The sequence below is a fragment of the Bacillus sp. D48C genome (assembly GCF_053345735.1).
The window spans coordinates 1-57,422 of the sequence record NZ_JBKFAQ010000009.1 but is presented as its reverse complement, the minus strand read 5'-3'; the positions used below and the strand labels follow the sequence as shown (position 1 = coordinate 57,422).

The 57,422-nt window shown below is 33.9% G+C and carries 67 protein-coding genes (1 of these 67 running past the window's edge); 50 read left to right on the top strand and 17 right to left on the bottom strand.

All coding sequences use genetic code 11. The features are described from left to right. Window positions 1–22 carry the 5' end (the start) of a GNAT family N-acetyltransferase gene (locus ACLBXA_RS20500; protein WP_001048684.1) on the bottom strand. 449 nt of this gene lie to the left of the window's left edge, so only the first 22 of its 471 coding nucleotides appear in the window; it begins with the start codon at window positions 20–22; its stop codon lies beyond the left edge, outside the window. A 138-nt stretch (window positions 23–160) separates the two neighbouring features. Further along, window positions 161–1,111 (bottom strand): metal ABC transporter substrate-binding protein, encoded by a 951-nt coding sequence (locus tag ACLBXA_RS20495; RefSeq protein WP_001126157.1) that lies wholly within the window; start codon window positions 1,109–1,111, stop codon window positions 161–163. Window positions 1,112–1,377: 266 nt separating this feature from the next. Between ACLBXA_RS20495 and ACLBXA_RS20490 the strand changes: the two genes are divergently transcribed. Next, window positions 1,378–1,527, top strand: a complete 150-nt coding sequence (locus tag ACLBXA_RS20490; RefSeq protein WP_000540932.1) for a hypothetical protein — start codon at window positions 1,378–1,380, stop codon at window positions 1,525–1,527. Between the two features lie 115 nt (window positions 1,528–1,642). After that, window positions 1,643–2,302: an oxidoreductase gene (locus tag ACLBXA_RS20485; protein ID WP_001042730.1), complete on the top strand. Its 660-nt coding sequence runs from the start codon at window positions 1,643–1,645 to the stop codon at window positions 2,300–2,302. A gap of 29 nt (window positions 2,303–2,331) precedes the next feature. Here the strand turns inward: ACLBXA_RS20485 and namA are convergent, their stop codons facing one another. Further along, a complete protein-coding gene (namA, locus tag ACLBXA_RS20480; protein WP_001086172.1) occupies window positions 2,332–3,369 on the bottom strand; it encodes an NADPH dehydrogenase NamA in 1,038 nt (345 codons plus the stop codon). A 133-nt stretch (window positions 3,370–3,502) separates the two neighbouring features. On the opposite strand from namA, the gene ACLBXA_RS20475 reads away from it, so the two are divergent. From ACLBXA_RS20475 to ACLBXA_RS20450, 6 genes are all read left to right on the top strand, one after another. Continuing rightward, complete coding sequence (locus tag ACLBXA_RS20475; protein WP_000283913.1) at window positions 3,503–3,955, top strand: methylated-DNA--[protein]-cysteine S-methyltransferase; 453 nt, start codon at window positions 3,503–3,505, stop codon at window positions 3,953–3,955. 7 nt (window positions 3,956–3,962) lie between these two features. Then, window positions 3,963–4,967, top strand: coding sequence for a DUF2628 domain-containing protein (locus ACLBXA_RS20470; RefSeq protein WP_017763053.1), 1,005 nt, complete (start codon window positions 3,963–3,965; stop codon window positions 4,965–4,967). 84 nt (window positions 4,968–5,051) lie between these two features. Then, entirely contained in the window at window positions 5,052–6,713 is a 1,662-nt protein-coding gene (locus tag ACLBXA_RS20465) for a peptide ABC transporter substrate-binding protein (RefSeq protein ID WP_000824270.1), read from the top strand. Window positions 6,714–6,772: 59 nt separating this feature from the next. Then, window positions 6,773–7,189, top strand: a complete 417-nt coding sequence (gene fosB, locus ACLBXA_RS20460) for a FosBx1 family fosfomycin resistance bacillithiol transferase (protein WP_000943764.1) — start codon at window positions 6,773–6,775, stop codon at window positions 7,187–7,189. 13 nt (window positions 7,190–7,202) lie between these two features. Then, window positions 7,203–7,748, top strand: coding sequence for a short-chain dehydrogenase (locus tag ACLBXA_RS20455; RefSeq protein ID WP_000543153.1), 546 nt, complete (start codon window positions 7,203–7,205; stop codon window positions 7,746–7,748). A gap of 13 nt (window positions 7,749–7,761) precedes the next feature. After that, complete coding sequence (locus tag ACLBXA_RS20450; protein ID WP_000858837.1) at window positions 7,762–8,373, top strand: phosphoserine phosphatase 1; 612 nt, start codon at window positions 7,762–7,764, stop codon at window positions 8,371–8,373. A gap of 45 nt (window positions 8,374–8,418) precedes the next feature. Here the strand turns inward: ACLBXA_RS20450 and exsB are convergent, their stop codons facing one another. Next, window positions 8,419–8,979 carry an exosporium protein ExsB gene (exsB, locus tag ACLBXA_RS20445; protein WP_000817480.1) on the bottom strand — a complete coding sequence of 187 codons (561 nt, stop codon included), beginning with the start codon at window positions 8,977–8,979 and terminating at the stop codon, window positions 8,419–8,421. 181 nt (window positions 8,980–9,160) lie between these two features. On the opposite strand from exsB, the gene cotH reads away from it, so the two are divergent. The 8 genes from cotH to ACLBXA_RS20405 all read left to right on the top strand — a co-directional run bounded on the left by cotH (window position 9,161) and on the right by ACLBXA_RS20405 (window position 16,867). Next, window positions 9,161–10,237 (top strand): spore coat protein CotH, encoded by a 1,077-nt coding sequence (gene cotH, locus ACLBXA_RS20440; RefSeq protein WP_000938005.1) that lies wholly within the window; start codon window positions 9,161–9,163, stop codon window positions 10,235–10,237. Between the two features lie 104 nt (window positions 10,238–10,341). Further along, entirely contained in the window at window positions 10,342–10,959 is a 618-nt protein-coding gene (locus tag ACLBXA_RS20435; RefSeq protein WP_000153595.1) for an NUDIX hydrolase N-terminal domain-containing protein, read from the top strand. 104 nt (window positions 10,960–11,063) lie between these two features. Continuing rightward, the gene (locus ACLBXA_RS20430) at window positions 11,064–11,666 is read left to right on the top strand and encodes a DedA family protein (protein WP_000880690.1); all 603 of its coding nucleotides are present in this window, start codon (window positions 11,064–11,066) and stop codon (window positions 11,664–11,666) included. 102 nt (window positions 11,667–11,768) lie between these two features. Continuing rightward, window positions 11,769–13,148 (top strand): putative polysaccharide biosynthesis protein, encoded by a 1,380-nt coding sequence (locus ACLBXA_RS20425; protein WP_000678844.1) that lies wholly within the window; start codon window positions 11,769–11,771, stop codon window positions 13,146–13,148. A gap of 183 nt (window positions 13,149–13,331) precedes the next feature. After that, window positions 13,332–14,273: a magnesium transporter CorA family protein gene (locus tag ACLBXA_RS20420; protein WP_000932389.1), complete on the top strand. Its 942-nt coding sequence runs from the start codon at window positions 13,332–13,334 to the stop codon at window positions 14,271–14,273. A 198-nt stretch (window positions 14,274–14,471) separates the two neighbouring features. Continuing rightward, window positions 14,472–15,368 (top strand): permease, encoded by an 897-nt coding sequence (locus ACLBXA_RS20415; protein WP_000418726.1) that lies wholly within the window; start codon window positions 14,472–14,474, stop codon window positions 15,366–15,368. A 3-nt stretch (window positions 15,369–15,371) separates the two neighbouring features. Next, complete coding sequence (locus ACLBXA_RS20410; protein WP_000488058.1) at window positions 15,372–16,241, top strand: TIGR03943 family putative permease subunit; 870 nt, start codon at window positions 15,372–15,374, stop codon at window positions 16,239–16,241. Between the two features lie 119 nt (window positions 16,242–16,360). Beyond that, window positions 16,361–16,867 carry an acyl-CoA thioesterase gene (locus tag ACLBXA_RS20405; RefSeq protein WP_000141164.1) on the top strand — a complete coding sequence of 169 codons (507 nt, stop codon included), beginning with the start codon at window positions 16,361–16,363 and terminating at the stop codon, window positions 16,865–16,867. A gap of 126 nt (window positions 16,868–16,993) precedes the next feature. Here the strand turns inward: ACLBXA_RS20405 and ACLBXA_RS20400 are convergent, their stop codons facing one another. After that, window positions 16,994–17,080, bottom strand: coding sequence for a YjcZ family sporulation protein (locus ACLBXA_RS20400; RefSeq protein ID WP_000505094.1), 87 nt, complete (start codon window positions 17,078–17,080; stop codon window positions 16,994–16,996). Between the two features lie 160 nt (window positions 17,081–17,240). On the opposite strand from ACLBXA_RS20400, the gene cls reads away from it, so the two are divergent. The 4 genes from cls to ACLBXA_RS20380 all read left to right on the top strand — a co-directional run bounded on the left by cls (window position 17,241) and on the right by ACLBXA_RS20380 (window position 20,046). Then, a complete protein-coding gene (cls, locus tag ACLBXA_RS20395; protein ID WP_447617428.1) occupies window positions 17,241–18,425 on the top strand; it encodes a cardiolipin synthase in 1,185 nt (394 codons plus the stop codon). 31 nt (window positions 18,426–18,456) lie between these two features. Continuing rightward, window positions 18,457–18,915 (top strand): spore coat protein, encoded by a 459-nt coding sequence (locus tag ACLBXA_RS20390; RefSeq protein ID WP_000340543.1) that lies wholly within the window; start codon window positions 18,457–18,459, stop codon window positions 18,913–18,915. Window positions 18,916–19,141: 226 nt separating this feature from the next. Then, window positions 19,142–19,321: a hypothetical protein gene (locus ACLBXA_RS20385; protein WP_001045962.1), complete on the top strand. Its 180-nt coding sequence runs from the start codon at window positions 19,142–19,144 to the stop codon at window positions 19,319–19,321. A gap of 101 nt (window positions 19,322–19,422) precedes the next feature. Then, on the top strand, window positions 19,423–20,046 hold the full coding sequence (locus ACLBXA_RS20380; protein WP_136804005.1) for an NAD(P)-dependent oxidoreductase: 624 nt from the start codon (window positions 19,423–19,425) through the stop codon (window positions 20,044–20,046). Between the two features lie 24 nt (window positions 20,047–20,070). On the opposite strand, the gene ACLBXA_RS20375 is transcribed toward ACLBXA_RS20380, so the two are convergent. The 3 genes from ACLBXA_RS20375 to ACLBXA_RS20365 form a co-directional block, all read right to left on the bottom strand. Continuing rightward, a complete protein-coding gene (locus ACLBXA_RS20375; RefSeq protein ID WP_000217335.1) occupies window positions 20,071–20,553 on the bottom strand; it encodes a DUF456 domain-containing protein in 483 nt (160 codons plus the stop codon). 1 nt (window position 20,554) lies between these two features. Beyond that, window positions 20,555–21,862 (bottom strand): hemolysin family protein, encoded by a 1,308-nt coding sequence (locus ACLBXA_RS20370; RefSeq protein WP_000353734.1) that lies wholly within the window; start codon window positions 21,860–21,862, stop codon window positions 20,555–20,557. 208 nt (window positions 21,863–22,070) lie between these two features. After that, entirely contained in the window at window positions 22,071–22,940 is an 870-nt protein-coding gene (locus tag ACLBXA_RS20365) for a hypothetical protein (protein WP_000055306.1), read from the bottom strand. Window positions 22,941–23,269: 329 nt separating this feature from the next. Here ACLBXA_RS20365 and ACLBXA_RS20360 point away from each other — a divergent pair, with 329 nt between their 5' ends. The 6 genes from ACLBXA_RS20360 (at window position 23,270) to ACLBXA_RS20335 (ending at window position 28,077) form a co-directional block, all read left to right on the top strand. Continuing rightward, on the top strand, window positions 23,270–23,863 hold the full coding sequence (locus ACLBXA_RS20360) for a TetR/AcrR family transcriptional regulator (RefSeq protein ID WP_042887105.1): 594 nt from the start codon (window positions 23,270–23,272) through the stop codon (window positions 23,861–23,863). A gap of 17 nt (window positions 23,864–23,880) precedes the next feature. Then, window positions 23,881–24,504 carry an HXXEE domain-containing protein gene (locus ACLBXA_RS20355; RefSeq protein WP_000135769.1) on the top strand — a complete coding sequence of 208 codons (624 nt, stop codon included), beginning with the start codon at window positions 23,881–23,883 and terminating at the stop codon, window positions 24,502–24,504. A gap of 189 nt (window positions 24,505–24,693) precedes the next feature. Next, the gene (cbpA, locus tag ACLBXA_RS20350) at window positions 24,694–25,341 is read left to right on the top strand and encodes a cyclic di-AMP binding protein CbpA (protein WP_001220522.1); all 648 of its coding nucleotides are present in this window, start codon (window positions 24,694–24,696) and stop codon (window positions 25,339–25,341) included. A 455-nt stretch (window positions 25,342–25,796) separates the two neighbouring features. After that, the gene (gene brnQ4 / locus ACLBXA_RS20345; protein ID WP_395939124.1) at window positions 25,797–27,134 is read left to right on the top strand and encodes a branched-chain amino acid transport system II carrier protein BrnQ4; all 1,338 of its coding nucleotides are present in this window, start codon (window positions 25,797–25,799) and stop codon (window positions 27,132–27,134) included. A gap of 66 nt (window positions 27,135–27,200) precedes the next feature. Next, a complete protein-coding gene (gene csaA / locus ACLBXA_RS20340; protein WP_001263021.1) occupies window positions 27,201–27,530 on the top strand; it encodes a chaperone CsaA in 330 nt (109 codons plus the stop codon). Next, window positions 27,511–28,077, top strand: a complete 567-nt coding sequence (locus ACLBXA_RS20335) for a DUF1572 domain-containing protein (RefSeq protein WP_000435822.1) — start codon at window positions 27,511–27,513, stop codon at window positions 28,075–28,077. The genes csaA and ACLBXA_RS20335 overlap by 20 nt, the downstream gene beginning before the upstream one ends. Here ACLBXA_RS20335 and ACLBXA_RS20330 read toward each other — a convergent pair. Then, complete coding sequence (locus ACLBXA_RS20330; RefSeq protein WP_043333388.1) at window positions 28,050–28,355, bottom strand: hypothetical protein; 306 nt, start codon at window positions 28,353–28,355, stop codon at window positions 28,050–28,052. The two genes, ACLBXA_RS20335 and ACLBXA_RS20330, sit on opposite strands and share 28 nt — an antisense overlap. Window positions 28,356–28,359: 4 nt before the next feature. Beyond that, entirely contained in the window at window positions 28,360–28,656 is a 297-nt protein-coding gene (locus ACLBXA_RS20325; RefSeq protein ID WP_000770731.1) for a hypothetical protein, read from the bottom strand. A gap of 88 nt (window positions 28,657–28,744) precedes the next feature. Here ACLBXA_RS20325 and spoIIP (ACLBXA_RS20320) point away from each other — a divergent pair, with 88 nt between their 5' ends. The 5 genes from spoIIP (ACLBXA_RS20320) to ACLBXA_RS20300 all read left to right on the top strand — a co-directional run bounded on the left by spoIIP (ACLBXA_RS20320) (window position 28,745) and on the right by ACLBXA_RS20300 (window position 33,532). Further along, window positions 28,745–29,899: a stage II sporulation protein P gene (spoIIP, locus tag ACLBXA_RS20320; protein WP_001079284.1), complete on the top strand. Its 1,155-nt coding sequence runs from the start codon at window positions 28,745–28,747 to the stop codon at window positions 29,897–29,899. 256 nt (window positions 29,900–30,155) lie between these two features. Beyond that, complete coding sequence (locus tag ACLBXA_RS20315) at window positions 30,156–30,653, top strand: GNAT family N-acetyltransferase (RefSeq protein ID WP_000617571.1); 498 nt, start codon at window positions 30,156–30,158, stop codon at window positions 30,651–30,653. Window positions 30,654–30,664: 11 nt separating this feature from the next. Next, window positions 30,665–31,405, top strand: a complete 741-nt coding sequence (locus tag ACLBXA_RS20310) for a M15 family metallopeptidase (protein WP_309523757.1) — start codon at window positions 30,665–30,667, stop codon at window positions 31,403–31,405. Between the two features lie 23 nt (window positions 31,406–31,428). Then, on the top strand, window positions 31,429–31,875 hold the full coding sequence (locus ACLBXA_RS20305) for an NUDIX hydrolase (protein WP_000178282.1): 447 nt from the start codon (window positions 31,429–31,431) through the stop codon (window positions 31,873–31,875). A 181-nt stretch (window positions 31,876–32,056) separates the two neighbouring features. Next, on the top strand, window positions 32,057–33,532 hold the full coding sequence (locus ACLBXA_RS20300; protein WP_017763056.1) for an amidase family protein: 1,476 nt from the start codon (window positions 32,057–32,059) through the stop codon (window positions 33,530–33,532). Window positions 33,533–33,600: 68 nt separating this feature from the next. Here ACLBXA_RS20300 and ACLBXA_RS20295 read toward each other — a convergent pair whose 3' ends face one another. Further along, window positions 33,601–34,800: an MFS transporter gene (locus tag ACLBXA_RS20295; protein WP_000795939.1), complete on the bottom strand. Its 1,200-nt coding sequence runs from the start codon at window positions 34,798–34,800 to the stop codon at window positions 33,601–33,603. 272 nt (window positions 34,801–35,072) lie between these two features. On the opposite strand from ACLBXA_RS20295, the gene ACLBXA_RS20290 reads away from it, so the two are divergent. The 7 genes from ACLBXA_RS20290 (at window position 35,073) to ACLBXA_RS20260 (ending at window position 41,233) form a co-directional block, all read left to right on the top strand. After that, window positions 35,073–35,501 (top strand): NfeD family protein, encoded by a 429-nt coding sequence (locus ACLBXA_RS20290; protein ID WP_309523755.1) that lies wholly within the window; start codon window positions 35,073–35,075, stop codon window positions 35,499–35,501. A 2-nt stretch (window positions 35,502–35,503) separates the two neighbouring features. Next, window positions 35,504–36,472, top strand: coding sequence for an SPFH domain-containing protein (locus ACLBXA_RS20285; RefSeq protein ID WP_000226256.1), 969 nt, complete (start codon window positions 35,504–35,506; stop codon window positions 36,470–36,472). A 20-nt stretch (window positions 36,473–36,492) separates the two neighbouring features. Then, complete coding sequence (gene spoIIP, locus ACLBXA_RS20280) at window positions 36,493–37,698, top strand: stage II sporulation protein P (protein ID WP_374058747.1); 1,206 nt, start codon at window positions 36,493–36,495, stop codon at window positions 37,696–37,698. Window positions 37,699–37,787: 89 nt separating this feature from the next. Next, complete coding sequence (locus ACLBXA_RS20275; protein ID WP_001166447.1) at window positions 37,788–38,378, top strand: histidine phosphatase family protein; 591 nt, start codon at window positions 37,788–37,790, stop codon at window positions 38,376–38,378. A gap of 6 nt (window positions 38,379–38,384) precedes the next feature. Beyond that, window positions 38,385–39,161, top strand: a complete 777-nt coding sequence (locus ACLBXA_RS20270; protein ID WP_000278724.1) for a Cof-type HAD-IIB family hydrolase — start codon at window positions 38,385–38,387, stop codon at window positions 39,159–39,161. A gap of 148 nt (window positions 39,162–39,309) precedes the next feature. Beyond that, window positions 39,310–39,855: a MarR family winged helix-turn-helix transcriptional regulator gene (locus tag ACLBXA_RS20265; protein ID WP_000378334.1), complete on the top strand. Its 546-nt coding sequence runs from the start codon at window positions 39,310–39,312 to the stop codon at window positions 39,853–39,855. A gap of 196 nt (window positions 39,856–40,051) precedes the next feature. Further along, window positions 40,052–41,233, top strand: coding sequence for an MFS transporter (locus tag ACLBXA_RS20260; RefSeq protein WP_041488153.1), 1,182 nt, complete (start codon window positions 40,052–40,054; stop codon window positions 41,231–41,233). An 8-nt stretch (window positions 41,234–41,241) separates the two neighbouring features. On the opposite strand, the gene ACLBXA_RS20255 is transcribed toward ACLBXA_RS20260, so the two are convergent. Further along, the gene (locus ACLBXA_RS20255) at window positions 41,242–41,703 is read right to left on the bottom strand and encodes a DinB family protein (protein WP_000497993.1); all 462 of its coding nucleotides are present in this window, start codon (window positions 41,701–41,703) and stop codon (window positions 41,242–41,244) included. Between the two features lie 171 nt (window positions 41,704–41,874). On the opposite strand from ACLBXA_RS20255, the gene alr reads away from it, so the two are divergent. After that, complete coding sequence (gene alr, locus ACLBXA_RS20250; RefSeq protein ID WP_014895227.1) at window positions 41,875–43,050, top strand: alanine racemase; 1,176 nt, start codon at window positions 41,875–41,877, stop codon at window positions 43,048–43,050. Between the two features lie 20 nt (window positions 43,051–43,070). Here the strand turns inward: alr and ACLBXA_RS20245 are convergent, their stop codons facing one another. The 3 genes from ACLBXA_RS20245 to ACLBXA_RS20235 are packed head-to-tail and all read right to left on the bottom strand — an operon-like array spanning window position 43,071 to window position 45,566. Next, a complete protein-coding gene (locus tag ACLBXA_RS20245) occupies window positions 43,071–43,784 on the bottom strand; it encodes a class I SAM-dependent methyltransferase (RefSeq protein WP_000038499.1) in 714 nt (237 codons plus the stop codon). Next, window positions 43,777–44,664, bottom strand: coding sequence for a GNAT family N-acetyltransferase (locus tag ACLBXA_RS20240; RefSeq protein WP_000354633.1), 888 nt, complete (start codon window positions 44,662–44,664; stop codon window positions 43,777–43,779). Before ACLBXA_RS20240 ends, ACLBXA_RS20245 begins: the two co-directional genes overlap by 8 nt. A gap of 23 nt (window positions 44,665–44,687) precedes the next feature. After that, window positions 44,688–45,566, bottom strand: coding sequence for a nitrate reductase (locus ACLBXA_RS20235; RefSeq protein ID WP_447617427.1), 879 nt, complete (start codon window positions 45,564–45,566; stop codon window positions 44,688–44,690). A 399-nt stretch (window positions 45,567–45,965) separates the two neighbouring features. On the opposite strand from ACLBXA_RS20235, the gene ACLBXA_RS20230 reads away from it, so the two are divergent. Further along, complete coding sequence (locus tag ACLBXA_RS20230; protein WP_000024469.1) at window positions 45,966–47,174, top strand: macrolide family glycosyltransferase; 1,209 nt, start codon at window positions 45,966–45,968, stop codon at window positions 47,172–47,174. A 180-nt stretch (window positions 47,175–47,354) separates the two neighbouring features. Beyond that, a complete protein-coding gene (locus ACLBXA_RS20225; RefSeq protein ID WP_447617426.1) occupies window positions 47,355–48,200 on the top strand; it encodes a YitT family protein in 846 nt (281 codons plus the stop codon). An 89-nt stretch (window positions 48,201–48,289) separates the two neighbouring features. Here ACLBXA_RS20225 and pdxR read toward each other — a convergent pair whose 3' ends face one another. Then, complete coding sequence (gene pdxR / locus ACLBXA_RS20220) at window positions 48,290–49,705, bottom strand: MocR-like pyridoxine biosynthesis transcription factor PdxR (RefSeq protein WP_017763059.1); 1,416 nt, start codon at window positions 49,703–49,705, stop codon at window positions 48,290–48,292. A 129-nt stretch (window positions 49,706–49,834) separates the two neighbouring features. Between pdxR and ACLBXA_RS20215 the strand changes: the two genes are divergently transcribed. Then, on the top strand, window positions 49,835–50,257 hold the full coding sequence (locus ACLBXA_RS20215) for a GNAT family N-acetyltransferase (RefSeq protein WP_001101124.1): 423 nt from the start codon (window positions 49,835–49,837) through the stop codon (window positions 50,255–50,257). Between the two features lie 181 nt (window positions 50,258–50,438). Continuing rightward, a complete protein-coding gene (locus ACLBXA_RS20210) occupies window positions 50,439–51,566 on the top strand; it encodes a metallophosphoesterase (protein WP_000721390.1) in 1,128 nt (375 codons plus the stop codon). Window positions 51,567–51,623: 57 nt separating this feature from the next. Here ACLBXA_RS20210 and ACLBXA_RS20205 read toward each other — a convergent pair whose 3' ends face one another. Next, complete coding sequence (locus tag ACLBXA_RS20205) at window positions 51,624–52,250, bottom strand: DUF1648 domain-containing protein (protein ID WP_017763060.1); 627 nt, start codon at window positions 52,248–52,250, stop codon at window positions 51,624–51,626. A 136-nt stretch (window positions 52,251–52,386) separates the two neighbouring features. Here ACLBXA_RS20205 and ACLBXA_RS20200 point away from each other — a divergent pair, with 136 nt between their 5' ends. The 7 genes from ACLBXA_RS20200 to esaA form a co-directional block, all read left to right on the top strand. Continuing rightward, entirely contained in the window at window positions 52,387–52,953 is a 567-nt protein-coding gene (locus ACLBXA_RS20200) for a GNAT family N-acetyltransferase (RefSeq protein ID WP_017763061.1), read from the top strand. Window positions 52,954–52,959: 6 nt separating this feature from the next. Beyond that, window positions 52,960–53,520, top strand: a complete 561-nt coding sequence (locus tag ACLBXA_RS20195) for a 2'-5' RNA ligase family protein (RefSeq protein WP_000270898.1) — start codon at window positions 52,960–52,962, stop codon at window positions 53,518–53,520. Further along, window positions 53,517–54,002, top strand: coding sequence for a GNAT family N-acetyltransferase (locus tag ACLBXA_RS20190; protein WP_000221053.1), 486 nt, complete (start codon window positions 53,517–53,519; stop codon window positions 54,000–54,002). The genes ACLBXA_RS20195 and ACLBXA_RS20190 overlap by 4 nt, the downstream gene beginning before the upstream one ends. A 12-nt stretch (window positions 54,003–54,014) precedes the next feature. Further along, window positions 54,015–54,380: a hypothetical protein gene (locus tag ACLBXA_RS20185; RefSeq protein WP_000846433.1), complete on the top strand. Its 366-nt coding sequence runs from the start codon at window positions 54,015–54,017 to the stop codon at window positions 54,378–54,380. 3 nt (window positions 54,381–54,383) lie between these two features. After that, window positions 54,384–54,812, top strand: a complete 429-nt coding sequence (locus tag ACLBXA_RS20180; protein ID WP_000584237.1) for a GNAT family N-acetyltransferase — start codon at window positions 54,384–54,386, stop codon at window positions 54,810–54,812. A 310-nt stretch (window positions 54,813–55,122) separates the two neighbouring features. Next, complete coding sequence (locus tag ACLBXA_RS20175; RefSeq protein WP_000918601.1) at window positions 55,123–55,419, top strand: WXG100 family type VII secretion target; 297 nt, start codon at window positions 55,123–55,125, stop codon at window positions 55,417–55,419. 126 nt (window positions 55,420–55,545) lie between these two features. Then, window positions 55,546–57,422: type VII secretion protein EsaA (gene esaA, locus ACLBXA_RS20170; protein WP_447617425.1), on the top strand; the 1,877-nt coding region annotated here is incomplete at its 3' end.

The window sequence follows — 57,422 nt, the reverse complement described above, 5'->3', positions numbered from 1 at the left end:
CTTCACAAATGTGAAGATTCATAATTCCAACTCACCTTCTAAATTAATATAGCTTTAAAGCTAATATGGATAATTTTACTTGTTATTTTGGTCAAGTCAAGGATAAATACATAAAAAGGCAGCTGAATACCAGATTCAGCTGCCTAGAAAATATAATGGATTAGTTTGTTGCTTCTTTCAATGTGTTTACGTTTTCTTCCATTAAAGTGAAGTAATCTTTATTATTTTTCGCATCATCTTCAGAAATAGTAGCTAAGTGATTTAAGCGTAAAACTTTTGTACCAGTTTCTTTTTGAATTACGGATGCTACTTTTGGAGTAGAGAACGTTTCGAATAAAATATATTTTAGACTATGTTCTTTTACTGTTTTTGTAATGTCAGCAAGCTGCTTTTGAGATGGTTCATCAGAAGCTGAAATTCCAGCGATAGGAATTTGTTTTAGGCCGTATCGTTGTTCCCAGTAACCATAGGCAGCATGAGAAACTAAAATTTCTTTCGTTTTTGCGTTCGCTACAGCTGCCTTAAATTGATCGTCTAAATCAGTAAATTTAGTTTGAAGTGCGGCGAAGTTTTTTTCGAATTCTTGTTTATGTTCAGGTTGTAATTCTACAAGTGCATTTTTAATTTTTTCCGCCTGTTTCATTGCTAGAGTAGGATCTAACCAAACATGCGGGTCTTTATCGTGATGATGTTCATCTTCTTTATGGCCATCTCCATGATCATGATGCTCTTCTTCAGTAGAAGCACGAAGCTCAATACCTTTAGATGCATTTACAATTTTAACATTTTCTTTTTGTAATGTTTTTTCCATTTTTTCAGCAAATGGTTCTAATTCAGCGCCGTTATAAACGAATAAATTAGCTTTTGCAACTTGTACTGTTTGTTTTTGACTTGGTTCAAATGTATGTGAATCTGCACCAGGTGGGTAAATTGCTTCAACATTTACATAGTCGCCACCGATTTTCTTTGCGAAATCAGCAAGTGGGAAAATCGTTGTATAAACTGTTAGCTTTCCATCTTTCTTGGCATTACTTTCTTTTTTATTTGAGCAGCCAGCGAAAATTAAGGTAAAAATAAGTAAGAATGAAAATATAGTCAATCTTTTAGGCATGAAGTTCTCCTCTTTTCTTTTTTACGGATATATTTTCCCCAATTATAGAAGAAAAATATCATTTTAATACAAAACGGAATAATTACGTTTTAGTTTGCGAACTTAGTATAATACATCTTTAATAAAGTTGCAATAAATAATAATCATTCCGATTTGTTTTTGTTATAAAGTTGTCAAATATAAGTGTATTATTTTTGCAAATGCATGCATATGTGACAACGCTGTTTTCATATATTGAAAAGGAGGTTAAAGAGGGGGGTGAGCGTTTGGGTTACTTAATGGAAGCTATTTTATTAATATTAGCGGTAGTATTGCCATTATCTTTTGTATTAATTTTTTTAAGAAGATTAATAAGTAATTTAGGGGACGCTACAACAATAACGAAATTACAAGAGAGAGATGAGAAAAAAGAGTAAGTAAAACACTATGCGTACGCATAGTGTTTTACTTGTGGTAAAATAAGATCAGGAAACTCCTAAAGGTTGTATTTTACTGAAGGAGAGAAAAGTAAAATAAGAGGTATATGCATATATGAATAAGCGAACAGCGTTAATACTTGGTGCAAGTGGTTTAGTTGGACAAGAGATAACGCGTCTATTACTTGAATCAGATTACTATGATTCGGTTACTATTTTTGTAAGAGATCCAATGCAATGGCAACATGAAAAGTTACAGCAGAAACAAGTTGATTTTTCGGTATTAGAGGAATATAAAGAGTTCTTTGCTGTGGATGATGTTTTTAGTTGCTTAGGAACAACAATAAAAAAAGCAAAAACAAAAGCAAATTTTAAAAAAGTAGATTATGAATATACGTTACGAGCTGCTTGTTTAGCTGAAAAACAAGGGGTACAAAATTTCCTTGTTGTGTCTTCTATGGGAGCGAATCCTAAATCATTTTTCTTTTATTCACAAGTGAAAGGAAAAATGGAAGAAGAATTGCAAAAGTTAGTGATCGGTGGTATTCACATTTTTAGACCATCATTATTAGTAGGAAATCGACAAGAATTTCGTTTCGGTGAACGAATGGCTGAAAAGTTATCTCGTATTATTCCTTTTATCTTTAAAGGGGCTTTCAAAAAGTATAAACCAATTTCAGCTAAAGATGTGGCGAAAGGGATGTATATAACCGCGCTGCGAGAAGAATCGGGTATCCATACTTATAATTCAAATGAAATTACAACGATAGAATAAATAAAGCCGAGAAGAATGACTTCTCGGTTTTATTTATTCGTATGAATTTTTCCTGGTGCTCGCTTATATTGGTGAGGTTCTTGCAATTCAAAGCCAAGTTCATTGGCTGCTATTCTCGGGAAGTACGGGTTGCGAAGTAACTCACGTCCGATGAAAATTAAATCTGCTTCGTTATCATTTAAAATTTGCTCTGCTTGAGATCCAGTCGTAATCAATCCAACTGCACCAGTTGCAATCTTAGTATACTCTTTAATATGTTTGGCGTATTGTACTTGGTAACCAGGATACACATCAATATGTGCTGGTACAACTGCACCAGAACTACAATCGATTAAATCTATTCCCTGTTCTTTCATCCACTTTGTATACTGAACATAATCTTGAACTGTTAGTCCGTCAGGGTGATAATCATTTGCTGAAATACGAACGAATATTGGTCCGTCCCAAACTTTATTTACAGAGTCGATGATTTCGCGTAAGAAGCGATAGCGGTTTTCAGGTGAGCCGCCGTATTCATCCGTTCGTTTATTAGTAAGTGGTGATAGGAATTCATTGATAAGGTAACCGTGAGCGCCATGTAGTTCGATAACATCAAATCCGGCTTGTTTTGAACGTAACGCGGCCCTCTGAAAAGCTAATATAGTCTCTTTGATTTGCTGTATATTCATTTCTACTGGTATTTTCATCGTATCACTAAAAGGAATTGCAGAAGGAGCGAAAGCATTCGTACCTAATTCAGCTTTTCTTCCGGCGTGAGCGAGTTGAATGGCAGCTTTTGCACCGTTATCATGTATAAAAGTAGTCGTTTTATGTAAGCCTTCAATTAGGTTGTCATCCCAAATGCCTAAGTCTTTGTTAGAAATTCGTCCTTCAGCTAAAACGGCAGTTGCTTCAACCATAACTAAACCTACTTGGCCAGCAGCGCGAGTTCCATAATGAATGAGATGGAAATTCGTAACGCGGCCATCTTCATTCCCCGATGAATACATACACATAGGCGACATAACGATACGATTTTTTAGTGTAACGTTCTTAATTGTATAAGGTGAAAAAAGCTTGGAATTCATCAAATAGCCTCCTTGATTGAATTTTCTTATATTTTACCATTCTCTTTTTTGTTTCTCTAATAAAACGCTTATACGAAAAATTTTGTTTATTCGTGTTACAATGACTAATATGAACTGAATTGGAGGATGACATATGTACCAGGCTTATTATGAAAGCGAAGTAGGTTTGCTAGAAATTACAGCAAATCAAGAAGGCATTACGTCTGTTATATTTGTTGATGAACGACAAGAAGAGAATAAAAATGAAATGATAGAACAATGTATAAATGAGTTAGATGAATATTTTAAAGGGAAAAGAAAAGAGTTTACGGTCCCGCTGTCTGCGGAGGGAACCGCATTTCAAAAAAATGTATGGGATGCTCTTTATACTATTCCGTACGGCGTAAGTGCTTCATATTTAGATATTGCAGAGAAGGTTGGAAATACAAAAGCTGTACGGGCAATAGGAGGGGCAAATAGTCGGAATCCAATTTCAATAATCGTTCCATGTCACCGTGTAATAGGAAAGAGTGGAAAGCTTGTTGGATATGCGGGTGGTTTATGGAGGAAAGAGTGGTTATTAAAACACGAAGGTATTTTGAAATGACGTATGTATGGGAAGAGGGATTGTTTTGAAATGTATAAATTGTGGGCAACCTTGCGAGGAGGAACAGTTAAATTGTGCAAGTTGTCAGCGAAACTTGGATAATGAACAAGATGAAGGCAGCTCGTTAATAGATAAAGAACTAGAAGTATATGTAGGGAGACAATATCCGTATTACAAAAGGAAATGGGAGCTTGAGAATAAGCGGATTGCTAGGTGGAGCTGGAATGGTTGGGCTGCTATTTTCAATATAGGCTGGCTAGGATATCGTAAGTATTATGTACCAGCTGCTTTATTTATGTTGTTATTAGTAGCGTGTGATGCATTTTCGTATTATATGGGATTTAATGTAGCGTTGCCAATCATTAATATGGTACCTCTTACGTTTTTATTACTCATTTTTATTCTGTTTGGAATGGGGATTTTTGCAAATGGATTATACTATCAATTTGCGGAAAGACGTATATACCGAATAAAAGCAAGAGAAATAAAAGATAAATCAGTTGAAAACTATCTAATCAATGATAGCGGCGGAACGAGCAAAATGGGAGCGACAATTGTTACTATTTTAGCAGTTGCTAGCATATTTTTTAGTCATTTCTTTTTTCCGACTGATCGAGACGTTATTCAAAAGGTTCGTACAAGCTCGCTTTATGAATATCCTTTCTTTTCAATAGGTGAATCTTTCGAAAATTATTTTCAAAATTCAGGTTGGATATATTATCGTGGAACGGAAGGGTTAGAATTAGTAGAATTCCAAGGATATAACGCCGGAACGCCAAGACAAAAGGTGAAGATTCAATTTGTTGTCGATTATAAATTAGGTGAAGTGGAACCATACTCACTTATGGTTAATGGTGAATCTAAAACTGAAGAAGAGTTTTTGAAGCTGATGGAAGAAATATTTAAAGTTCAAAATCCATTTGATATAGAGGATGGATTACAAGTAAATGCTATTCAAGGAAGCGACTGGAAAGAAATTTCCGATCGCTTTTTTCTATGTTTGTTAAAATAAATATTTAAAATAATCAGAATCTTTTGTATAATAAAATATATTATATAGGATTTAACTTATACATATAGATTGGGGGAAGGAAGAATGAAGAGAAAGACAACAACAATTGCTGCACTTGCGTTAACGACGAGTGTATTGGTTGCAGGATGTGGGAATGGTGAGAAGGCTTCGACAACGAAGAAAGAATCGAATAAGGGAATGGCCGATAAACAAGTTTTAAATTTGCTAGAAACAGCTGAAATTCCTTCAATGGATACATCTAAATCAACGGATTCTGTATCTTTCCGTGTATTTGTAAATGCAATGGAAGGTTTATATCGTCTAGATAAAGATAATAAACCAACACCAGGTATGGCAAAAGATGTGAAGATTAGTGAAGATAAAAAGACATATACATTTGAATTACGTGATGCGAAATGGTCAAATGGTGATCCAGTTCGAGCACAAGATTTTGTATATGCATGGCAACGTACATTAGATAAAGCAATAGCGGCAGAATATGCATTCATTTTATTTGATGTGAAAAATGCACAGAAAGTAAATAAAGGTGAATTACCAGCGGATCAATTGGGTGTTAAAGCGAAGGATGATAAAACGTTGGTAGTAGAATTAGAGCAACCAGCACCTTATTTTCTTGAGCTTACGTCGTTCCCTACATTTTTCCCATTAAATGAAAAATATGTGAAAGAGCAAGGAGATAAATATGGATTAGAAGCAGATAAATTATTATATAATGGACCATTTACAATGAGTCAATGGAAACATGAACAAAATTATCAGTTAAAGAAAAATCCTAATTATTGGGATAAAGATACTGTAAAGTTAGACGAAATTAATGTAAGTATTGTGAAGGAAACAAGCACGGGAGTAAATTTATATGATAGTGATCAAGCAGATCGAGTTATTTTAACTTCTGAATTTGTTGATAAATATAAAAAGAATAAACCAGATGAATTTAAAACGAAGTTAGATCCACGCATATATTTCTTGCGTTTTAACCAAAAAAATGCAACATTTAAAAACCAAAAAGTACGTGAAGCAATTGATTTGGCATATGATAAAAAAGGAATTGCTGATGTCATTTTAAATGACGGTTCATTGCCAGCATATTTCTTAGTACCTGAAAAATTCACGACAGGTCCGGATGGAAAAGACTTCCGCTCTGTAAATAAAAACTTCCGTGATAGTAAAGATAATGCAGAGAAAGCAAAAAAATTATGGGAAGAAGCGAAGAAAGAGCTTGGTCAAGATACAATTACGGTTGAATTACTAAACGATGATAACGGTAGCCGTAAAAAAGTAGGCGACTTTATTAAAGAAGAACTAGAGAAAAACTTGCCTGGTATTAAAGTGAATTTGAAACAGCAACCATACAAGCAGAAGCTAGATTTAGAAAAGAAATTCCAATATGAATTCTCATTATCTGCATGGAGCCCTGATTATCCGGATCCAATGACTTATATTGATATGTTTGTTACTGGAAGCTCATTTAATGAAATGGATTATTCTAATCCGAAGTATGATGATTTAGTAGCGAAATCAAAAGGAGAGCTATTAAAAGATGATAAAGCACGCTGGAATGCACTTGCGGAAGCTGAAAAAATCTTAATTGGTCAAGACGCAGCAATTTCTCCTACGTACCAACAAAGTACAGCTTATTTAGAGAAGCCGTTTGTAAAAGGCATTGCTAACCATACGTTTGGCGGGGACTTCAGTTATAAATGGGCATATGTTACAAAAAAATAGTACAATAAAAGGTGAGTGAATTTTCGCTCATCTTTTATTTGTATAAGGAGGAATTATAGTTGTTAAGGGGAATCAATCATATTTGTTTTTCGGTATCTAATTTAGAAAACTCTATTATGTTTTATGAAAAAGTATTAGAAGGAGAATTATTAGTTAAAGGGAGGAAATTGGCGTATTTTAACATATGTGGAGTATGGATAGCGCTTAATGAAGAGACACATATTCCGAGAAATGAGATTCATCAATCTTATACGCACATTGCATTTTCTGTTGAACAAGAAGACTTTGAATATCTAATACAGCGATTAGAAGAAAATGATGTTCATATTTTAAAAGGAAGAGAACGTGATGTCAGAGATTGCGAATCTATATACTTTGTTGATCCTGACGGTCATAAATTTGAGTTTCACTCAGGGACACTGCAAGATCGTTTAAATTATTATAGAGATGAGAAACCTCATATGACATTTTATTAGGGAGGGATAGCATTTGCATGCACTTGTAATTGGTGGAACAGGAATGCTAAAGAGAGTTTCTATGTGGCTTTGTGAGCAAGGGTTTCATGTTTCTATTATCGGGCGAGATGAAGTGAAATTAGAAAATGTTAAGCGGATGAGTTCTACACTAGAAAATATTACATGCCTTTCGTTAGATTATCATAATGATGAAGATGTAAAGCTAGCTATTAAAAGTACAGTTGAGAAAAATGGCCCGATCACATTAGCTGTTGCATGGGTACACTCAAGTGCAAAGCATGCACTATCAAATATTTGTAAAGAACTAGATTTATCGTCTAAAACATATAGTTTATTTCATATTTTAGGTAGTAAAGCATCACGTATGACTGCACAAAAAATAGGGAGTACGCGATGTAGTTATCATAGAATTATTTTAGGTTTTATTTTAGAAGATACATATGGAAGATGGCTTACTCATGAAGAGATAGCTGATGGAGTTATAAAAGGGATTGAAAGTAAACGAGCGGAGTGGATTGTAGGGAGAGTTGAACCGTGGGAATTACGACCAACATGGTGAGGGGGAGTAAGAAATGAAAACAACTATATATGTAACAAGGCATGGTGAAACAGAGTGGAATGTAGTGAAGCGAATGCAAGGACGGAAAAATTCTGCTTTAACTGAAAATGGTATAGTTCAGGCGAAACAATTAGGGAATCGAATGAAAGATTTACCAATCCATGCGATCTATAGTAGTCCGAGCGAAAGAACACTTCATACGGCAGAGTTAATAAAGGGGGAACGTGATATACCCATTATAGCGGATGAGCATTTCTATGAAATCAACATGGGTATATGGGAAGGACAAACAATCGCGGATATAGAAAAGCAATTTCCAGAAGAAGTACATCTGTTTTGGAATGAGCCACATCTTTTTCAGTCAACATCAGGCGAAAATTTTGAGGCCGTTTATGAAAGAGTAATTGAAGGGATGCAGCTTCTTTTAGAGAAGCATAAGGGACAAAGCATATTGATTGTTTCTCATGCGGCAGCAGCAAAATTACTTGTAGGGCATTTCGCGGGAATTGAAATAGAAAATGTGTGGGATGATCCATTTATGCATAGTGCTAGTTTGAGCATAATAGAATTTGAAGAGGGTATTGGTAAAGTGAAACAATTTGCAGATATAAGTCACTTTCAATAAATGTAAAAAAGGCCGCAAAACGGCCTTTTTTTGGTGGTATAAAAACTAGCAGTTACGTTTTTTATACCAGAAGTGATCAAATTTCTTATTTTTGCAAGATGGGAATTTATGTCCGCCTTTGCAATCATTCCATTTGTGCCCATCATCGTGACAGTCTTTACCATGATCACATGAATCATCGCAAGAGCCGCCGTGTCCGTGAGGGAAGAATTCGCATTTTTTACAGTAACATCGTTTAGTCCAGTAAAATTTCTTTTCAAAACGTACACATTTTGTAACGAAAGTACAATGTTTTCTACGCGTACGCTTTGTAACTAAAACGCATTCTTTTCTACGTGTTACTTTCGTAACGAACGTCCATTTTTGAACGCGTACACGAGTACATTTCGTAACAAATGTCCACTTTTTAACGTGAGTACATTTTGTAACAAATGTACAATGTTTCACACGAGTACATCTTGTTCTTGGGCATTTACAATCGTCGCTACACTCAATTTTTGAAGAGCAATCGTCATCACATTCGAATGTGCTTGGATCTTGGTGTAAGAAATCCTCCATCCCAGCACTTTTGATTTCTTCAACAGCTTTTCTAATATCACGTTTCATAGAAATCCTCCTTATCATGTATTAAGTTGAAAAGGTATTCTTTTTCCTTAACATGATATGAGAGGTGACGTCTTTCTGAACAGGACAAGAGTGTAATTTTCTATAAATAGATGATAGCGGATGTATGGACAAGACAAGGCGCATACATTGAATGAAGAGAACTGAGAAGGGATGAGAAAATATGTTACCTTCATATGATTTTTTTGTTCATCCAATGTACTTAGTGGAATTGAAAAAAGACATTTGGTCAGATAGTCCAGTGCCAGCAAAATTAACTTATGGAAAAAAGAAATATGACATTGATATCGTATACCGAGGAGCTCATATTCGTGAGTTTGAGAAAAAATCTTATCATGTTATGTTTTATAAACCAAAAAAATTTCAAGGTGCGAAAGAGTTTCATTTGAATTCTGAGTTTATGGATCCGTCTCTCATACGAAATAAACTATCGCTAGACTTTTTTCATAACATTGGTGTACTTTCGCCAAAATCACAACATGTATTTATAAAAATTAATGGTCAAATTCAAGGTGTGTATTTACAGTTAGAATCGGTTGATGAAAACTTTTTGAAAAATAGAGGATTACCGAGTGGTTCTATTTATTATGCGATAGATGATGATGCGAATTTTTCATTAATGAGTGAACGAGATAAAGATGTTAAGACGGAGCTCTTTGCGGGTTATGAATTTAAATATTCGAATGAAAATAGTGAAGAACAACTGAGTGAATTTGTATTTCAAGCGAATACTTTGACGAGGGAAGCCTATGAAAAAGAGATTGGGAAGTTTCTACATGTAGATAAATATTTACGATGGTTAGCAGGAGTTATTTTTACGCAAAACTTTGATGGTTTTGTCCATAACTATGCACTATATCATAACGATGAAACAAATTTATTTGAAGTTATACCGTGGGATTATGATGCGACTTGGGGGCGAGATGTACAAGGGAGACCGCTTAATCATGAATATATCCGCATTCAAGGGTATAACACGCTAAGTGCAAGATTGTTAGACATACCTGTGTTTAGAAAGCAGTATCGAAGTATTTTAGAAGAAATATTAGAAGACCAATTTACAGTTTCGTTTATGAGGCCGAAAGTAGAAGGATTGTGTGAATTGATTCGTCCATATTTACTACAAGATCCATATATGAAAGAAAAATTAGAAACATTTGATCAAGAGGCTGATATGATTTATGAATATATAAATAAAAGAAGAAAATATATACAAGACCACTTATATGAATTGGATTAATTTTGAAAGAGATTGAAACGTTATCAATCTCTTTTTTTTGTATAATAAAGATGTATCAATAAAAGTGAAGTAATATATTTGAAAGAGAATGGGGATGCGGATATATGACGATTAAATGGATTGATTGGGTAAAACAAATACAATCTATAACCCAAGCAGGTTTAACGTATTCTAAGGATGTGTACGATATAGAACGCTTCCAACAATTACGAGACATTTCGATTTCGATGATGTCACATTACACAAAAACTGATTGGGAAGTTGTAGAGAAATTATTTGCAAGTGAGACAGGCTATCAAACACCTAAAGTTGATATAAGAGCAGTTGTTTTTCAAAATGAAAAGTTATTATTTGTGAAAGAAAAAAGCGATGGGAAATGGGCATTGCCAGGTGGATGGGCTGATGTCGGTTATACGCCAACCGAAGTTGCAGCAAAAGAGGTTGTCGAAGAGACGGGTTATGAGGTAGATCATTTTAAGTTACTAGCTATATTTGATAAAGAAAAACATCAACCATCTCCATCGGCGACGCATGTATATAAGATTTTCATTGGATGCGAGATTATTGGTGGAGAAAAGAAAACTAGCATTGAAACAGAAGAGGTGGAGTTTTTTGGTGAAAATGAATTGCCTAATTTATCAATTGCTAGAAATACAGAAGACCAAATTAAAGAGATGTTTGCCTACATGAAAGACCCGCAGAAAGAGAAATTAATAGATTAATCCTGCTTGAATTGTACATATTGTTAAAATGAAGATATTGGCAGATTGCAGCCTTTATGTAATAATGGGATGGTATGTGAAGAAAAAAGGAGATAAAAAAGAACATGTTAGCAAACATAATAGATCAGTTATTGCAATTTTTTGCAAGCTTAGGTTACTTTGGAGTAGCTCTTGCTTTAATGATTGAAGTAATCCCAAGTGAAATTGTACTTTCGTATGCTGGCTTTTTAGTAGCGGATGGTAAAATTAGTTTTGTGGGTGCAGTTATCGCCGGAACGATTGGTGGTACTTTAGCCCAAATCTTTTTATACTGGCTTGGATACTACGGAGGGCGTCCGGTTGTAGAGAAATATGGGAAATATCTGCTTATTAATAAACACCATTTAGACATAGCGGAAGGTTGGTTTAAGCGTTATGGAGCTGGCGTAATATTTTCTGCGCGCTTTATCCCAGTAGTACGTCATGCAATCTCTATTCCAGCAGGACTAGCTAAGATGCCATTAAAACTATTTACGCTTTATACGGTTGTAGCGATCATTCCATGGTCAATTCTATTTATATACTTAGGTGAAAAACTTGGTGGGAATTGGCGACAAATTAAAGAGTATGCATCTGATTACACACATTACATAATTATAGGAGCTGTTCTTTTTATTGCTCTATACTTCGGTTTAAAATATTTGAAAAAGAAAAAAACAACACGCTAAAGTCAATGATAATTCATTGGCTTTTTTTATTTGTTTCGGTTCGGTTCTAAAAAAAAAGAGTTGTCCATAATGTATAATAATAAAGCGTAGCGGAGGAATGTGATGAAAGGGTCACCGTTTATACGTGGAACGATATTTTTAACGATGGCAACGATGATATCAAAAATGTTAGGGTTTATATATGTTATACCATTTACAGCAATGGTCGGTACGAGTGGGTACGTTTTATATACGTATGCATATCGCCCCTATACAATTATGCTCAGCATTGCGACAATGGGATTACCACTTGCAGTTTCAAAAATGGTATCAAAATATGATCAACTGAATGATTATCATACGGTTAAGAGAGTGTTGAAAAGTGGAATCGTGTTTATGTTTATAATGGGAGTCATTTCGTGTTTTACGTTATATATGCTAGCTCCGCATTTAGCTAAGCTTGTCATCGATGGAAATGATCAAACGGGGAATAGTGTAGGAGCGGTTACTACTAATATTCGAATTGTAAGTTTTGCGTTAATACTTGTGCCAGTAATGAGTTTATTAAGGGGCTTCTTTCAAGGATTCCAATCGATGGGGCCTTCTGCATTAAGTGTAGTTGTAGAGCAATTTTTTCGGGTTTTAACCATTTTAATAGGAAGCTTTGTCGTTTTATATGTTTTAAAAGCGTCTGTTTCATTAGCGGTTGGTATTTCAACGTTCGGTGCATTTATGGGAGCTGTAGGTGGATTAACTGTTTTAAGTGCATATTATATAAGAAGGAGAAGGCACTTAAAGAAAAAAGAGATGGCAAGTATACCACAAACAACAAAATCCTTTTTCTCATTGTATAAGGAGCTCTTTACATATTCTATTCCTTTTGTTGTGGTGGGCTTAGCAATTCCGTTGTATCAGACTATTGATACATTTACAATTAATAAACTACTTATACAAATAGGGTATATGCAAGGAGAAGCGGAAAAAATTAATGCGATAATTGGTCTTGTTCAAATGGTTGTGCTCATCCCGGTATCCGTTGCGACAGCTTTTAGTATGTCTCTCGTACCAGAGATGACGAAAGCTTACACAGCAGGAAATACGAAGCTATTGTACAAACATTTTACGAGAACAAATGTATTAGTAGTAGCGATTACGGTGCCGGCTGCAATTGGAATGATTGTGTTAGCCAAGCCTGTATATACTCTTTTATTCGGTGCTGGAAATGATCCAGAGATGGGGAGAATCATTTTACAGTATTATGCTCCTGCTTGCATACTATTTTCTCTTTTTACAGTAACGGCTGCTATGCTACAAGGAATCAATCAACAGCAGAAGACGGTGCTAGGACTAGTGATTGGAATTATTGTGAAAATAGTTTTAAATATTGTATTGCTTCCGTATTTCGATTATGTAAGTTTTATTATTTCAACATACGCGGGCTATACGATTTCAGTTGGGTTTAACTTGTGGATGCTTTCTAAATATGTTATAAAGGCAACATAAGCTTTTAAGGCAGAGAGCACTCTGTCTTTTTCTATGTTTATAATATTTTTCTTATAAAAACGTTTTCAAAATAATTTTTCTATTGAAATTTAAACGTATGTTTCATATGCTGAGAATGGCGGTTTAAAAACTGTGATTTAAGAGAGGTAGATTCCTACATGTAAAAAGAATCGGGGTGATAGTATGTTAAATATATATTTAACAGACCGAAACGGAAAACTACAAGAGATTGAGGAAATGCAAAAGGGGTGCTGGATTAATGTACTTCATCCAACAGAAGAAGAAATTCAATATCTAGTACAAACTTTAAATGTAGACTTAGATTTCATTAAAGACCCTTTGGATGATGAAGAACGCTCTCGTATTGAAAAGGAAGACAATAATACTTTAATTATCGTGGATATTCCGACAGTTAGACATGACGAAGAAGGAAATTCGATTTATGACACGATTCCAATAGGTATGATTGTGATGCCAGATTGCTTTGTGACAATTTGTTTAGAAGAAAACCCAATTTTTGAACGTTTTATTAATCAACGTATTAAAGAATTTTATACGTTTAAGAAGACGCGCTTTGCACTTCAGCTCTTATATACGATTTCTACTTATTATTTAAGATACTTAAAGCAAATAAATCGAAAAACAATTGATTTAGAGCATCAATTAAATCAGTCAATGAAAAATAAAGAGATTTTCACATTATTAGGCCTTGAGAAAAGTTTAGTATACTTTACAACGTCATTAAAGGCTAATAAAATTGTGATTCAAAAGTTAATGCGTAATAGTACATTTTTAAAAATGTATGAAGACGATCAAGATTTATTAGAAGATGTATTAATTGAAAATAAACAGGCTATTGAAATGGCGGAAATATATAGTCACATTTTAAGTGGAATGATGAATACTTTTAGCTCCGTTATATCAAATAATTTAAATAGTGTTATGAAACTGTTAACGTCAATTACGATCATTTTATCTTTACCGACGATGGTTTCTAGTTTCTTTGGAATGAACGTAAAGGTTCCGTTTGAAGGGGAAGCCCACGGTTTTGTAATTGTACTCATCATATGTGTAACACTATCTTTCACGTTAGCTTTTGTTTTTTGGAAGAAACGTTACTTTTAACGATAAAAAAGCTGCTCTAGCATAGTTATATAACTACGCTAGAGCAGCTTTTTTGCTATGAAATCTCAAATTTTGAATAGAATATAACTTGTACAATGTAATGTATATAAAGGGTATGTATTCCATATAAACCTTGTCCAATTAATGAAATGGGGTTAAAATTACATATTGTTAATGAAAAGTTGGAGGAAATACATCATGGAATTGTTTCAATTACCGAAAGCATTCCTGCAAATGAATACAATTTTTATCTCCATATTGATCGAAGCACTTCCTTTCGTGCTCATTGGTGTATTTATTTCAGGATTCATTCAAATGTTCGTGACAGAAGATATGGTAGCAAAATGGATGCCGAAAAACCGATTTCTGTCTGTTTTAGTAGCTACTTTTTTAGGGATGTTGTTTCCAGGTTGTGAATGTGGAATTGTTCCGATTGTAAGACGATTAATCGGAAAAGGGGTTCCGCCATATGCGGGGATTGCATTTATGTTAACTGGGCCAATTATTAATCCAGTTGTTTTATTTGCAACATACGTTGCCTTTGGAAGTAGTATGCACATGGTATGGTATCGTTCTATTGTAGCGATTATCGTAGCAATTATCGTTGGAATTATATTATCATTTATGTTTAGAGAACATCAATTAAGAGATGATCACTTCCCAGAAGTGAATCATAAGCGTCCATTACGTAAAAAAATGTGGGATGTATGTACGCATGCTGTTGAGGAATTTTTCTCGATGGGAAAATATTTAGTATTAGGTGCGTTAATTGCAGCTGCAGTTCAAACGTTCGTACAAACTTCAACACTTCTTGCTATAGGACAAGGGCCGTTCTCTTCACCAGCTGTTATGATGGGACTTGCTTACATATTATCACTTTGTTCAGAAGCGGATGCGTTTATTGCTTCATCATTCCAAAGTACATTTTCAACAGCATCACTTGTCGCGTTCCTTGTTTACGGACCGATGGTGGATATTAAAAATATGTTTATGATGCTTGCGACATTTAAAACGAAATTTGTAATTGTCGTTACAGTTACAGTTACACTTGTTGTTTATGCAAGCTCACTACTCATTTATGCGATGGGGTGGTAGGTTATGTTTCGAGCGTATATATTATTAGGTTTTACAATATTAATTGCGCAGCTTCATATTTCGGGTAACATTACGAAGTATATCAATATGAAGTATGCTTATTTATCAACAACAGCAGCAATTATTTTAGGTTTCTTAACGATTGTACAAATTATCGTCGTTTTCCAAAAAGAGCACCAAAAGGAAAAAGAGAAAAATGATTGCAGTTGTGACCATAGCCATTGCGGGCATGATCATTCAAAAGATGAGAATACATGGTGGAAAAAAGCATTTTCGTACTCATTGTTTTGTTTTCCGATTATCTCAGGCTTATTTTTCCCGATTGCAACGTTAGATTCAGATATTGTTAAGGCGAAAGGATTTCATTTTCCTGTTGCACAAGCAGAAAGTAAGGATCCATTTATGACAAGACAATTTCTAAGACCTGATACGAGCATTTATTACGGGAAAGAAGGATACCGCGGTGTAATGGAAAAAGGGAAGAAAGAGTTTGTTACGAAAGACAATATTAATTTGAAAGATGAAGACTTCCTAAAGGGTATGGAAACAATTTACAATTATCCTGGCGAGTTTACTGGGAAAAAATTATCTTTTAAAGGGTTTGTTTTTAGAGATGATTCTTCTAAAAAAGAACAATACTTCTTATTCCGTTTCGGTATTATACATTGTGTAGCAGATTCTGGTGTGTATGGTATGTTAGTGAAAAAACCAGAAGGTGTAGAATGGAAAAATGATGATTGGATTCAAATAGAGGGAGAAATTTCTACTGAATTTTATCAGCCGTTTCATGCGAATATTCCTGTATTAGAAGTAACGAAATGGAATAAAGTTGAACAGCCGAAAGAACAATATGTATTTAGAGGGGCCGATTGATAAGATCGGTTCTTTTTTGTGGACTAAAAGTTCTGAATGTTGTTAATATTAAACGTGTAGTTCATTTCGTATAGTGATTATTGAAATATTAGGGATAAATCATTAAAGGGGTGATAACAATGACAGAAGTAAAGGGGAAAACAGCCAATGAGTCAAGGGTGTTCAAAACGAGCCGAGTATTCCCAACAGATTTAAATGATCATAACACGCTATTTGGTGGGAAGATATTAGCGGAGATGGATATGGTTGCTTCTATTTCAGCATCCAGACATTCGAGAAAGGAATGTGTCACAGCATCTATGGACTGGGTCGATTTCTTACATCCTGTTCGTTCTTCAGATTGTGTTAGTTATGAATCTTTCGTAATTTGGACGGGAAGAACTTCAATGGAAGTGTTTGTGAAGGTAGTGGCTGAAGATTTAATCTCAGGTGAGAAGCGTATAGCGGCAACGTCATTCGTTACTTTTGTGGCACTTAGTAAGGAAAATAATCCAGTTCCTGTACCGCGTGTTATCCCTGAAACAGAAGAAGAGAAAGAATTACATCGTATTGCTGTGTTACGTGCAGAACAGCGTCATATACGTAAGGCAGAGAGTAAGAAAGTAGCCACATTGTTAACCTTTTGAGATGAATATTTAGCCATTTAATTTACTATAGTAGGCGGAAATGGTTTTAAAATGAAAAGCGGACACCTAAAAATAGGTGTCCGCTTTTATAGTTTTTTCATCCACATATCATATGACAGTAGCAACTTAGCAGAAGCAAGCAGCACCGACGATGATTAAGAGGATAAATAATACGACTAGTAGCGCAAATCCATTACCATGTGCGAAGCCCATTGTTATTTCCTCCTTTTATTTTAAGATACAACATACAATATGCAAATGAGCTATTGTTTGATATGGACATATATCATGCAATGACATATTTTCTTGAATGATAATGTAATAAAAAAGGGAAGATATAGAAATAACAGTAAGTGGAGAAAGGAATTTATCCATGAAGCACTTTTTCGCTATAATTCTTTGTTTAATAGGTGTATTCATTTGGATGAACATCGATGTGGAAATGGGGAAGGAAATGGCTAGTGAATATGAATTAGGACAAGTTCGATTAGGTGAATTTCAACTATATACGAACGGTGAAGAGTTATATAGAAAATTATTTGACGATATAAACGATGCAGAAAAGTATATATATATCCATTTTTATATTGTAGGAAAAGATGAAATAAGCCAAGAGTTTTTACAGTTATTAGAGAAAAAAGCATCTAGCGGAGTAGAAGTGAAATTGTCAGTCGATCGGATAGGCGGATATAAGTTGAAGAAAAAGGTAATTAGCCGATTAAAGGAAAACGGTGTGAAGTTTACATTTAGTAAAAAACTGAAACTGAAAAATGTGTTCTATTCTTTGCATCAACGGAATCATAGACGCATTGTTACCATAGATGGAAAGATATCATACGTCGGTGGCTTTAATATCGGAAAGGAGTACCTTGGACAAGGTCCGAAGTTTGGGCCATGGCGTGATTATCACGTGCGCATCCATGGTGATGGTGCAGCGGATATGGAAAGAAAGTTCGCCGAAGATTGGAAAGAAGATACAGGAGAAAAAATGCCTATACATGAAAGTATACCTACATTAGGGAATGTGAAATATCAATATTTATTTTCAAATGGAAAAGGCTTATGGGAAAAGTATGGGGCACTTTTAAAAAAGGCTAAAAAGTCTTTAATTATCGCTACACCATATTTTGTACCAAGTAAAGAAATGGTGAAAGAGTTAAAAGCTGCATTAAATCGTGGTGTTAATGTAAAAATTCTCGTGCCATTTAAAAGTGATGCCATATTGTTAAAACAAGCTGCCTATCCATATTTGAAAGATATGCTACATGCTGGAGCGGAGATTTATCAATATCGAAATGGATTCTTTCATGGGAAAGTAACAATCATTGATGGAGAAATTGTTGATATTGGGACAGCGAATTTTGATAATAGAAGTTTTTATTTAAATTGCGAGTCTAACTGTATCATATATGATAAAACAGTTGTTGATGAAGTATGGAGTCGATTACAGGTAGACTTTCATAAATCAAAACGATTTTCTGAAGAAGATTTTGAGAAAATTAGTGGATGGGATTGGTTTTTAGCAAGAATAGCGAATGTTTTAGCATCATATTTATAGCATATGGACAAAAGAGAAGGGAGGCGCTTTAATGGACTGTATGAAAGAATTAATGAGATATAGTTATATGCTAATATACAAGGTTGGAGAGTATGCTGGAAAGGTCAGAGACGAAGAATTAAAAAATCTATTACAGCACCATTTACCATATATGTTACAAGCATATAATGAACAAGTAAATTTTCAAGAAGGAGAGAATGTGCAGCATATAACCTGTGAAACAACGGAGTTTGGTTTGCATGAAATGGAAAAGGAAACAGTTAGTAAATATACAGGGGATATTCATATTGCAACCTGTTATATTGCGCACTTGAAACGATTAGCTTTAAAGTTTGCTCAAGTTGCAGTGGAAGTTGCTAATCCGGAGTTTCGCTCATTTTTGGAAAATTGTTTCTTGAAAATGAACCGTTACGCTTATAGTGTGTGGCAATATGTTATGAAGAAGGAATATAAGATTACACATCTATATGAAAATGAAAAGTTTGCATGAGAAACTAAGGCGGAATGGTATGCGCCTTAGTTTTTTTACGTCCATTGAGAGGGGAAAACTAGTTTTATTGTGTATCAATTGGAAATGAAATATATAAATTTAAATTAGGTTTTGTTATCAGAAAATTTACAAAAATTTACCGTATATTTACTGTTTTTCAATCTCTTCTTTAAAAATAGAGAGTAATATGAGGTTGTACATATTCTATCACAAGGGGGAAACGCAAATGAATAAATGGGTTAAATCATTAACTGCTATGGCACTTGCAAGTTCTTTATTAATGGTAGGTTGTAGTAAAGGTGAGGACAAGAAGAAAGAAGACGAAACAACAACACAACAAGAGGACAAAAAGGATAAAGAAACAAGCGGAACTGAGAAGTCTACGGATTCTAAAGAAAAGAAATAATGTAATAATAGAGCTTCCTCTTTTATATGAGGAAGCTTTTTTGTTGTAAATTGATTGAGATTATTGAAAAATAGAAAGAGAATGAAAGAGGGGGAAAACAAATGAAAGTATGTATATTGGGAGCAACAGGACGAGTAGGTTCAAATATAATTAATTTAGCATTAAAGGATTCAGCTGAAGTGACTGCATTAGCGCGTGATTTAAATAGAATAGAAATACAACATGAAAGGTTACGAGTTATAGAAGGTAATGTATTGAACGAAGAGGATATAAAGAAAGCGATAGAAGGAAGTGATATAGTAATTAGTGCACTTGGAACGGATCAAAATAGAACATTAGCGAAGAGTATGCCACAAATTATAAAGCAAATGGAAGAAGCAGGGGTTCATAAAATTATTACAGTAGGAACAGCCGGTATTTTACAAGCAAGAACAAATCCAAATTTATATCGTTTCCAATCAACGGAATCCAAAAGGAAAACGACAACAGCAGCAGAAGATCATTTGGCTGCATATAAGGTACTAAGTAATAGTAATAATTTATGTTGGACAGTTGTTTGTCCGACACATTTAATAGACGGTAAGGCGACAGAGGTATATCGAACTGAAAAAGATATATTGCCAGAAGGTGGATCAAAAATTACAGTGGGTGATACGGCACACTTTGCATGGGATCTATGTAAGAAAAACATATATGAAAATAGCCGAGTAGGTATTGCATATTAAAAAACCATCCCGAAGTCGGGATGGTTAAAAGATGATATAACATACGAAGATGATAATCATAATGATTTGGAGAATTGCTTTCGCTACTGTACTGCTTAAAAAACCAACTACAGTAGCGACTCCAACTAGAAAGGCATCTTTTGGCGCTTTTTTATGCACTAGTTCTGTTATAAATACTGATAAGAACGGTATGATAATAAGTCCGAATGGTGGGAAGAAAAACGATCCAACAATGATAGAAATCATTCCGACACGTTCGCCCCATTTAGAACTACCGTATTTTTTTAAGAAATATCCATTTGCAATAAAATCAGCAACGAAAATGAAAAGAGTGAAAATGACTTGAATAATCCAAAAAGAAGTTGTTAATTCTCCTCCATTTATACCGAAATGGTAAATCAAATATCCAGCCCAGACAGCTAGTATGCCAGGGATAATGGGATAAATAAAGGCGAGAAATGAAACAATGAAACAGGCAATGATACAAATTGTTAATAAAACAGTCACTTTATAGCTCCTTTTTAATATCTAGTTTATGTACAGCAACTTTTTTGACTTGATGTCCATCAAGTTCTAATACTTTAAATTGAAAACCAGCATATTCAATGGAATAGCCAGCTTCAATATTTAAGTCAACTGCTTGAGAGAGAATCCACCCTCCGATTGTATCTAAATCACTATCATCAATATGTAGGCCAAACATATCATTTACTTCAGAAATAAGTACCTTTCCATCTACAACAGTAAGCTTAGGTGTACGTTTTTCAATCATAGGTGGTTCATCCGCATCGAATTCATCTTGAATTTCTCCAATGATTTCTTCAAGAATATCTTCCATCGTTAAAAGTCCGGCAGTGCCACCATATTCATCCATAACGATTGCCATCTGAACGCGATTTTTTTGAAGGTGGACTAACGTTTTACGAATTGGAACTGTTTCAAATACAGTTAGAACAGGATGTATATAAGATTCAAGTGGTTTATAAATACCTTTCGTTTGATCATGGAATACTTCTTTCGTATTGATCATCCCAATGATATCATCTTTATCTTTTTCAATGATTGGATAGCGTGTATATTTCTCAGTAGCGACGATATCCATATTTTCTTCTAACGTATTTTCAGTAGATAAGCAAATCATTTCGGTACGAGGAACCATAATTTCTTTCGCAACTCGATCATCAAATTCAAAAATGTTATTTACATATTTATATTCGGTTTGGTTTATTTCACCGCTTTTAAAACTTTCACCTAAAATGAGTCGCAATTCCTCTTCAGAATGAGCAAGTTCATTTTCTTTCGCAGGTTCTAATCCGAGTAGTTTTGTGAAAAATATAGCTGCACTATTTAGTAGCCAAATGAATGGATACATAATTTTATCAAATAAAATAAGTGGTCTTGCAAATTTGAGTGTGATTGCTTCTGCTTTTTGAATTGCGAAAGACTTTGGAACTAACTCACCTAATACAACGTGGAAAAATGTAATAACACTAAAAGCAATAACAAAAGATAAAGTGTTAGCCATTGTTCCAGTAATATTAATTTTTTCAAAGAGCGGTCGTAGTATATGCTCCACAGTCGGTTCACCAAGCCAACCAAGCCCTAAAGAAGTGATCGTAATGCCGAGTTGACAAGCTGATAAATAAACATCTAAATTAGATAGGACACTTCTTGCAGCTAAAGCTTGTTTATTACCTTCATTTGCAAGTTGGTCAATTCGACTTTTACGTACTTTTACAACAGCGAATTCTGATGCGACGAAAAAGCCAGAAATAAGAATAAGTACAAATATGAGAAAAATATTTAATATGTCCAAGTGTGTTCTCTATTCCAAGGTTTGGAATAAAGATGTCACCTCCTGCAATTATGTTATACTTTTATAATAAATCCAAATGAAAAGAATAGTCAAAGGAAAAGGGTAAATATTGGTATGTTTCTGTAATAGTTTTTGAATTTGCTGTTATTTTGTCCGCTATACAAAAGGAATAACCCCTTACTTTTAGATTATAGAGGGTAATTTCAAATTAAGGTTTTGGAACACTTCTTGTTAAAGTATATGACTGTTGCTTGGAGTAGTTTGTGGTCCATAGTGTTTGAAGAAAAGAAAGTATGCTATATGGGATATAGAGTAGTAATAAGCCTATTGTAACAATTATGGGTGAATTTCCGCCAAATTGAACGATAAATTGTAACAGTCCACTTGTATGAAAAACGCATTCCATAAAAACGAATGAAAGAATAATGGAACCTAAAATTGATTTATGATTCGAAGTAAGCGCCAAAAACAATGTATCCACAAGAAAAGAATCATGTTTTATTTCATATTCATTTGTGTTTTTCAAGAAAGGAATCCATTTTTTTATTGCTTGCATAACGATAATCATGGAAGTACTACATACGATGATAAAAGATGAGTAGTAAGGAAGGTTTATAAATTGTGCGACGTATAGAAGTAGTAATAAGACTGAACATTGTAATACTACAGTGCAAAAAGAGTAAGGTATCCAATTCAATACAGTAGTAAACTTTTTAAACGAGTTAGGTACTTTGAAAAATAAATGGCCGATACCCAAACTTATGAAAAATCCGATCGCAAGGGTAAAAGTAAAACGAACAATCGATATAAAATATATTTCCCATATGTAAGGGAATAATGGTGTTGAATGATTAGAAGTATGTATCATTTGATTTGCTGAGAAAAAGATAGATTCATGCATCCAATCAACCTTTGGAATTGATATAGAAGAAAGCTGTGCGAAGTTTTGAAAAATGCTAATAAATCCATTTTGATAAGAGTAATTGTGTGTAATAAAAAGAGCTGGAATTGGACTTATGGCAAAAATAACAATAACACCAATTATTAATTTGTATATATGTGAGCGTAATAAGGACATATAACCACCTACTCTTGGAATATTCAGAAAATTCTTATTCTTATTTTAGCCGTTTTTGGAGCAAGTTACAATATATTTTTCTTCATGTATGGGCATATGGATAATTTTAAATTGTATTTAGAAATCTATTTTATGTGTGGAATATAAAGCAGAAACTGGTATGTAACAGTACAAATACAAAAAGCGTGAACAGTTTTGCATTTTCACGCTTTTTGTGTGGAATGAAGAGAATGTAGGGAAATGTTGAAAGGATTAAATAGATTTTTAAAATTGGAAAGTGATACCATAAAATTAAACGATGTTTAACTGATACATTCTAGAGGGGGGAGATAAATTGGGGGGGGAATGAAAACGTATCAACGAAAGAAAAGATTTTAAATACAACATTGGAATTAATTAAAAAAGAAGGTTTTGAAAGGGTAACGATAAGAAAAATTGCAGCATTGTCAGATGTAAATATCGCGCTTGTAAATTACCATTTTGGTTCAAAAGAAAAGTTGATTAGTGAGACGATTAGAGTCTTATTAATTAGCTTTCAAGGCACTTTTTCTATTTTAGATAATATTACAGTGCCAGCAAAAGAAAGATTAAAAATATTTTTATTGGATTATGTACTAGTAATTCGGCAATATCCGAAGTTAGTTAGGAAGATTATTGCAATGGGAACTACGGCATTTACATCTCAATACGAATATGGGGATTTTTTGAAGAGGCTAGGTTTTAGTAAAGTGAAGAATATTTTGAGCGAAATAACGAATGAAACGGATCAGGAAATTTTAATGATGATGACAGTACAAATATTTGGATCTATTTTTCTTCCCACATTAATGATGCCAATTCTCGAATCAGGGGCAGATATAAAAGTACCATCTGTAGAAAAACAGATTGATTTCCTATTTGAACGCTATTTTTATAAAAATTGAGATAGTGGGTGATAGAGATGGCTAGTTTCTTTAGAAAGCATTGGTGTGATATAGGATTAGTGGTCGCTATTGTTGTCGTAGTTTGTTTAGTCGCGAATTTGGGAGAAATGAGTGAAATGAAAGTACTGTTATGGTTAAGTTTTGTGGCCATTTTAGTGCATCAATTTGAAGAGTATCGTTGGCCAGGTTATTTTGCTGGTCTATTTAATGTAGTTATATTTAAAAGTGATATACCAGATCGCTATCCATTAAATACGCAATCTGCTATGGTAATAAATATTTTGATTACGTATGTTTTTTATTTACTCCCGGTTTTCTTTCAAAATATAATATGGCTTGGGTTGGCACCTATTTTAATGGGATTTTTTCAATTCATATGGCATGGTATTTTTGCGAATATAAAAGCTAAAACAATATATAATCCGGGATTAGGTGCGGTTGTATTACTACATGTTCCAATTGGTTATGTATATATGAGATATATTCTTTTACACAATCTGGCTACAAATTTGGATTGGTTATTTGGGGTGATCTACTTTCTAATAGCTACCTATTTTTTAATTATAAAAGGAAATATATTAATGAAAAGTAAGGAGACAAATCATTACTTTTCTAAAAAGCAACTAGGTCCGTACAAATGATACATTGAAGTGATTCAGAATTCAGAGGAAGGGTTTTAGATGCTGAAGAAAGTGCAAGTGAAGGATTCATGAATAAATTATGACAAGAAAATGGAAAATTTTCAGAAAAATAAAATAAATTATTTATTTTTTTCTGAAAATATAATATAGTTATGGCACAGAAAGTATTTTAACATAAGGAGGCTTTTTATGAGGATTAAAGGGAATTACGTGCCGAAAAGGGAAGTTTTACTGTGCTCAAGTTCGATTACGATAGGGGAAGCGTTAGAGCATTTAAATAAAACGGGGTATCGTTGTGTACCAGTTTTAGATGAAAAAAAAGAGAAATTTTTAGGGAATATATATAAAGTAGATATTTTAGAATATAAAGGATCGCTTGATGAGAGTGTAATACAATTATTAAACGATAAAGAAGGATTTGTGAGAGAAGATTCATCTTTCTTTAAAGTATTTTTTACAATAAAAAAATTGCCATATTTATCAGTAGTTGACGAAAAAGGGATTTTCCTTGGAATTTTAACGCATAAAAAAGTTTTTGAGTTATTAGAGGATGCATGGGGCGTTCACTCTAGTAAATACTCTGTCATGATTGGAACGCAAGACTATAATGGAGCAATTCAAAAGTTATCGACAGTTTTAAAGAAATACACTGGTATTCAAAGTTTGATGACTTTTGATAATGATGCCTTATTAGTTCGTAGAATTATGTTTACATTAGGAGAAGAGTTTAACGACGGTGAATTAGAGACATTATTGAAAGATTTAGAAGATCACGGATTTAGAGTTGTGTATGTGGAAGAGATGAAAAATCCACGTGAAGTTGAAACGATAGAGTAACATACAAAAGCCATCTAATTATCTTGGATGGCTTTTGTTATGTTACGTGTGTAAAGTTATTTGAAAATAACGATAGGATAATAGGAGAGATTGTAAAAATATTTGTGTAAGAGAATAAAAATTGTAGATAATTTCGATTTTCAAAAAAATCAATTTGAAAATATGTTTTTATTTTGCAACTAAATATGTTACTATATGTGTGATAAAAACAAAGAGGTCTGACAACTATACTCCACGTAATAACACTCTAATGATTTAAAAATTCAAAAAAATCAAAATTCGAAAATAACAATTGTATTAATGATTAGAGTAAAAATAAGGGGAATGGAGAAATTATGGAGAAAGACACTGCTTTGTAAGGGGCATATTTTATCATCTTGAGCAGAGAGGAGGATGCATAGCATATTGTAAAATATAGAGATAAACAATGGAAAAGTGCTATGCAAATGAAGAGCATGAAGGGACGTTTAAGGCCAGGTGATACGGTAGCAATTGGTTTAATGCTATTTGCATTATTTTTAGGAGCAGGAAATTTAATTTTTCCGCCAGTTTTAGGTCAACAAGCAGGAGAGAATGTTTGGATTGCTACAATAGGATTCCTTGTAACGGGAGTCGGATTACCCCTACTAGCTGTAACAGCTGTCGCGTTTGTAGAGGGGGACTTGAAAGCGCTGTCTTCTAGAGTCCACCCTATATTTGCGTTTATTTTCCCATTGATTAGTTATTTAGCAATTGGACCATTTTTCGCAATCCCGCGTACTGGAGCTGTTTCGTTTGAAATGGGTATGAAGCCGTTTTTATCAGAGGCAATGGTTTCAGAGTGGTACATGCTATTTCTTTTCACGATAGTTTTCTTCGGAATAACGTGGTATTTATCATTAAATCCATCTAAATTAGTGGATTGGTTCGGAAAGTTTCTTACGCCACTATTGGTATTAATTGTCGCTGTTATTGTCGGAAAGGCAATTATTGATCCAATTGGAGAGCCGGCTGCGCCGTTAGCTGCTTACAAAGAAAATGCTTTCTTTGGTGGATTTATTCAAGGATATTTAACGATGGATGCAATTAGTGCTCTCGTATTTGGAATTGTCGTTGTACAAGTTATTCGCTCTAAAGGGATAAAAGAGAGTAGTCAAATTGCAAAAATAACAGTCGTATCAGGTATTATTGCTGTACTTGGTTTAACGTTAATTTATTTATCACTTGCTTATCTTGGTTCAACAAGTACATCACTTGGTGTCTCAGAAAACGGTGGTCTTATTTTAACGAATGTTGTAAATGAGCTATATGGGACGAGTGGTAAAATTTTATTGGGGCTTGTTATTATACTCGCTTGTTTAACAACTTCTGTTGGGTTAACATCTGCGTGTGCGGGTTTCTTTACAAACTTATTCCCAAAACTTTCACATAAAACGATTGTAACAATGGTATGTGTATTTAGTTTAATTGTATCTAACCTAGGTTTAACACAATTAATCGCCGTAACATTACCTGTGTTAATGATCATTTATCCAGTTGCAATTGTATTAATCGTACTTTCGTATTTCCATAAGTGGATTGGGAAGCGTAATACAATTTATATTGGAGCTATTTTAGGTGCATTGTTAATTAGTTTCTTTAACGGTTTAGAAAGTGCGAACATTAAAATTGACGTGATTTCTAATGTACTACAAATGTTACCGTTATATAACGAAGGAATCGGATGGTTAATTCCATCATGTATTGGCGGGATTCTCGGTTTCTTCCTCTATAAATCAAATGAATCAAGTAAATTACAAAAGAAAGGTGCTTAGGCACCTTTCTTTTTTTGAAGGGGATTTTTATATTTTGTCTAAGTAATAATTGGGAGGAATGATAAAATGGCTAATTTTGAAGATTTTTTAAATTTGGATTTGCGAATTGGAACTGTAATACATGCAGAGGAATTTAAAGAAGCGAGAGTTCCAGCGATTAAACTAGAAATTGATTTTGGAGAAATTGGGATAAAGCAGTCAAGTGCTCAAATTACGAAAAGGTATAGCCCAGAAGGTTTAGTCGGTCAACAAATTGTTGCTGTTGTAAATTTCCCGCCAAAGCGTGTAGCTGGATTTAAATCGGAAGTGCTTGTGCTTGGCGGCGTTCCTGAAGCTGATGATGTTGTGTTGCTTCAGCCTAATATGGAATTGCCAAATGGAACAAAAATTAGCTAGGGTGAAGGCAGGGGCTAATATGGGTATCGGACGAGAATATTTACAATGTGCGATTTCGAACTTTAAAGCAACAAAGAAGCAAGGGGAACGGGCACTTTCTCAATTATCATACGAACAAATACAATGGTCTTCTCATGAAGAAACAAATAGTATAGCGATTATTATAAAGCATCTGCATGGTAATATGCGTTCTAGATGGACGGATTTTTTAACATCTGATGGTGAAAAAGTTGATCGTGACCGAGATGGTGAATTTGAAGGAGGCTATTCTTCAAAGAAGGAAGCCCTTGCAGCGTGGCAAGAAGGATGGGAATACGTTTTTAATACGATGAATACGATATTGCCGGAACATCTATTGAAGACGGTATACATTCGTGGTGAAGCTCATACGGTCCTGCAAGCAATTGAAAGGCAAATTTCTCATTATGCATTGCATATTGGACAGATTATTTACATCGGTAAAATGTTAAAAGAAAATGAGTGGCTATGTTTAAGCATTCCTAAAGGACAGTCAACTCGTTATGTAGAGAAAAAACGTTCAACATAATAATAAGAAAGAAACCGATAAAAAATGGGGAAAAAGAAAGTCAGCCAAATAATAGATGGTTCTGTAATCATAAGAATACTGCCAAAAATAAGTCCATATACAATAAGAAAGAAATTGAAAAGTGTATTCACAGGGAGAAACCGTGAGATGAACACTTGCTGTCGTTTAAAACAATCACTGTGAAATAAATAAAAGCGGAAGCACCATGTGGCTGTAATAAGATCTTTCTTTCTTACAATTCTTTTTTTGCATGTATGACAGATAAATGGTGGTTGCATTTCATTACGCTCCATTTTTTATTTTCATAATAATGTGAGACAAAAGTAGGTACAAAGTGTAAGTTCCTATATACGCTCCTGCAATAAGGAAAAATGGATTCAGTAAAATTCCATGAATGCTTGTCATGAAAACTAAATCTTGTATTAAAACATCGTATATATTAATGGAAATAATTGTACCGAGTACATACAGTGCCAAGTACGCAGAAATATGTAGCACAATAGAGACTTTTGGATGCTTAGCGGACAAATAAAAAATGAATGATAGAGCGATTGGTAATATTCCTATTAATAGCTTCAATTCATTTCACCTCATTAACAATATAGCCGAAATTTTAACGGTCTATTCTCTAGGGCTTGTACATAACTTGAAATAGAGAGGTGATAGTATGAATCGGGGCTTTTTTTTTATGAAGTTTACAAGCATGCGTAAGTTAGTTTTATTTGTTATTACTACAGTGCTAGCGACTTTTTTTCTTATTAGTATGATGGTAACCTCTATGAAAGAGACGAAGTCAACGTATTTATATAATTGGTTAAATGAGTTATCGATGAATGGTTACATGTATGTACTTGGAAAAGAGAATCATTATTTTACACAGGAGTATCGAAATTTGAATCAAGATTTTTCAATTTCTTCTTTTCTCTTTTCTATGGCTACAAATATTCGCTTTAATGATGTACGCAGTTTTGTCGGGAAAGAGCTCCCTGGGTTTGGTAAGTACGATACAGAAATTGTTATTGCGGGTGAGGGTACAAATTATTCTAACTTACCGATAGAGTCGAGTGTCCCTCTTGAAGAAGTAGTGAAGGAACGGACTAGTGGAACTGGACAAGCACCTAAACAAGATACGAGTAAAGAGAAAAAACAGCCGTCCCAAACGACCGGGAAAAGACAAGTTGCGTTTATTTATCATACACATAGCTGGGAATCCTATTTACCTTTACTTAACTTAACGAATGACCCGAATCCGAATAAAGCAACGAGTTCTGTATCGAATATTTCTATATTAGGAGACCGTTTCCGTGAACAACTAGAAGGTGAAGGAATTGGCGCCACTAACGATAAGAGTGATGTTGGTCAAAAGTTAATAAGTAAAGGTTTAAACAGTAATAGTTCGTATAAGATGTCACGAGAAATTGTGCAGCAAGCTATGGCTGGAAATAAAGATCTTCAATACTTTTTTGATTTGCATCGTGATAGTGCCCGAAAGAATGTAACGACAAAAACAATTGGAGATAAATCATATGCAAAGCTTGCATTTGTAGTAGGGAAAGGAAATAAAAACTATGAAAAAAACTTACAATTAGCGACAGCTTTACATGAGGCGATTAATAAGAAATATCCAGGAGTGAGTCGTGGGGTCATTCAAAAAGGGTTCCAGACAGGAAATGGAATCTATAATCAAGACCTATCAGGACAAGCGATATTAATAGAAGTTGGCGGTGTAGATAATACAGAGGAAGAATTGAATCGATCAATTGATGCACTTGCTAAAGCATTTGGTGAATATTTTTGGCAGGCAGAAAAAGTGAATGGATAAAGTGAAATTTAAATTGGTGAGAGACCTCACCTGATGAAGATGAGTTCACAGTATTTTTGAAAAAACGTAAGTGTAATGCTTGCGTTTTTTCTTTGTAATGATGAGACGTCACAGAATAGACATAATTTGTCGTTGTTATAGTAATATCGAAATTTGTCAATTTATAGTAGGAGATTTACAAAGGGATTTTCGGGAAAGTAGAGAAAATCTTTTTATAAGGAAAACTTTTTATTATGAAACTGGTAGGGTGATTGAAGTGATTAGGGAAATCGAAATAGAAGATGCAGCATCATTTTTGCAATTAAGTAAGCAATTAGATGAAGAAACGAAGTTTATGTTATATGAACCAGGAGAAAGAAAAACTACAGCTGAGCAACAAGAAAAAATGATCCATCGCTTTATAGAAAATGAATATGCAACAATATTTGTAGCAGTTGAAGATGAGAGGATAGTAGGTTTTATATTAGTGAATGGAAATAACATTCAAAGAAAGAGGCATGTAGCAACCATTGTAATTGGTATTTTGCAAGAGTATAACGGGCGAGGTATTGGGACGAGATTGTTTAAAGAGGTTGAGAAGTGGGCAAAATTACATGATGTATGGCGTTTAGAATTAACAGTAATGGCCCACAATACAAGAGCTCAGGCACTATATAAAAAAGCTGGATTTGAGAAAGAAGGTGTCAAAAAAGCTGCTCTTATTATCGATGGAAAGGGCATCGATGAGTATGAAATGGCCAAATTATTAAAATAAGAGGTCGTTATATGAAAAAAAGATGGGCACTACTTGGTATCATAGCTGCAATAATTATTGTTGGAGTAGCAGGAATCAATTATAAAATGTATAAGGATAAGCAGGCGCGGGAAGTAAGTGTAAATAGCATATTTCCGAAAACAAAAGAAACGATTGCTAATATGGATGGGGATATTGCGGTAATTAATAATCCGAATTCAATGCTTGTACTTGTGAATAAAAGTAGGCGTTTACCAGATGGGTATAGACCGCCAGATTTAGTTATTCCGAAAGTGCGCTACTCTAGTGAAGGTGATCAAGAAAAGAAAAAGATGAGAAAAGAGGCAGCGAGGGCGCTTGAGGATATGTTTCAGCAGGCTGACAACGAGCGTATTTTCCTGTTTGCAGTTTCTGGATTTAGATCTTTTGATCGACAAAAAGCATTAAATACGATGTATAAAAAACAAGATGGAGAAGCAAAAACAGCAATGTCTAGCGCGGTTCCTGGTACAAGTGAGCATCAAACTGGACTAGCTATGGATATTACGTCTCAATCTGCTAAATTTCAGTTAGAGACGGTTTTTGGGGAAACGAAAGAAGGTCAGTGGCTTTCTGAAAATGCCCATAAATTTGGTTTTGTGATTCGATACACAAAAGCGAAAGAGACGATTACGGGCTATCGGTATGAACCATGGCACGTAAGGTATGTGGGAAATCCACAAGCTACATATTTGTATGATAATCAACTGACGCTTGAAGAAGTAACAGAGTGAACAATTGAGGGGAGAGGCGTACAATGACGATGTTATATAAGAAAAAAGTACATGCATATATTACAAGAGAAAAAGAGGGGGTTATGCAATTACTTGTTTTTAAACATCGTGATATACATGAAGCTGGTATTCAAGTGCCAGGGGGAACGGTTGATGAAGGTGAAACGTTAGAAGCGGCTATATTGCGTGAAGTACAGGAAGAATCCGGATTGCGTCATTTATGCATAGAGCGTTTTTTAGCAGATTACATTATACATATGAAAGAAAAACAGGAATATGAAAAACGCCACTTTTTCCATGTAACTTTACTAACAGATGTAAAGGATACTTGGGAACATATTGTAAGTGCTGGTGAGGAAGATAAAGGATTAGTATTTTGCTACGAATGGATTAATATTGCAAAATGCCCTGAATTAGCTGGGAAACAAGGTGAGTTTTTACATTTGTTAGATGAAGTATACGCACAGTAATGTAAGAGTCTGAAGCGAAGGTTAATCCGTTTCAGACTTTTTTTATTTTTCGGGAAATTAAAGGTGTTTAAATAAGGAAATTGAATTTCTTTAAAGGGATATTAATTTAGGATGTGTTGAGGTGAAAAAATGAAAAAGTAAGGGGTATACGCTAAAAAAGTTCATATAAGGGAGAATATAAATGGAAATTCAGTTTAATCCAATCTTAAAAACGGAACTAACAATTCAAGATATTCAAAATGAAATGGAATCTGGAAAGTTAACTTCAAAAGAGCTAGTGATGTATTATCTCTATAGAATCGCAAAGTATGATCAAGACGGACCGAAAATCAATTCAATTTTAGAAATCAATCCAGATGCTATTTTTATTGCAGAAGCGTTAGATCATGAAAGAAAGACAAAGGGTGTAAGGGGTCCGCTACATGGTATACCTGTTTTGGTTAAGGATAATATTGAAACGAATGACTCCATGCATACAAGTGCAGGTACGATTGCTCTAGAACAAAATATAAGTAGTGAAGATGCATTTCTCGTTACTAAACTGCGAGAAGCAGGGGCCGTGATAATAGGAAAAACGAATATGACAGAATTAGCAAATGCAATGTCTTTTAAAATGTGGGCTGGATATAGTGCAAGAGGTGGTCAAACAATTAATCCATACGGAACGGGTAAGGATGGTATGTTTGTTGGGGGCTCAAGTACAGGCTCTGCGATAGCAGTTGCCGCTAACTTTACAGTAGTATCTATTGGGACAGAAACCGATGCTTCTATTTTGAGCCCCGCTGTTCAAAACTCTGTAGTTGGCATTAAACCGACTGTCGGTCTAATTAGTCGTAGAGGAATTATTCCATTCACTTATTCGCAAGATACAGCTGGACCATTTGCTAGAACAGTAACAGATGCCGCTATTTTACTAGGGAGCTTAACTGGAGTGGATGAGAAAGATGTAGCAACTCGTAAAAGTGAAGGTAGGGCATATCCGGATTATACATCTTACCTTGATGCTAATGGTTTAAATGGAGCGAAAATTGGTGTGTTTAACGACGCACCAAAAGATTATTACGAAAATGGTGAGTATGATGAAAAATTGTTTAAAGAAACGATCCAAGTATTACGTAATGAAGGAGCGGCAGTAGTAGAGAATATTGATATTCATTCTTTTCATAGAGAATGGAGTTGGGGAGTTCCGCTTTATGAACTGAAGCATAGTTTAGATAACTATCTTTCTAAATTACCTTCTACTATTCCGGTACATTCTATTTCGGAGTTAATGGAGTTTAATGCAAACATAGCAGAAAGAGCTTTAAAATATGGACAAACTAAGTTAGAGAGAAGAAAAGATTTTCCTAATACGTTACGAAATCCAGAATATTTAAATGCGAGATTAGAAGATATATATTTTTCTCAAGAACAAGGCATTGATTTTGCATTGGAAAAATATAATCTTGATGCGATACTGTTTCCTTCCTATATAGGTTCTACTATATGTGCGAAAGCGGGTTATCCGTCTATAGCAATACCAGCAGGGTATATGGAAAGCGGGAGACCTTTTGGAATTACGATTGCAAGTACTGCCTTTAGTGAAGGGATATTAATTAAGCTAGCTTACGCTTTTGAACAGGCGACAAAACATAGAAAAATCCCGAACTTGTCATGAACAGAATAAACAAAAAGGACAGGGAATTCCTGTCCTTTTTGCTGTGTTGACTACAGTGATAGATTATTCTACTCTGGTTTATAATATTTTAATAAACTGAAAGATAAACAAGCGGAACATAAAATAAGAATAGAAGCGATTATATAAATTGTACGGACACCGAACATATCAGTAATAATGCCAACGCTAAGCATAGAAAGACCAGAAGTTGTTGAAAGAAGGGCGCCATGTGCTGTATACATTTTTGATAATAAAGAAGGGGCGACACTTGATTGTAAAACTGTCGTTTGAGAAATATCTCTAATTTGATAACATGGTCCCATTAGAACACATAGAAAAAGCGCAATAAATCCGCTGCTCGTCATACCATATAAAAATGTAAGAATGCTAAACATAAGAGAGCCAATCGACATGGATCGTATTAAATTGTTTTGAATATAGGAACTCATTTTCCATGCTAATAGACCACCGATTAACGTACCAACATAATAACTTGTATTAATATATCCCCACCATTCTTCGCTTTTATGAAGAATAGACGTAACATATGCCATTGTAATAGCACCAATCCATATTGTCCCTGCGAAAGTTTCAATTAAGTCCATATATGTAACGGTACGGAGAGAAGGATTTTGAAATAAGAGTTTCCAACCTTCCGATAAAGCAGTACTTTTTGAAGAGGGAGGGTCTGCTATTCGTTCAGTATGTATGGTATGTAATGAAAAGTGTAATGCAATGCATCCAAAAATCATCAACATGTTATTAATCATGAGTGTAGATGTAGCGCCAATGAGAAGAACGATAACACTCGTAAATGAATAAGCGGCGGCTTGCGCAATTTGTGTTGAAAAGGAAAAGATACTATTTACTTTTACTAATTTTTCTTTTGGTGTAAGGCGCGGAAGAATGCTGTATAGTAATGGAGCACTCCATCCACTACATAATGAAATGAAAAAAATAAAAGTTAATAGAGCTATAATATTTGTGGATAAGACCGGAAATAAAATCATTAATAATAGTAAAAAGACTGTTTTTAGCCATTGTAGCGTATATAACAACGTATAAGGTGGAAAACGATTTACTATAAGAGGTGCAGAGATGTTAGCAATTAGATTTGTGATAACTTGTAATAGTGGAAAAAGAGCAGTAATAGTAGCTGATTTAGTTGCTATATAAATATGAGTTGTAATAATCATTACATATACGATGTCAGCAAGAGTAATGCATATTTTGGAACCTAAGTAGTAAGTTAGTGACTGGTTTTTCAATAAGAATACCACCTCTAAAAAATAGTATTTAGTAATTAGAATAATTGTAGTTTAAAAATTAAAATTTTTAAAGAATTTCATTTTTTGTCACTTTTTGAAAGGAATTTTCATGTATAATGAAGAATATATTGATATAGTATTATATTAATAATCATTGTAACAGTGAGTATGTACAATAGCTTGTAGCAAACGCCCAAGTGTAAGAAAGGGCGGATAAACCATTCTTTTCTTCATATACATATAGAAAATGAGAAAGAAAGTGAGGGTTGCATATGGCTGCTTGGGTAATTTGGTTTATAATAGCTGGTATTTTATTTATCGCAGAAATGTTGTCGATTACATTTTACATGCTTTGGCTTGGAATTGGGGCTGTTGTCGGAGGTCTTATTGCTTTGTTTGCTCCTGATGCACTACTGTTACAAGTTACTGTTGGTGCAATTGTAAGTTTAACTTTGACATTCTTTACGAAAAGAATTTCAAAAAACTTTCGAGAAGCAAAAGGTTTTACTGATACAGTAGATATGCTTGTTGGTAAAAAAGGGATTATTATGCAAACGATTACAAATGAAGCGAATGGTATTGTAAAGGTGGATGGAGATACTTGGACAGCTATTGCAGATTCTTCAATTGATGCTGGAGAAAAAGTCGTTGTTATAAAGAGGCATAGTACTATATTACAAGTGAAAAAGGAGAGTGAATAAATATGGTAGCATTAACGTTAACGATTATATTCGCACTAATTGTAGTTACATTTATCGCATTAACAATTAAAATTATTCCTCAGCAAAAAGTTGGGGTTGTTGAAAGATTTGGTAAGTTTCAACGTATCATGCACCCTGGGTTAAATATTTTAATACCAATTGTAGATCGTGTCCGTGTATATCATGACTTACGTATTCAACAAACGAATGTACCACCGCAAAAGGTAATTACGAAAGATAATGTTCAAGTAGAAATTGATACAATTATTTTCTATCAAATTGTTGAACCAGAACTTGCGACATATGGTATTTCAAACTATGAATATGGTGTTCGTAATATTACTTCAGCAACGATGCGTCAAATCATCGGTAAAATGGAACTAGATGAAACGTTATCTGGTCGTGAAAAAATTTCAACAGAAATCCGCTTAGCGCTTGATGAAGCAACAGAAAAATGGGGCGTACGTATTGAACGTGTCGAAGTTGTTGATATTAACCCGCCAAAAGATGTGCAAGCATCAATGGAAAAACAAATGAAGGCTGAGCGTAATAAACGTGCGATTATTTTAGAAGCTGAAGCAGCAAAACAAGATAAAGTTCTTCGCGCTGAAGGGGAAAAGCAAAGTAAAATCTTGATGGCTGAAGGGGATAAAGAAGCGCGTATTCGCGAAGCTGAAGGTTTAAAAGAAGCGAAAGAATTAGAAGCGCAAGGGGAAGCAAGAGCAATTGAAGAAATCGCAAAAGCAGAACAAAACCGTATTGAATTGCTTCGTGAAGCGAATATAGATGAACGTATACTTGCTTATAAATCATTTGAATCATTAGAAGAAGTTGCAAAAGGACCAGCAAATAAAGTCTTTATTCCGTCTAATGCAATTGAAACACTTGGTACTCTTGGGGCAATTGGAGAAATATTTAAAGAAAAACAAGCGAAGAAACTACCTTCAAATGATACAGGAAAAGAACAATAAAAGTGAGGAAGAGAAATGGGATACCATTTCTCTTTTTTTGTGCGTATATTCCGAAAAGCTTGTACATATCCATGTATAAAGAAGGTGATGCAGTGAAAAAGTATGCAACTCGAATACATGGGAAGAAACTAATTTCGTTACTCCTTTTATATGCGCTAATAGTAATTATGATAGCGTCGATTCTGACGTCACTTTTACATACAATGAAATCGAATTATGCAAATCAATGGTTTGGAAAAGTATCGATGCAAGGTTTTGTTCAAATGATAGAAAGTGAGAATCGCTATTATGGATTTGATTATTTTAAGCAGAATAAACGAGAGTCAGTTGGGAATTTAATGTTCTCTATTGCGACAGATTTGAAGATTAAAGATTTAAGAACATTTGTCGGTAAAGAAGTACCTGGTATGTCAAAGTATTATTCTAACATTATCGTAGCTGGGGAAGGGACAAACTTGACGAATATCCCAAATGAATCTAGTGTACCGATTGAAGAAGTAACGAAAGAGCGGAAAGTAGCAAAAGATAAAGTTACAGAAGCGGAAAAGAATAATCCGGTTCAGAAAAAGAACGGAGCGAAAAAAGGTGAGAGTGCAGTATATATTTATCATACACATAGCTGGGAATCCTTCTTTCCATTATTACCAGGGGCAACTGATCCATCTAGCCCAGATGTAAATGTGTCCTTACTAGGAAAACGTATGAAGGAACAACTTGAGGGGCAAGGAATTCCAGTAATTCACGATAAAACGAATATGGGTGATTTATTAGCGAGTAAAAAGTGGGTATGGTATCAGTCATATAAAGCGTCTCATGAATATGTAAAAGAAGCATTAGCACAAAATAATAAAATTGCGTTTCCGATTGATATACATCGTGATGACCAGCGTAAGAAAGTAACAACAAAAGTAATTAACGGGAAATCGTATGCAAGATTATATTTTATAATTGGGATGGAAAATGAAAGGCGTGCTGAAAATGAAAAAATTGCAAGAGCAATCAATAGTTATTTAGATGAAAACTACTACGGATTAAGTAGAGGGATTTTTCCAAAGTATAAAAAAGATGGAAATGGCGTTTATAACCAAGATTTATCGAAAAATGCGATGTTAATTGAAGTTGGTGGTGTTGATAATACGTTAGATGAATTATATAACACAATTGATGTGTTAACAGAAGCGTTTAGTAAATATTATTGGAATGATGCGGAAAAAGTGAATGGATGAGGGACGGGAGACCGTTCCTTTTTTATTTTGAAATCTTAAAATGTGATATAATGGAATTTTATGAATGTTAAATAAAGGGAGAGAGAAACATGCAAATACTACTAATACGCCACGGAGAATCAGAAGCTGATATTTTACATGTGCATGAAGGACGAGCTGATTTTGAGTTAACTGAAAAAGGGAGACAACAAGTACAAAAACTTGTACAGAAAGTGAAAAAAGATTTTGCACCAGATTTCATTTGGGCAAGCACATTAAAACGTGCTCGTGAAACGGGTGAAACATTAGCAGAAGTAATTGGTTGTCCAATTCAATTAGAAGAGGAATTAATGGAGTTTAATAATGGAATACAAGCTGGCTTATCATTTGAAGAAGCAAAGAAATATCCAGAACCAAAGTTTCTTCATGACCGTTTTGAAAACGGAGAGTCATTTATTGAGTTTCGAATGAGAATAGAAGGGATTTTTTCTAAAATTGTGACAGAGAATACATATGATCGAATTGCGATTGTTGCCCATGGAGGCGTAATTAATAGTCTATTACGTGCATTTTTCAATATGCCAATTTCAATGGACTACTATTTCAAAATGGGAGATACGGGAATAAGTTTAATTGAAATTGAGGGTGAACAAAAAACGGTGCATTTCATTAATGATACGAATCATTTGGACGGGATGTAAAGACTTATGTACAAAGTTGCATTTTTTGATGTTGACGGTACGCTTTTAAGCGAGATTGATAGAAGTATGCACGAAAGTACAAAAGAAGCGGTACAAAGATTAATAGATAAGGGGATTCACGTAGTTGTTACAACAGGGAGACCATATAGTTTATGCTCACAATTTAAGGGGTTAGGCATAAATACGTATATTTCTGCAAATGGTGCACATATAAAATGTGGGGAAGAAGTTATACATAAATCAGTACTTTCAAGCGAAATCGTTCATGATATTTCAAATTTTGCTGAATTACATGGTCACAGTGTTTCTTACTTTACAGAAGAATTTGCAATGAATGATATTGCCTCCAAAGATGAACGTGTCATACGAGCGTTAAATGAAACTTTAAATTTAGAGCGGTATCCTGACAAAGTTAAAAACTTGTCAGATGAGATGTATTGCATATGTCTGTATGCCGATGAAGCAGAAGCTCAAAAATTCATTGAAAGATATCCAGCACTTACGTTTGACCGTTTTCATGGTTACGTTATAAATGTATTGGAAGATAGTAAAGTATCGAAGCTAACTGCAATTCAAAAAGTATTGGAACATTTAAATATTAGTAAATCAGAAGCCATTGCTTTTGGTGATGGTGGAAATGATATTGAGATGTTGCAGTATGTAGGATTAGGAGTTGCGATGGGAAATGGTGGAGAGGAGTTGAAGAGAAGGGCTGATTTCGTTACAACGAAGGCGAGTGAAGGCGGAATTTCTTATGCCTTAAAGAAGTTACGCATTATTTAAAACTGATAGCTAGTCAGTGTGAAAAATCCTGTTTTAATAATAGGATTTTTTTGTTCAACAATGTGCTTGCAATAAAAGGAAAAATATGAGTATAATGAGAAAGTAATTAGGTAAGCTAATTATTAACGAGAAAGGAGAGTGAAGATGAATGGATTCAAGAAAAGATTCTCTTCCTTTAGGGATTGAGCCGTACGCAGAGTTAATCAAAAAGACAGCATCAGCGGAAACGGATCCAATCGCAGCAAAACTTGGTTTGTTAATGTTATGGACGTCTGATAATGTTCTTGATGCTGTTGACGTAGATTTAGCTCCACTTGGTATTTCAGAGAGTAAATTAGATTTTTTACTATTGTTTATTTTGCGTGAAATGGAAGCGAATGGGGAAGAAGTGAACATGAGTCCTTCGGATATTGCGAGTCGATTAGGGATTACACGTGCTTCTGTCACTGGCTTATTAGATTGGATGGAGAAACGAGAGTTAATCGTAAGATTCCACCATTCTAAAGATCGAAGAAGATTAAAGGTGAAAATTACTCCGAAAGGAAAAGAACTAGTTACACATTCTTTACCAACTTTTTGGTTATCTTGCGCTTCGTTAGTTGATGGCTTTAATCAAGAAGAGCGTCAAGTTTTAGAAAAGCTATTAAATAAAATGCAAGCAACTATGCAGGTGAAATTAGGAGAAGGTAGGTAAATAAGTTGATTATGAAGATCAACTTATTTATTTGGACATATAATTAGCTTTCCTTATTATATGTTTAACTAACTTTTTGCACGGTGATAATTTTTGCTATGTAATTAAAATAAATAAGAGTTAAAGGAATGCTATTTTAGTGATCTAGAGGTTTTAAACTAATAAAAATAAATGGTAATAAGGGAGAGAGTTTATGATGGAAATAGGAAAGGAAGTAAATAGTGAAAAGAATTATACAATAATGACAGCTGTATTATGTTGGTCGGGTATGGTAGTTATGTCTAGCCTATATGTAACAATACCTTTAATCTCTCTATTTTCAAACATTTTTAATACGTCATTAACACACTCGGCAGCTACAGGAAGTATATTTTCTGTTGGCTTTGCTATAGGGTGTTTGTTATTTGGGGCAATCTCTGATAAATATGGACGAAAAAAAGTGATTTTTATTGGATTGCTTGCACTGTCGATAGTTTCTTTTTGCTTAGGGTTTGTAGATAGTTTCTTTTGGCTTGTTATTTATAGAGGTATACAGGGGATAGCCGCAGCTACATTTTCTCCAGTAGCGTTAGCCTACGTTGTAGAAATGTTCCCAGTAGAAAAAAGGGTTACAACAATAGGGTTTGTTAGTACCGGTTTTTTAGTAGCTGGAATTGTAGGGCAGGTAATAAGTACTGCTGTTAGTCAGCATTTTGGATGGCATATGGTTTTCTTTCTTCTTAGCATTGTCTATATAAGTACTGCTATATGGGTTTATTATTCTCTTCCGAAAGGAGAGACGTCTCAATCCTATACTGATATTTTGGGACCAATTAAACAGATGGGTAAAGTTTTTACAAATAAAAGCTTAGTATTAAGCTATATAATTGCATTCGTTTTATTAATGGCTTTTGTTAATATGTATACTGTTTTAGGGAATTATTTGAGCTCTCCTACTTACAATTTAACTGCGGAACAAATCCTTTATTTTCGCTTAGCAGGGCTGTTTGGTATGTTGCTGTCACCACTTGCAGGTCGTTTAACAAAGAGGTTTGAAATAAGGAAAGTTCTTCAAGGAGGATTGTTGATTGCTATTTTTAGTCTAAGTTCAATGGGCTTTGTTTCGTATCTATTTCTACTTGTAATGATGAGTGTCTGTTTTGTAATAGGTATTGCTATATCCGTTCCGTCTTTAGTTTCTCTTGTAGGTCAATTAGGAGGGAAAGCAAGGGGAATAGCGGTATCTATTTATACTTTTATTTTATTTTTAGGTACTAGTATAGGGCCTATCATTTCTATTTATCTTATGAAAATAGGAGGTTATGCTCAAACATTTATTTTATTAGGAATGATACTTTTTATTGGTTTTGTAGCTTCTCTATTTATAATTAATGAATGAGTGGAAAATCACTCAAATAAAGGAATGCGAGGATCTTTCATATGCTCGCATAATAAAATATGAATTTGTCCACGATGATGATAAAAGTGTGCAACGATTTCAAGTAACCATTCAAAGCGCGAATAAGAAATCCCCCAATAGGCAGTCATAACTTCTGCTAATTCTATTTGGGAGTAGGAAAGAAATGTTTTAGAGAGAAGGTTGTATCCTTCAATCATCGTTTGTTGCATGTGAGCAACTGTTACGGGCGTATGTTCTATATAAAAGGTATGTAATTCTTTTTCTGAAATACCATTTAAAATGAGTAAATCAGCATGACAAATAAGAGAAAGATGTGCATACATTTCAAATAATGATCGTTTTGAGTGAATCGGTTGTATTTTTAAATCGTTTTCACTATATTGGTTAAGCATATCAATAGAAGTATCAATAGCAACTTTTAGTTGATGTAATGCAGATTGAACAAACATTGTAATTCTCCTCGTCTCCGTATATAATAGTTTCTTGAGGATATTATATCATACTCAAAATTCCGAAAATTCTAGTAGTTTGACTAGCATAATGAAAAGTATTATATTGTAAAAGGTCATATGAAACGTGAAATAGAATGGAATGCAATTATTGAGTTAGGAGTTAGACCAATGAGTTTGAAATATGGAAGAGATACAATTGTAGAAATTGACTTAAATGCTGTAAAACATAATGTAAACGAATTTAAAAAACATGTAAATGATGAAAAAATTAAGATGATGGCTGCTGTAAAAGCGAATGGGTATGGCCATGGGGCAGTTGAAGTTGCCAAAGCTGCAATTGAAGCAGGAATAAATCAACTTGCAGTTGCATTTGTAGATGAAGCGATAGAATTAAGAGAAGCAGGAATTACTGTGCCGATTTTAATTTTAGGATACACACCAGTTGCGGCTGTAGAAGATGTAATTCAATATGACGTTATGATGACTGTTTATAGAGTAGAAGATTTACATGGTATAAATGAAATTGCAAACCGTCTTCAAAAGAAAGTACAAATTCAAGTGAAAATTGATACAGGAATGAGTCGTATCGGTTTACAAGAAGAAGAGGTTAAACCATTTTTAGAAGAATTAAACCGTATGGAGTATGTAGAGGTAGTAGGGATATTTACGCATTACTCTACGGCAGATGAAATCGATAAATCATATACGAATATGCAAACAAGTTTATTTGAAAAAGCTGTTAATACAGCGAGAGAATTAGGAATTCAAATACCATATATTCATAGTTCAAATAGTGCAGGATCAATGGAATTAAGTAACACATTTCAAAATATGGTACGCGTTGGAATAGGAGTATACGGTATGTATCCGTCAAAAGAAGTGGATCATACAATCGTTTCTTTACAGCCTGCGTTGTCGTTAAAATCAAAAGTAGCTCATATTAAACATGCGAAGAAGAATCGCGGTGTAAGTTATGGGAATACGTATGTAACAACTGGTGAAGAATGGATTGCGACTGTACCAATTGGTTATGCTGATGGTTATAATCGTCAATTATCTAATAAAGGCTATGCGTTAATTAACGGGATTCGAGTACCTGTTATCGGCCGTGTTTGTATGGATCAGTTAATGCTGGATGTTTCAAAAGCGATGCCAGTACAAGTAGGAGACGAAGTAGTATTCTACGGTAAACAAGGTGAAGAAAATATCGCAGTAGAAGAAATAGCGGATATGTTAGGTACAATAAACTATGAAGTTACATGTATGCTAGATAGAAGAATTCCGCGTGTCTATAAAGAAAATGACGAAACAACTGCAGTTGTAAATATATTAAGAAAAAACTGAATCATTTCGATTCAGTTTTTTTATTTTTGGCAAGTGAAAAATGCTCTATTTGTACCGTGGAATTGAATGTTCTTAAAACCTACGGATTCCAATGAAGAAATTATTTCTTCATTGGAATAACAAGCTTCTTCAAAAGAAAAGTCACTTCTTGTCCAATTATTATCTATGTCATGGTGAAATAGTATAAAGTTCATTTCTGCTTTTTTATTTTCATTATTATATGTAGAATCAATCGTACAAACATATTCTTTCTCTGAAATATGAAATGAAGCAATCCAGTTTTTAAGAAATCCTTTTTCCATATTCATATCAAATGCGAATATACCCTCGTTATGTAATACGGAGTAAACTTTCTGAAACACACTTTTTAGTTCATCTAAATTCATAATATGGTTTAAACTATCACCGGCAGAGATGACGTAGTGGAATTGCTCATTTATATTGAAATAGCGAGCGTCATCGACGATAAAGGTTGCATCTGGCGCATTTTTACGTGCATACTCAATCATTTGAGTAGAACCATCTATACCAGTTACTACAAAATTATGATCAAGTAGTTTCCTAGTAAGATGACCAGTCCCGCAACAAAGATCTAAAATATGAGAACGTGGTTGTGCATATTGTAAAACGAGTTGTTCAAAAGCTGGATAGGAGTGTTCAGAAAAATGCCCCCAATGTTTATTATAAATAGATGCGAAAATATCATAATTAGAATAAATAAGTTTTTTAGACATAAATATTCTCCTTGCTATTCATTAAATTATAATAATCATGCTTCATCATAATTTCAAAACCGCATTGTGTATAAAGCTTCAAAGCATTGTTATTCTTTGTTTCAACTTGTAATTCAATTGTTGTAGCACCATTTGTGAAGAGCTTATGTGTCATATAGTTTAAAATAGCTTTACCGTAGCCTTTACCTTGATAGGAAGGGTGGACAGCGAATCCTGATAATATAGTAGAATGATCTTGCTCAGTAACTGTAATCGTTCCTATCATTTTTTTATCGACAAGAGCACTGTAAACTTTATGAGAAGGTGAAGTCATCATTTTTTGTAACCATGTAGCCGTATTTTCTACTGAATCACCAAAAGCTTTACTAGAAATTTCAATAAGATCAAGAAGTGATTCTGAAGTTGCAAGAGTAAGCTGTATATTATTATCTGTTGTTTTTTGAAGTTCGTTTGTCTTGAACTCCATACTATATTCACTATATAAATATGGTAACTTCATATGTTTTACAAATTCATTCCCAGAAATAGAATCCCCATTGATAATAAGAAGAGCTTCATCTGTCTCTCTATTTTGTATTTCTTTCATTGCAGTTTGTAAAAGGATAGTTCCGAAACGTTGTTTTCTAAAATGAGGATGTACAAAGCCTATTAGTTCAAGCTTTGTTGGTCTTTCAAAATCATACATATTTAAAGCGCCAATTAATTGAGTGCCGTTATAAAGAAGAAAATCGTTTATATAATCTTCATTTCGATTTTTTAAAAAGTTGATATGTAAATCTGAAGAGTAATCAAGGTTGTCTTGTTGCCCGCAAATATAAGCCAAATCCTTCATTTGCTGTATTTCACTTTCTGTTACAGAACGCTTTTTCCGAATATCCATTGTATAATCCCTCTCATTCGTATTTAAAAATAGGATGGGTGACTTAACCATTTCTTTAATTCCACATTATCTTGCACAGATAACAGTCGGTATAAATAACGATAAGGCTGTCTATATTCTTCTAAGTGAGGAATAGACATAATTGTTTCGTAACCACTTTGAAAGGCATGTGCTTCTTTTTCGGTAAGTACATATTCTAGTCCGATAAAATCAAGCTCTCGCGGAGCAACAGCGTAAGCTTCAGTATCTACTAAACCCGTAATAGTTGTACCGTCAGATAAAAATTGAGTAGGATCCATATCAATTAAGACGAGTGTAGATTCCTTTGGTACGGACAGGGAAGAAAGTTGTGATTCAAAGGTAGGGAATGCATTTTGTATGCTTTCATCATCAGAATAAAACATATTCACAAGCTCTTTACTTACGTTTAAAATATGTGATTGGAATTCATCTAGTGGAACTTGGAACGTGCCTGACGGATTTCCTATGAAATCGGCTTTAAATTTATGTATTTCTGCAAGTCCTTTTCCTAGGCTGAATAAAATAGAATCTGGTTGCTCGATAAAAGATTGAACTGTGTTACCTACTAACTTTTCAACCACCACAAATTCACGGCCATTTAAAACATGTTTTTCTAATATTGTTGGGATAGGAAGATTCGTATGTTCTTGCAACAATGTATGTACCGTTTCTAAATGATGGACGTTCCTTGGATCAATTCCAAATAAATTTTTACATCCCCACCAAAAATCATTATTTGGTTCTTCATTCATTTTAGAAGCACGAACGATAACTTCTGTATCTTCTGTTTGAACGAGAAAAACATCACTTGCATGATCTTCATAACCTGGGTGCAAGGCTTGAACGGATAGAATAGGTGAATTGAATAGTTGTTGTAACATGAAAAGACCTCTTTTTCTGTAAATTCTATAAATTTATTATATAACAGGTGATGTGTTATGGGGATAAAGATAAAAAATTGAAATCATAGTTACATTTATAGTGAGAACTTATTAAAAATATTATATTTCTCCATTTTTGTGTGAATTGTCAAAAAAAACAGAGTGATAGTATTTGAATGTAAAGCTCGTATCTTTAAAGCTATGAAGAGTAAAAGTAGAATTAAGCATTCGTTTATAAGATTGTGAATCAGAATAATGTAGACTATTGAAAATATTTCTCAATAATAAAATGAAGAGAAAAGCATGAAGAAGTAGAATGCATTCATTTATAATAGATTTAAATTAATTAATATAATTAATTGTTAATTTTATTATATTAAATGGATAGGAGAGAATATTATGGCAAATGTACTCGTAATAAATTTCCCTGGGGAAGGTCATATTAATCCGACTTTAGCTATTGTAAGTGAGTTAATTCAGCGAGGGGAAACAGTTGTTTCTTATTGTATTGAAGATTATAGAAAGAAGGTTGAAGCAACAGGTGCGGAATTCCGAGTGTTTGAGAATTTTCTCTCTCAAATTAATATTATGGAACGAGTAAATGAAGGTGGGAGCCCTTTGACGATGCTATCTCATATGATTGAAGCATCAGAGCGTATTGTTACTCAAATTGTAGAGGAAACAAAAGAGGAAAAATACGATTATTTAATATATGATAATCATTTTCCAGTAGGACGTATTATAGCGAATATTTTACAATTACCAAGCGTTTCATCTTGTACAACGTTTGCTGTTAATCAGTACATTAATTTTCATGATGGGCAAGAATCGAGACAAGTAGATGAAATGAATCCATTATATCAATCTTGTTTAGCGGGAATGGAAAGATGGAATAAGCAGTATGGAATGAAATGTAATAGTATGTATGATATTATGAACCATCCTGGTGATATTACGATTGTATATACTTCAAAAGAATATCAGCCGCGTTCAGATGTATTTGATGAATCGTATAAATTTGTAGGTCCATCAATTGCTACTCGAAAAGAAGTGGGGAGTTTTCCTACTGAAGATTTAAAAAATGAAAAAGTAATTTTCATTTCTATGGGAACAGTTTTTAATGAGCAACCTGCTCTGTATGAAAAGTGTTTTGAAGCGTTTAAAGATGTAGATGCGACAGTCGTATTAGTCGTTGGTAAGAAGATAAATATAAGTCAATTTGAAAATATCCCGAAAAACTTTAAGTTGTATAATTATGTCCCGCAATTAGAAGTTTTACAGCATGCTGATGTATTCGTGACACATGGTGGTATGAATAGTTCGAGTGAAGCGTTATATTACGGTGTTCCATTAGTTGTAATTCCGGTAACAGGAGATCAGCCATTCGTTGCAAAACGATTGACTGAAGTAGGGGCAGGCATAAGACTTAATCGTAACGAGTTAACTTCTGAATTGTTATGTGAGACTGTAAAGAAAGTAATGGATGATGTGACGTTTAAGGAAAATAGTCGTAAAGTGGGAGAGTCGCTTAGAAATGCTGGTGGATATCAAAGGGCAGTTGAGGAAATACTTGAATTAAAAATGAAGCCGTACGTAAAGATTAAATAGATGTTAAAAACACACTTACTTTTAATTGGTAAGTGTGTTTCTAGTATTACGCGCTAAATGTGTTACATAAAAATAGCGATAAAGGTGAAACTTTTGTGTATATAAACTGATATCTTTGTCTTAGCAGAAAAATTACGTTAAAATAATACTAAGAAAATATATAAGCTTTGGGGGTAATGAATGAAGAAAGTATTTGAATACGTAGTATTAACAATTGGCTCAATTATAGTAGCAGGTTCATTAGAGCTTATTTTAGCACCTAATGGATTAGTAGATGGCGGGGTAACGGCTATTGCTATTATGGCAAATAAAGTTGCAGGATTGCCGCTTTATGGCGTTTTCTTAGGAATTAATATCCCAATTTTATTATTTACTGCAAAAGTAATGGGAAAGAAATTTTTTATCCGTACATCTTATGCGAATGTAGTTACAACACTCGGATTAATTTATTTAAAACCATTTCCAGCAATTACGACTTCTGAGTTATTAATTGTACTTTATGGTGGAGTGCTGTTCGGAATTGGTGTTGGGATTGTTGTTAAAATGGGTGGAGCAATTGACGGTTCGGAAATGTTAGCAGTTTGGATGAATAAACACTTTAATGTACCAATTAGTACATTTTTACTTGCAGTAAATGCAGTTATTTTCATCTTTGTTGCAATTTTATTTTCAATCGAACAAGCGATGTTCTCATTAGCAATTTTCTATATTGTTACGAAGATGATTGATTTTATATTAGATGGTATTAATCAAGGTAAGAGCGTTATGATTATTTCTGGTAAGAATAAAGAAATAGGCGATTTACTTATGAAAGAATTGCAACTATCTGTTACGTATCTACATGGAGAAGGTGGTTTTTTAGGGGAGCATAAGAGAATCATTTATTGCATTACAAACCGATTCATTTATCCGAAAATGAAAGATCTCGTTCTCTCTGTAGATCCAACCGCTATAATTGAAGCTTCCTATTCAACAGAAACGACTGGTGTGAAACGTCCGGGAAGGAAAGCTAGGTCAGGTGAGTAACTAGAAGAAGGCTGTCCAAAAAGTTATTTTGGAACAACCTTCTTTTTTATTTTGTTGAATTGTTAGTATGTTACAAGTTAAACCCACTGTTAACAAGTTTCCTTGCAACTAGGGAACCAAGCGTCTTTCAATAATGTAGCCAACGTCTCAATTTTATTTTCCGGAATACTACCAAAACCGAGTAATACATATGATTCCTTGCGTAAATCATTCATGAAATCATATGGAGAAAGTGGGTATAATTTAACGCTTTGTTTTTTAGCGGATTCAATCAGTTCATTTTCATTCATACTGTTATGTACACATAAAACAATATGAAGTCCGGACTGTTCGCCAAGAATTTGAACATTAGCCCCCATTTCTTTCATAATGGATTTTACTAACGCATGATGTTTTCTTTTATATAGTGTACGACTCCGATTAAGGTGACGTTCCCAATTCCCGCTTTGTATAAAGTTAGCAAAAGCAAGTTGTTGTATTGTAGCCACTGTTTGTTTAAAAATTCCATACAGTTCTTGATATATTTTTAAAAGATGTGGTGGTAAAACAACATATCCCATTCGTAAAGAAGGTAAAAAAGATTTTGAGAAAGTCCCCATATAAATAACGCGTTCATTTGAATCAAGACTTTGTAAAGAAGGAATCGGCTTACCAGCGTAGCGAAACTCTCCGTCATAGTCATCTTCAATAATGTATCCATTGCAATCATTAGCCCACTTTAACAATTCTAACCTTCTAGGTAAAGGCATAATAATCCCAAGTGGAAATTGGTGTGATGGTGTAACGTATGCGACATTGGCATTTGTATTGTATAAGCTAGAAATATTAATCCCTTTTTCATCCAATGGTATGGGATGGATTTGTCTATCACAGCTTTTAATGATTGCGTGTATACGGTGAAATCCAGGGTTTTCAATGCCGTATTCTTTTGTAGGGCCAAGCAGTTGAAGTAGTAACCAGAGAAGTGGCTGCGTTCCGGCACCGATCACAATTTGATTAGGTGAAGAATGTACACCGCGAGAATGATATAAATATGTTGATATATGCTCTCGAAGAGCGAATTCACCTTGAGGGTCTTCTTTGGCAAATAGTGCATTTTCGTATGTAAGTATGGATTCTTGTAATGCCCGTTTCCAATTTGTAATCGGAAATTTATTTTGATCAATAAGCCCTTGGCTACAATCGTATTCGAATTTTTCGTCTATCAAATTGCTCGTCTTCTTTGCTGCATTTCGTTTTTTATTTGGGATAACGTCAATATCGAAATTTGCTACAAAAATACCACGTTTCGGTTTACTTTCTACATAACCTTCAGCTAATAATTGTTGATAAGCTGATTCAACAGTAATGCGGCTAATATTAAGTTGTGATGCTAAATTTCTGTGTGAGGGTAGACGTGTGCCAACAGAAATAGTCCCTTGTATAATTTCAGCTTTTATATATTCGTAAATTTGCAAGTAAATAGGTGTGTTACTTTGTAATTGCAATGGGATAGTAAAATCCATATAAAACTCTCCTTTAAAACTGACCTTATAAAAAATACTTAAACTGCCACTTAAGTAAAGGGCAGTCACTTTTTATAATAATGATATAACATTTAGAAAATTAAATAAATAGTTAAGGGAGAGTTAAAAATGAATGTTAAAGAAGTAGTAACAGAAGAGCAATTACATGAAGTATTACCTGTTTTACAGCAATTACGAACACAACTTTCAAAAGAGGAAACAGGCACTTTATTTCGAAATATGAAAGAAGAAAATTATAAACTATTCTCGCTGCGTAATGAAGATGATGAAGTTGTTAGCCTTGCAGGTGTAGCGATTTGTACGAACTTTTATAATAAGAAGCACGTTTTCGTATATGACCTTGTAACGGCAGACGCACATCGTTCAAAAGGACATGGAAATGTATTACTTTCGTATATAGAGAACTGGGGAAAGGAAAACGGATGTGAGTCTATCACCCTCACGTCAGCATTTTCAAGAATTGATGCTCATCGTTTTTATGAAAGAGAAGGGTATGATAAGGTGAGTTATTCTTTTCATAAAGAATTATAAATAATAAGAAGAAGCTGTCTCGAAAAGTTGGGAACAGCTTCTTCTTATTATTATTTCTCAAGTTATTATTGAACCGTAAATAGGTTGTAAGTTATGGTATATGTATTTGAAAAGGTTATATAGTGTTATTGGATCGAATTGTTTTAAGTAATAATAAAGAGAATGATTGGAGCGCTTATACTTGAAAAAAATAAAGAAACTATCAATCCCTAATGATGCTAGAGTTATTGTCATATCGGATATTCATGGAGAATTAAATCTTTTAAAAGAAGCACTACATAAAGTTAACTTTAAAGATGAAGATTATTTAATTATTAATGGAGATCTTTGCGAGAAAGGACGAGATAGCGTAGGTGTAGTAAACTACGTTATGAATCTTGTAAAGAACAATTCAAAGGTTCACGTTGTTGAAGGGAATTGTGAAGTTTTAGTTGATGCTCTTCTAAATGAAAATCCTCGTCTTATTAATTATTTATGTACGAGGAAGCATTCAATTTTTAATGAATGGCTAGAGCAATTGGATTTTTCAGTTCATGAAGGTACTTCAATTCGTGAAGTGAAAGAAGCATTGCTAAGTGAATTTTCACAAGAACTATATTGGCTAACGGAGTTGCCAACAGCGATTGAAACAGAAGATTATATTTTTGTGCATGCAGGGCTAGAAGATAGAGTAGATTGGAAAGAAACAGAGCGCAAAAATGCGATAGCAATGCCGGAGTTTTTTTATAAATCACATAAAGCAAATAAGTATGTAATAGTTGGTCATTGGCCAGTCGTGAACTATTCTGAAGAAGCACCGTCTAACAATCCAGTTGTTGATGAGGAGAAAAAAATTATTGCAATTGATGGAGGAAATGCAATTAAAGAAGCAGGACAATTAAATGCATTTATTATTCAGAGGAAACAAACGGGCGATACATTTTCTTATACATATGTAGACTATTTCCCACAGTATGAAGTAATAGCGGATTTTAATGCGAATTCAGAAATGCAGGGCGGAGTGACATATCCGTATTATTACATAGAGCCTATCGAGAAGATGCAAGATTACACCGTATGTAAGCAAAAGGAAACGAATAATTTGCTCACTGTAAAAAATGAATATATGAAACAACTTGAGTCAGGTGAATATACAGTGAAAACCGATATTTCTTGTGCGCAAATAAGCGTTAGGAAGGGAGATATCGTTTCTCTCATTGATGATAGCTGTTCAGGATATGATTTAATTAAAAAAGATGGCGTAGAGGGTTGGATAGAGAAAGGGATTTTGCTTGAGGTGAATAAAAAGGGAAATAATATATTGAGCTGAAATAGGAGGGGATAACCTCCTATTTTTTATTACCTATTTTACAATCACATATTTCAATTAACCTTTTAAATTAGTGGACTGCTTGCTGTCTTTAATAAGTAAATAAATCGTAGTCGGCAGAATGATAAGCGTCATTCCTAAAAGAATTGCTAGTATAGCATAACCTCTATAGGGAGCAGAAACGATAAAAGGAAGTATCGCTAAAAAAATCCCTGCTATCATCATTGAAATACTACTAATATTTGAAGCTCTTTTTTCAAGGTGCTTATCATTCCATTCTAATGAAACGGTTGATTTAGTCGTATCAATTTTGGAACTGAAATAACCTATTAATATAAATAAAAGCCCTAATGCTAAAAATATGAAATGATCAAGAGGGAGTGAAAAGCCAAGAGCAATGAGGGCGATGACAATATCGACAAAAAATAAGAATAGTAATATTGTGTTGCCGATCCAATGGAGAAATTTCTGGTTACTCGCTGCTTTAGATAAAGCTAAAAATATAAAGAATAAGAAGGAACATATAATTATATTTACGATTACAAAAGTGCTTTTATCCATTGTTGATGTAGGCGTTCCATTGAAGTCCCATTTCGTAACAATATTTGATGGTAAGAAGAAATATAGAATAATATTTGTGGTAACAATAGTGAGAAATAAAGCAATACTAAATCGATTATTCACTGAATCACCAGCTTTCTAAATCAATAATTGGTATCTAATAACAAAATTATACAATATAATATATGATATTAGTTTTGATTTTTCTGAAAAAACATTATAATTATATATGAAATAAAGAGGAATGCAGGAGGGAATTATGCAAAACGTTGTATTAAAGGGGAAGAAAGTTACAATTCGTACAATAGAAGAATCGGATATAAAAACATTATGGAATATCATATTTAAAGAAGAAAGCCCAGAATGGAAGAAATGGGATGCGCCATATTTCCCGTTCTCAATGCAAGAATACTCTTCCTATAAAGAGAAGATGCAAAATCGTTTGAAAGAAGAACCACTGTCAAATTTAATTATAGAAAATAACGGTCAAATCATTGGGACAGTCGGGTTTTATTGGGAATATAAAACGACGCGTTGGTTAGAGATGGGAGTTGTGATTTATGAGCCAACATACTGGAATGGTGGATATGGTACAGAAGCATTAAAATTATATAGAGATTTGCTATTTGAAAAAATGGAGATTGGTAGAGTAGGAATCACGACTTGGTCTGGCAATGAACGAATGATGAAAGTAGCAGAGAAAATAGGAATGAGCTTAGAAGGTAGAATGCGAAAGTGTCGTTATTATAACGGAACATACTATGATTCTATTCGAATGGGCATGATTCGTGAAGAATGGGAAGCGCTATGTGTAACGAAGGGGTGAGAAAGATTGTACGCTATCATTGCTACATTTGATCGTGTGTTTACTAATAAAATTACAGAATTACAAAATAAATTAACAAATGTAATTGGAACAAATCAATTAGCTGGAGTAGAACCTCATATAACGATTGCGGATTATAATGAGTTGGATGTTAATTTGTATATTGAAAAATTAAAGGAATTTGTAGCTATTCAAGAAAACATGTCTGCAGTCACTTTTCCTTCTGTTGGAACTTTTCCTACTAACGGTACGGTTTTTCTAGCGCCGACTGTTACCGATGATTTATTGAGACTTCATCATTTTTATCATGATCATTTCAAAACTTTTCATGATAATTCAAATTCATATTATGTACCAGGAAAATGGGTTCCGCATTGTACGATTGCGAATCATTTGAATTCAACTCATTTTTTAAGTGTGATGGAGTATATATATGAGAATTTTGATGTTACAACAGCTTCGATTGAAAAGTTAAAATTAATTAAGGTCAATTATGAAAATGGTTCTGCCGTTTCTTCTAGTATATTAGCAGAATATAATTTAAAGAGAATGGAGACATCGAGATGACATATATAATTAGAGAAATGAAGCAAGAAGATATTCAGGCTGTACAATCAGTAGCGAAAATAGCTTGGCATGATACATATGAAGGCATTATTCCGAGAGAGATTCAAGATAGTTTTTTAGACGAGGCATATTCTGATGAAAAAATGAAATATCGCCTTAAAAATACACATTTATTCGTTGCGGAAGAAGAGGGAGAAGTAATAGGATTTGCGAACTTTTCACCTGTTAGACTACAAAACGAAGCGGAATTAGGGGCAATTTATTTGTTACCAGATCAGCAAGGAAAAGGGATCGGAAGTGCTTTATTACAAAGAGGGATTAAGGCATTAAATGGGATACGGAAATTGTACATACATGTAGAAGCTGCAAATGAAAAAGGAAAACGCTTTTATGAAGCGAAAGGTTTTGCTGAATTAGAGCAATTTGAAGAAGACTTTGAAGGACATATGATGCAGACAGTAAGGATGGTTTTATACGTATAAGGAGGACTAGTAATGAAAACTTTTGATTTTAGTGAAAAAGTAGGAAAGCACTTATCAGTATTTCAATCTAATTTCATCATGTCGAAAATAGTAAACCATCAAGGAAATGTACATATCGGTGCTATGCATTTACAAGCCAATGGAATAATCGGATGTCATGAAGCAGTTGTATCTCAACTGCTTCTTATTGTGGACGGAGTAGGATATGTGTGTGGGGCAAATAAGGAAAAGGTAAAGATAGAGGCGGGACAAGCTGTGTTTTGGGAGAAGGGAGAGCTTCATGAAACAAGTACAGAACAAGGATTAACGGCAATTGTTATGGAAGCGGAGAATCTTGAACAAGGGATAGTAATGCCTATTATTCAAGGGGAGTTGTGAAAAATGATAATTAAGGCGAATCAAGAAGATACCAATGAAATATTAAAATATGCGGCTCAATCGCTTTTTGAAGGGACGAGAGGGAATTGTCAATTAAGTACCGAGAAAGCGATTGAAATTACAAAGCCGATTGTAGAAAAAGGAGCATACTATTTAATCATTAAAGAAGAAAATAAAGTAATGGGATGGATATTAATAGGGGAAAATACAGACTATTTTTCTCGTGAAAAACTTGGATTTATATATGAATTGTACGTTTTCCCAGAATATCGCGGGAGAGGATTATCGCGAGAACTGATGGAAGCTGGTATTAAGGAATTAAAGGAGAAGTATTCAGAAATTAGGTTGAATGTATTTGCTGGGAATTTTGCAAAAGAGATGTACGAAGAGTTTGGGTTTGTTGAAAGGCAGGTAATTATGACTTTGAAGTGAGTATTATAGTCGGAATGGGAGAAGAGAAAATAATGATTTAGTGGCTACTTTATCGCTGGAATTTAAAGCCAATAAGTCTTTATAAATATATAAAATAGATGGTTTGCCTTTATTTTATAGTAGATTGATAGTGTATGCTTAAAAAATAAATAAATTACTAGTATACAATATATCGTTATTATAGTAAAAGATAAATTTTGGAAAAATATCATTTTTTTGTTTAGAAATTTTTAAATTATTGATATAATCAATTTGTAGAATTGATTATTGGTTAATTTTACTATTTTTAAATTTTAAGGGGGATTTAATAATGGCAGGACAAATTCGTATGTCACCAGAGGAACTTAAATCGAAAGCTACTCGATATGGACAGGGTGCAAATCAAATTGAGGACATTTTACGTCAACTACAAAACTTACAAAATGAATTAAGAGGAGAATGGGAAGGTCGTGCTTTCGAAGGTTTTGACCAACAGTTCAATCAATTAAAGCCAAAAGTACAAAACTTCGCACAGTTATTACAAGAAATTAATATGCAGCTTAATAAAACTGCAGAAGCTGTTGCTAGACATGACGAAGATCTTTCTCGTAATTTCGGTCTACAATAAGACAGATAAAAAGAAATATATAATTTAGCCATGCAACCATACGTTGTATGGCTAAATTACTTTAAAACTAGAGTAAGATACGAAGTCTTTCATTAGATAGACTCGCAGTCGCAGGAGTGATAAGTTGTGAAAAAGTTCAAATGGAGCATCTTGTTGTTTATTATTTTAGCTCTTGTACTATCAACAGGGGTCTCCTATTTAGCATTAAATCAAAATGTTAAGAAAGCTAATGAGAATACTACACCAAAAATGACAGTTGCGTTGGTAAATGAAGATCAGGGCACTGTTTTTGAGGGCAATAAAATAGCGTTTGGAGATCAATTTGTTAAAAATGTAAATAAAAATACGAAACAAGAATGGTACGTAGTTAGTCGCGGGGTAGCAGAAAATGGATTGAAAAATAATAATTACAATATGATGATTGTTATTCCAAATGATTTTTCTAGGAAAGCAGTTGCGATTGATTCAGAGATTCCGGAGAAATTAACGTTAAACTACAAAGTAAATGCAACTGGGAATAAGGATTTGAAAGCTGAGGCAGAAAATACAGCTTCTGTTATTTTAGAAGATTTCAATAAGCAAATAATCGACGTTTATTTTGCGAGTATTATCGGTAAGCTACAAGGTGCACAAGATAATATAGGTAAAATAATTGAAAAAGGAAACGTTCAAACAACTATGTATAAAAAAGATATACATAGTCCGTTAGCAAATTACACAAATCAATTTAAAACAGTACAAGATTATACAGGTGTTTCTGTTAATAGTTTCAAAGGATTTCAGGATGTTTTAAAAGGTTTCGGTCAAGCGTTAGATGAAGGGAATAAATCTAACAGTACGTACTTAGATGGTTTTAATAACTTTCAAAAAATGCAAACTGATAACAATTTGTTAGCGAATAATTTCACAAATCAATTCAATCAATATATGAATGATATGAATACAGGCGATGCTTTAAAGCAATTAAGTGCATTGGAATCAGCTAATAAAAGTATTTCAAATCAATTTACGTTTTCAGAGAAAGAACCAAATATTTTAACTGATGCTTCAGCAGTTCAAAAATATTTAGCAGATGTAAAAAAACAAGTATCTGAATATGATACAGAACTTGCAGGAAAGTTAGAAAGTGATATTCAAGAGACGGTAATTAAGAAGTTAAAGCAATCTATGTCGAATGATGGAAAGCAAGAAATTTTCATAAATACATTAATGAAACAACCAGATGCTCGAATAAAGAAACAAATCGAGAATTTAATTGCGAAATTACCTAGTTTAAACATGGAAGAAATCGGTCAAAGTGATTTACCAGATGCGACGAAATTACAACTGCAAAATGTAATTCAATTTACAAAAAAATATAATAAAGAAAATAATTTTTATTATGATCCTGTAAATAAAATATCTTTAGGAAACGCAATTAAAGAAGTAAAGGATAGACTTTATACAGAGGGAATTACATTTAGTGATACTGCGAAAGTAATTAAAATGGAATCTCCGCAAATTTTGAAGATAAGTATTCCAGAAGAATTTAAACTAGATGGAAGTACAGGATTCTTACATATTGATGATGTGGATCGTACAAGTGACTTTCTTCAAAGCGAAGCAGGAGAAATTACAATAGCTCCTCGTAATGAAGGGGATATAAAGATTAGCTTGGATGTGAAGTTAAAAGATCCAAACATCAATATAGATGTTTTCTCTCCTGTAACATGGCAGTGGGAATTGAGTGGGACTCATACAAAAGAAACTAGTCCTGAAAAAGAAAAACCTAACAAAGAAGATAAAGGAACACAAACGGAAAATAGCAAGGTGGAAAATGTGGTTCATAAGTCACAGTATGGCATAATGCCGTTAGTACACAATGCTAAAACGCCTATTATTAAAAAAATGGAAAACACAACAGGGAAAGATAACGGAACCGGAGGAAACCCAGGAGGCGGAACGGGAACAGATAACGGAACTGGAGGAAACCCAGGAGGCGGAACGGGAACAGATAACGGAAC

Bases quoted from the DNA above. Each gene is read 5' to 3' on its own strand.
- ACLBXA_RS20415 (WP_000418726.1), top strand. From the start codon at position 14,472: ATGGAATTGTTTCAATTACCGAAAGCATTCCTGCAAATGAATACAATT.
- ACLBXA_RS20215 (WP_001101124.1), top strand. From the start codon at position 49,835: ATGAATGTTAAAGAAGTAGTAACAGAAGAGCAATTACATGAAGTATTA.
- ACLBXA_RS20470 (WP_017763053.1), top strand. From the start codon at position 3,963: ATGGGAAGAGGGATTGTTTTGAAATGTATAAATTGTGGGCAACCTTGC.
- ACLBXA_RS20185 (WP_000846433.1), top strand. From the start codon at position 54,015: ATGAAAACTTTTGATTTTAGTGAAAAAGTAGGAAAGCACTTATCAGTA.
- ACLBXA_RS20255 (WP_000497993.1), bottom strand. From the start codon at position 41,703: ATGTTTGTTCAATCTGCATTACATCAACTAAAAGTTGCTATTGATACT.
- ACLBXA_RS20390 (WP_000340543.1), top strand. From the start codon at position 18,457: ATGGACTGTATGAAAGAATTAATGAGATATAGTTATATGCTAATATAC.
- spoIIP (WP_001079284.1), top strand. From the start codon at position 28,745: ATGAATCGGGGCTTTTTTTTTATGAAGTTTACAAGCATGCGTAAGTTA.
- ACLBXA_RS20240 (WP_000354633.1), bottom strand. From the start codon at position 44,664: ATGGATATTCGGAAAAAGCGTTCTGTAACAGAAAGTGAAATACAGCAA.
- ACLBXA_RS20290 (WP_309523755.1), top strand. From the start codon at position 35,073: ATGGCTGCTTGGGTAATTTGGTTTATAATAGCTGGTATTTTATTTATC.
- namA (WP_001086172.1), bottom strand. From the start codon at position 3,369: ATGAATTCCAAGCTTTTTTCACCTTATACAATTAAGAACGTTACACTA.
- ACLBXA_RS20260 (WP_041488153.1), top strand. From the start codon at position 40,052: ATGGAAATAGGAAAGGAAGTAAATAGTGAAAAGAATTATACAATAATG.
- ACLBXA_RS20475 (WP_000283913.1), top strand. From the start codon at position 3,503: ATGTACCAGGCTTATTATGAAAGCGAAGTAGGTTTGCTAGAAATTACA.
- ACLBXA_RS20270 (WP_000278724.1), top strand. From the start codon at position 38,385: ATGTACAAAGTTGCATTTTTTGATGTTGACGGTACGCTTTTAAGCGAG.
- pdxR (WP_017763059.1), bottom strand. From the start codon at position 49,705: ATGGATTTTACTATCCCATTGCAATTACAAAGTAACACACCTATTTAC.
- ACLBXA_RS20245 (WP_000038499.1), bottom strand. From the start codon at position 43,784: ATGTCTAAAAAACTTATTTATTCTAATTATGATATTTTCGCATCTATT.
- cbpA (WP_001220522.1), top strand. From the start codon at position 24,694: ATGAGGATTAAAGGGAATTACGTGCCGAAAAGGGAAGTTTTACTGTGC.
- ACLBXA_RS20225 (WP_447617426.1), top strand. From the start codon at position 47,355: ATGAAGAAAGTATTTGAATACGTAGTATTAACAATTGGCTCAATTATA.
- brnQ4 (WP_395939124.1), top strand. From the start codon at position 25,797: ATGAAGGGACGTTTAAGGCCAGGTGATACGGTAGCAATTGGTTTAATG.
- alr (WP_014895227.1), top strand. From the start codon at position 41,875: ATGAGTTTGAAATATGGAAGAGATACAATTGTAGAAATTGACTTAAAT.
- ACLBXA_RS20310 (WP_309523757.1), top strand. From the start codon at position 30,665: ATGAAAAAAAGATGGGCACTACTTGGTATCATAGCTGCAATAATTATT.
- ACLBXA_RS20405 (WP_000141164.1), top strand. From the start codon at position 16,361: ATGACAGAAGTAAAGGGGAAAACAGCCAATGAGTCAAGGGTGTTCAAA.
- ACLBXA_RS20420 (WP_000932389.1), top strand. From the start codon at position 13,332: ATGTTAAATATATATTTAACAGACCGAAACGGAAAACTACAAGAGATT.
- ACLBXA_RS20365 (WP_000055306.1), bottom strand. From the start codon at position 22,940: ATGTCCTTATTACGCTCACATATATACAAATTAATAATTGGTGTTATT.
- ACLBXA_RS20330 (WP_043333388.1), bottom strand. From the start codon at position 28,355: ATGCAACCACCATTTATCTGTCATACATGCAAAAAAAGAATTGTAAGA.
- ACLBXA_RS20335 (WP_000435822.1), top strand. From the start codon at position 27,511: ATGGAACAAAAATTAGCTAGGGTGAAGGCAGGGGCTAATATGGGTATC.
- ACLBXA_RS20425 (WP_000678844.1), top strand. From the start codon at position 11,769: ATGAAAGGGTCACCGTTTATACGTGGAACGATATTTTTAACGATGGCA.
- ACLBXA_RS20305 (WP_000178282.1), top strand. From the start codon at position 31,429: ATGACGATGTTATATAAGAAAAAAGTACATGCATATATTACAAGAGAA.
- ACLBXA_RS20465 (WP_000824270.1), top strand. From the start codon at position 5,052: ATGAAGAGAAAGACAACAACAATTGCTGCACTTGCGTTAACGACGAGT.
- ACLBXA_RS20285 (WP_000226256.1), top strand. From the start codon at position 35,504: ATGGTAGCATTAACGTTAACGATTATATTCGCACTAATTGTAGTTACA.
- ACLBXA_RS20190 (WP_000221053.1), top strand. From the start codon at position 53,517: ATGACATATATAATTAGAGAAATGAAGCAAGAAGATATTCAGGCTGTA.
- cls (WP_447617428.1), top strand. From the start codon at position 17,241: ATGAAGCACTTTTTCGCTATAATTCTTTGTTTAATAGGTGTATTCATT.
- ACLBXA_RS20435 (WP_000153595.1), top strand. From the start codon at position 10,342: ATGACGATTAAATGGATTGATTGGGTAAAACAAATACAATCTATAACC.
- ACLBXA_RS20410 (WP_000488058.1), top strand. From the start codon at position 15,372: ATGTTTCGAGCGTATATATTATTAGGTTTTACAATATTAATTGCGCAG.
- ACLBXA_RS20175 (WP_000918601.1), top strand. From the start codon at position 55,123: ATGGCAGGACAAATTCGTATGTCACCAGAGGAACTTAAATCGAAAGCT.
- ACLBXA_RS20230 (WP_000024469.1), top strand. From the start codon at position 45,966: ATGGCAAATGTACTCGTAATAAATTTCCCTGGGGAAGGTCATATTAAT.
- exsB (WP_000817480.1), bottom strand. From the start codon at position 8,979: ATGAAACGTGATATTAGAAAAGCTGTTGAAGAAATCAAAAGTGCTGGG.
- ACLBXA_RS20450 (WP_000858837.1), top strand. From the start codon at position 7,762: ATGAAAACAACTATATATGTAACAAGGCATGGTGAAACAGAGTGGAAT.
- ACLBXA_RS20430 (WP_000880690.1), top strand. From the start codon at position 11,064: ATGTTAGCAAACATAATAGATCAGTTATTGCAATTTTTTGCAAGCTTA.
- csaA (WP_001263021.1), top strand. From the start codon at position 27,201: ATGGCTAATTTTGAAGATTTTTTAAATTTGGATTTGCGAATTGGAACT.
- ACLBXA_RS20385 (WP_001045962.1), top strand. From the start codon at position 19,142: ATGAATAAATGGGTTAAATCATTAACTGCTATGGCACTTGCAAGTTCT.
- ACLBXA_RS20495 (WP_001126157.1), bottom strand. From the start codon at position 1,111: ATGCCTAAAAGATTGACTATATTTTCATTCTTACTTATTTTTACCTTA.
- ACLBXA_RS20300 (WP_017763056.1), top strand. From the start codon at position 32,057: ATGGAAATTCAGTTTAATCCAATCTTAAAAACGGAACTAACAATTCAA.
- ACLBXA_RS20380 (WP_136804005.1), top strand. From the start codon at position 19,423: ATGAAAGTATGTATATTGGGAGCAACAGGACGAGTAGGTTCAAATATA.
- ACLBXA_RS20235 (WP_447617427.1), bottom strand. From the start codon at position 45,566: ATGTTACAACAACTATTCAATTCACCTATTCTATCCGTTCAAGCCTTG.
- cotH (WP_000938005.1), top strand. From the start codon at position 9,161: ATGTTACCTTCATATGATTTTTTTGTTCATCCAATGTACTTAGTGGAA.
- ACLBXA_RS20180 (WP_000584237.1), top strand. From the start codon at position 54,384: ATGATAATTAAGGCGAATCAAGAAGATACCAATGAAATATTAAAATAT.
- ACLBXA_RS20275 (WP_001166447.1), top strand. From the start codon at position 37,788: ATGCAAATACTACTAATACGCCACGGAGAATCAGAAGCTGATATTTTA.
- ACLBXA_RS20485 (WP_001042730.1), top strand. From the start codon at position 1,643: ATGAATAAGCGAACAGCGTTAATACTTGGTGCAAGTGGTTTAGTTGGA.
- ACLBXA_RS20355 (WP_000135769.1), top strand. From the start codon at position 23,881: ATGGCTAGTTTCTTTAGAAAGCATTGGTGTGATATAGGATTAGTGGTC.
- ACLBXA_RS20265 (WP_000378334.1), top strand. From the start codon at position 39,310: ATGGATTCAAGAAAAGATTCTCTTCCTTTAGGGATTGAGCCGTACGCA.
- ACLBXA_RS20200 (WP_017763061.1), top strand. From the start codon at position 52,387: ATGCAAAACGTTGTATTAAAGGGGAAGAAAGTTACAATTCGTACAATA.
- ACLBXA_RS20400 (WP_000505094.1), bottom strand. From the start codon at position 17,080: ATGGGCTTCGCACATGGTAATGGATTTGCGCTACTAGTCGTATTATTT.